Source organism: Priestia sp. 3CA3, assembly GCF_056836725.1.
On sequence record NZ_JBXENJ010000011.1, the window covers coordinates 1 to 56762 of the forward strand.

The 56762-nt window shown below is 38.1% G+C and carries 60 protein-coding genes and 2 riboswitches (1 of these 62 running past the window's edge); of the genes, 21 read left to right on the forward strand and 39 right to left on the reverse strand.

The genetic code is table 11. The features are described from left to right. Nucleotides 1-246: 246 nt before the first annotated feature. Nucleotides 247-1113 (reverse strand): nucleotidyltransferase-like protein, encoded by an 867-nt coding sequence (locus AC1VNJ_RS22880; protein WP_482641343.1) that lies wholly within the window; start codon nucleotides 1111-1113, stop codon nucleotides 247-249. A 222-nt stretch (nucleotides 1114-1335) separates the two neighbouring features. Here AC1VNJ_RS22880 and AC1VNJ_RS22885 point away from each other — a divergent pair, with 222 nt between their 5' ends. Continuing rightward, nucleotides 1336-1695 (forward strand): YgzB family protein, encoded by a 360-nt coding sequence (locus tag AC1VNJ_RS22885; protein ID WP_014461817.1) that lies wholly within the window; start codon nucleotides 1336-1338, stop codon nucleotides 1693-1695. 22 nt (nucleotides 1696-1717) lie between these two features. On the opposite strand, the gene perR is transcribed toward AC1VNJ_RS22885, so the two are convergent. The 6 genes from perR to AC1VNJ_RS22915 form a co-directional block, all read right to left on the reverse strand. Beyond that, nucleotides 1718-2152, reverse strand: coding sequence for a peroxide-responsive transcriptional repressor PerR (gene perR / locus AC1VNJ_RS22890; protein WP_013055172.1), 435 nt, complete (start codon nucleotides 2150-2152; stop codon nucleotides 1718-1720). Nucleotides 2153-2406: 254 nt separating this feature from the next. Next, complete coding sequence (bcp, locus tag AC1VNJ_RS22895) at nucleotides 2407-2877, reverse strand: thioredoxin-dependent thiol peroxidase (protein ID WP_028412424.1); 471 nt, start codon at nucleotides 2875-2877, stop codon at nucleotides 2407-2409. Between the two features lie 69 nt (nucleotides 2878-2946). Then, nucleotides 2947-3339: an ion channel gene (locus tag AC1VNJ_RS22900; protein ID WP_013081554.1), complete on the reverse strand. Its 393-nt coding sequence runs from the start codon at nucleotides 3337-3339 to the stop codon at nucleotides 2947-2949. A 92-nt stretch (nucleotides 3340-3431) separates the two neighbouring features. After that, on the reverse strand, nucleotides 3432-4217 hold the full coding sequence (locus AC1VNJ_RS22905; RefSeq protein ID WP_013055169.1) for an ABC transporter permease: 786 nt from the start codon (nucleotides 4215-4217) through the stop codon (nucleotides 3432-3434). A gap of 9 nt (nucleotides 4218-4226) precedes the next feature. Further along, complete coding sequence (locus AC1VNJ_RS22910; RefSeq protein ID WP_013055168.1) at nucleotides 4227-5018, reverse strand: ABC transporter permease; 792 nt, start codon at nucleotides 5016-5018, stop codon at nucleotides 4227-4229. Next, nucleotides 5011-6024 (reverse strand): ABC transporter ATP-binding protein, encoded by a 1014-nt coding sequence (locus AC1VNJ_RS22915; RefSeq protein WP_482641344.1) that lies wholly within the window; start codon nucleotides 6022-6024, stop codon nucleotides 5011-5013. Before AC1VNJ_RS22915 ends, AC1VNJ_RS22910 begins: the two co-directional genes overlap by 8 nt. Nucleotides 6025-6226: 202 nt before the next feature. Here AC1VNJ_RS22915 and AC1VNJ_RS22920 point away from each other — a divergent pair, with 202 nt between their 5' ends. Together AC1VNJ_RS22920 and AC1VNJ_RS22925 are read left to right on the forward strand one after the other, a co-directional pair. Beyond that, a complete protein-coding gene (locus tag AC1VNJ_RS22920; RefSeq protein ID WP_028412426.1) occupies nucleotides 6227-7525 on the forward strand; it encodes a glutamate-1-semialdehyde 2,1-aminomutase in 1299 nt (432 codons plus the stop codon). A 327-nt stretch (nucleotides 7526-7852) separates the two neighbouring features. Next, nucleotides 7853-8941, forward strand: coding sequence for an FUSC family protein (locus tag AC1VNJ_RS22925; protein ID WP_013081550.1), 1089 nt, complete (start codon nucleotides 7853-7855; stop codon nucleotides 8939-8941). A gap of 35 nt (nucleotides 8942-8976) precedes the next feature. Here the strand turns inward: AC1VNJ_RS22925 and AC1VNJ_RS22930 are convergent, their stop codons facing one another. The 5 genes from AC1VNJ_RS22930 to fabL form a co-directional block, all read right to left on the reverse strand. Next, nucleotides 8977-10725, reverse strand: coding sequence for an ABC transporter ATP-binding protein (locus tag AC1VNJ_RS22930; protein WP_482641345.1), 1749 nt, complete (start codon nucleotides 10723-10725; stop codon nucleotides 8977-8979). Nucleotides 10726-10894: 169 nt separating this feature from the next. Continuing rightward, nucleotides 10895-11431, reverse strand: coding sequence for a nucleoside tri-diphosphate phosphatase (ntdP, locus tag AC1VNJ_RS22935; RefSeq protein WP_013055163.1), 537 nt, complete (start codon nucleotides 11429-11431; stop codon nucleotides 10895-10897). A 195-nt stretch (nucleotides 11432-11626) separates the two neighbouring features. Then, nucleotides 11627-11887: a YgaB family protein gene (locus tag AC1VNJ_RS22940; RefSeq protein ID WP_014461824.1), complete on the reverse strand. Its 261-nt coding sequence runs from the start codon at nucleotides 11885-11887 to the stop codon at nucleotides 11627-11629. A 189-nt stretch (nucleotides 11888-12076) separates the two neighbouring features. Further along, nucleotides 12077-12265 carry a gamma-type small acid-soluble spore protein gene (locus tag AC1VNJ_RS22945; RefSeq protein ID WP_328158859.1) on the reverse strand — a complete coding sequence of 63 codons (189 nt, stop codon included), beginning with the start codon at nucleotides 12263-12265 and terminating at the stop codon, nucleotides 12077-12079. A 97-nt stretch (nucleotides 12266-12362) separates the two neighbouring features. Further along, a complete protein-coding gene (fabL, locus tag AC1VNJ_RS22950) occupies nucleotides 12363-13112 on the reverse strand; it encodes an enoyl-[acyl-carrier-protein] reductase FabL (RefSeq protein ID WP_028412429.1) in 750 nt (249 codons plus the stop codon). 116 nt (nucleotides 13113-13228) lie between these two features. Here fabL and AC1VNJ_RS22955 point away from each other — a divergent pair, with 116 nt between their 5' ends. After that, nucleotides 13229-13453: a hypothetical protein gene (locus AC1VNJ_RS22955; RefSeq protein ID WP_014461827.1), complete on the forward strand. Its 225-nt coding sequence runs from the start codon at nucleotides 13229-13231 to the stop codon at nucleotides 13451-13453. Between the two features lie 34 nt (nucleotides 13454-13487). Here AC1VNJ_RS22955 and mutY read toward each other — a convergent pair whose 3' ends face one another. Continuing rightward, entirely contained in the window at nucleotides 13488-14582 is a 1095-nt protein-coding gene (gene mutY / locus AC1VNJ_RS22960; protein WP_028412430.1) for an A/G-specific adenine glycosylase, read from the reverse strand. 242 nt (nucleotides 14583-14824) lie between these two features. On the opposite strand from mutY, the gene AC1VNJ_RS22965 reads away from it, so the two are divergent. Further along, nucleotides 14825-15805 (forward strand): metal-dependent hydrolase, encoded by a 981-nt coding sequence (locus AC1VNJ_RS22965; RefSeq protein ID WP_482641358.1) that lies wholly within the window; start codon nucleotides 14825-14827, stop codon nucleotides 15803-15805. 63 nt (nucleotides 15806-15868) lie between these two features. On the opposite strand, the gene AC1VNJ_RS22970 is transcribed toward AC1VNJ_RS22965, so the two are convergent. Then, complete coding sequence (locus tag AC1VNJ_RS22970) at nucleotides 15869-16138, reverse strand: YfhJ family protein (protein ID WP_028412432.1); 270 nt, start codon at nucleotides 16136-16138, stop codon at nucleotides 15869-15871. Nucleotides 16139-16273: 135 nt separating this feature from the next. On the opposite strand from AC1VNJ_RS22970, the gene AC1VNJ_RS22975 reads away from it, so the two are divergent. Beyond that, entirely contained in the window at nucleotides 16274-16429 is a 156-nt protein-coding gene (locus AC1VNJ_RS22975) for a small, acid-soluble spore protein K (protein ID WP_028412433.1), read from the forward strand. 84 nt (nucleotides 16430-16513) lie between these two features. Here AC1VNJ_RS22975 and AC1VNJ_RS22980 read toward each other — a convergent pair whose 3' ends face one another. Further along, nucleotides 16514-16828 carry a YfhH family protein gene (locus AC1VNJ_RS22980; RefSeq protein WP_028412434.1) on the reverse strand — a complete coding sequence of 105 codons (315 nt, stop codon included), beginning with the start codon at nucleotides 16826-16828 and terminating at the stop codon, nucleotides 16514-16516. 82 nt (nucleotides 16829-16910) lie between these two features. On the opposite strand from AC1VNJ_RS22980, the gene AC1VNJ_RS22985 reads away from it, so the two are divergent. After that, entirely contained in the window at nucleotides 16911-17564 is a 654-nt protein-coding gene (locus AC1VNJ_RS22985; RefSeq protein ID WP_028412435.1) for an SDR family NAD(P)-dependent oxidoreductase, read from the forward strand. 107 nt (nucleotides 17565-17671) lie between these two features. Here AC1VNJ_RS22985 and recX read toward each other — a convergent pair whose 3' ends face one another. Beyond that, a complete protein-coding gene (recX, locus tag AC1VNJ_RS22990; RefSeq protein ID WP_482641346.1) occupies nucleotides 17672-18481 on the reverse strand; it encodes a recombination regulator RecX in 810 nt (269 codons plus the stop codon). Between the two features lie 98 nt (nucleotides 18482-18579). On the opposite strand from recX, the gene AC1VNJ_RS22995 reads away from it, so the two are divergent. From AC1VNJ_RS22995 to AC1VNJ_RS23010, 4 genes are all read left to right on the forward strand, one after another. Further along, complete coding sequence (locus AC1VNJ_RS22995) at nucleotides 18580-19482, forward strand: TIGR01777 family oxidoreductase (RefSeq protein WP_482641347.1); 903 nt, start codon at nucleotides 18580-18582, stop codon at nucleotides 19480-19482. Between the two features lie 60 nt (nucleotides 19483-19542). Further along, nucleotides 19543-20670: an amidohydrolase gene (locus AC1VNJ_RS23000; RefSeq protein ID WP_033580772.1), complete on the forward strand. Its 1128-nt coding sequence runs from the start codon at nucleotides 19543-19545 to the stop codon at nucleotides 20668-20670. Nucleotides 20671-20925: 255 nt separating this feature from the next. Then, nucleotides 20926-21486 carry a GNAT family N-acetyltransferase gene (locus AC1VNJ_RS23005; protein ID WP_482641348.1) on the forward strand — a complete coding sequence of 187 codons (561 nt, stop codon included), beginning with the start codon at nucleotides 20926-20928 and terminating at the stop codon, nucleotides 21484-21486. 101 nt (nucleotides 21487-21587) lie between these two features. Next, on the forward strand, nucleotides 21588-21704 hold the full coding sequence (locus AC1VNJ_RS23010; protein ID WP_013055148.1) for a YfhE family protein: 117 nt from the start codon (nucleotides 21588-21590) through the stop codon (nucleotides 21702-21704). Nucleotides 21705-22127: 423 nt separating this feature from the next. On the opposite strand, the gene AC1VNJ_RS23015 is transcribed toward AC1VNJ_RS23010, so the two are convergent. The 7 genes from AC1VNJ_RS23015 to AC1VNJ_RS23045 form a co-directional block, all read right to left on the reverse strand. Next, entirely contained in the window at nucleotides 22128-24269 is a 2142-nt protein-coding gene (locus tag AC1VNJ_RS23015; RefSeq protein ID WP_028412439.1) for a PAS domain-containing sensor histidine kinase, read from the reverse strand. Between the two features lie 279 nt (nucleotides 24270-24548). Beyond that, a complete protein-coding gene (locus AC1VNJ_RS23020; RefSeq protein WP_049162783.1) occupies nucleotides 24549-25892 on the reverse strand; it encodes an amino acid permease in 1344 nt (447 codons plus the stop codon). 159 nt (nucleotides 25893-26051) lie between these two features. Continuing rightward, nucleotides 26052-26132: riboswitch (glycine riboswitch) on the reverse strand. Nucleotides 26133-26331: 199 nt separating this feature from the next. Next, nucleotides 26332-27681, reverse strand: a complete 1350-nt coding sequence (locus AC1VNJ_RS23025) for an FAD-binding oxidoreductase (protein WP_049162780.1) — start codon at nucleotides 27679-27681, stop codon at nucleotides 26332-26334. A gap of 302 nt (nucleotides 27682-27983) precedes the next feature. Next, nucleotides 27984-29369, reverse strand: coding sequence for a 23S rRNA (uracil(1939)-C(5))-methyltransferase RlmD (gene rlmD / locus AC1VNJ_RS23030; RefSeq protein ID WP_098999467.1), 1386 nt, complete (start codon nucleotides 29367-29369; stop codon nucleotides 27984-27986). A gap of 162 nt (nucleotides 29370-29531) precedes the next feature. Next, nucleotides 29532-30341 carry a delta-lactam-biosynthetic de-N-acetylase gene (pdaA, locus tag AC1VNJ_RS23035; RefSeq protein WP_098627108.1) on the reverse strand — a complete coding sequence of 270 codons (810 nt, stop codon included), beginning with the start codon at nucleotides 30339-30341 and terminating at the stop codon, nucleotides 29532-29534. Between the two features lie 94 nt (nucleotides 30342-30435). Beyond that, nucleotides 30436-31977 carry a fumarate hydratase gene (locus AC1VNJ_RS23040; protein WP_098627107.1) on the reverse strand — a complete coding sequence of 514 codons (1542 nt, stop codon included), beginning with the start codon at nucleotides 31975-31977 and terminating at the stop codon, nucleotides 30436-30438. Nucleotides 31978-32139: 162 nt separating this feature from the next. Then, nucleotides 32140-32325, reverse strand: a complete 186-nt coding sequence (locus tag AC1VNJ_RS23045) for an SE1561 family protein (protein WP_013081532.1) — start codon at nucleotides 32323-32325, stop codon at nucleotides 32140-32142. 203 nt (nucleotides 32326-32528) lie between these two features. Between AC1VNJ_RS23045 and yfkAB the strand changes: the two genes are divergently transcribed. After that, nucleotides 32529-33647 (forward strand): radical SAM/CxCxxxxC motif protein YfkAB, encoded by a 1119-nt coding sequence (gene yfkAB, locus AC1VNJ_RS23050; protein WP_034263747.1) that lies wholly within the window; start codon nucleotides 32529-32531, stop codon nucleotides 33645-33647. Between the two features lie 35 nt (nucleotides 33648-33682). Here yfkAB and AC1VNJ_RS23055 read toward each other — a convergent pair whose 3' ends face one another. Together AC1VNJ_RS23055 and cax are read right to left on the reverse strand one after the other, a co-directional pair. After that, nucleotides 33683-34483 carry a YfkD famly protein gene (locus AC1VNJ_RS23055; protein WP_028412446.1) on the reverse strand — a complete coding sequence of 267 codons (801 nt, stop codon included), beginning with the start codon at nucleotides 34481-34483 and terminating at the stop codon, nucleotides 33683-33685. A gap of 140 nt (nucleotides 34484-34623) precedes the next feature. Continuing rightward, nucleotides 34624-35679: a calcium/proton exchanger gene (gene cax / locus AC1VNJ_RS23060; protein WP_034263745.1), complete on the reverse strand. Its 1056-nt coding sequence runs from the start codon at nucleotides 35677-35679 to the stop codon at nucleotides 34624-34626. A 200-nt stretch (nucleotides 35680-35879) separates the two neighbouring features. Here cax and AC1VNJ_RS23065 point away from each other — a divergent pair, with 200 nt between their 5' ends. Continuing rightward, nucleotides 35880-36293 carry a pyridoxamine 5'-phosphate oxidase family protein gene (locus AC1VNJ_RS23065; RefSeq protein ID WP_482641349.1) on the forward strand — a complete coding sequence of 138 codons (414 nt, stop codon included), beginning with the start codon at nucleotides 35880-35882 and terminating at the stop codon, nucleotides 36291-36293. A 19-nt stretch (nucleotides 36294-36312) separates the two neighbouring features. Here AC1VNJ_RS23065 and AC1VNJ_RS23070 read toward each other — a convergent pair whose 3' ends face one another. The 3 genes from AC1VNJ_RS23070 to AC1VNJ_RS23080 form a co-directional block, all read right to left on the reverse strand. Then, entirely contained in the window at nucleotides 36313-36696 is a 384-nt protein-coding gene (locus AC1VNJ_RS23070; RefSeq protein ID WP_034263756.1) for an OsmC family protein, read from the reverse strand. A gap of 206 nt (nucleotides 36697-36902) precedes the next feature. Next, nucleotides 36903-37391 (reverse strand): phenolic acid decarboxylase, encoded by a 489-nt coding sequence (locus AC1VNJ_RS23075; RefSeq protein WP_034263740.1) that lies wholly within the window; start codon nucleotides 37389-37391, stop codon nucleotides 36903-36905. 25 nt (nucleotides 37392-37416) lie between these two features. Next, nucleotides 37417-37872, reverse strand: a complete 456-nt coding sequence (locus AC1VNJ_RS23080) for a DUF3237 domain-containing protein (RefSeq protein ID WP_028412450.1) — start codon at nucleotides 37870-37872, stop codon at nucleotides 37417-37419. Nucleotides 37873-38053: 181 nt separating this feature from the next. On the opposite strand from AC1VNJ_RS23080, the gene AC1VNJ_RS23085 reads away from it, so the two are divergent. Next, entirely contained in the window at nucleotides 38054-39238 is a 1185-nt protein-coding gene (locus AC1VNJ_RS23085; protein ID WP_033580744.1) for an MFS transporter, read from the forward strand. A gap of 14 nt (nucleotides 39239-39252) precedes the next feature. Here the strand turns inward: AC1VNJ_RS23085 and AC1VNJ_RS23090 are convergent, their stop codons facing one another. Together AC1VNJ_RS23090 and AC1VNJ_RS23095 are read right to left on the reverse strand one after the other, a co-directional pair. Continuing rightward, entirely contained in the window at nucleotides 39253-40182 is a 930-nt protein-coding gene (locus tag AC1VNJ_RS23090) for a cation diffusion facilitator family transporter (RefSeq protein WP_325076195.1), read from the reverse strand. 15 nt (nucleotides 40183-40197) lie between these two features. Further along, nucleotides 40198-40515: an ArsR/SmtB family transcription factor gene (locus tag AC1VNJ_RS23095; protein WP_034267028.1), complete on the reverse strand. Its 318-nt coding sequence runs from the start codon at nucleotides 40513-40515 to the stop codon at nucleotides 40198-40200. A gap of 208 nt (nucleotides 40516-40723) precedes the next feature. Between AC1VNJ_RS23095 and AC1VNJ_RS23100 the strand changes: the two genes are divergently transcribed. Together AC1VNJ_RS23100 and AC1VNJ_RS23105 are read left to right on the forward strand one after the other, a co-directional pair. Continuing rightward, entirely contained in the window at nucleotides 40724-40873 is a 150-nt protein-coding gene (locus AC1VNJ_RS23100; RefSeq protein ID WP_013055132.1) for a BH0509 family protein, read from the forward strand. Nucleotides 40874-41098: 225 nt separating this feature from the next. Beyond that, complete coding sequence (locus tag AC1VNJ_RS23105) at nucleotides 41099-43018, forward strand: heavy metal translocating P-type ATPase (protein ID WP_034267025.1); 1920 nt, start codon at nucleotides 41099-41101, stop codon at nucleotides 43016-43018. A 229-nt stretch (nucleotides 43019-43247) separates the two neighbouring features. On the opposite strand, the gene AC1VNJ_RS23110 is transcribed toward AC1VNJ_RS23105, so the two are convergent. From AC1VNJ_RS23110 to AC1VNJ_RS23120, 3 genes are read right to left on the reverse strand one after another with little or no spacing between them, the layout of a single operon-like run. After that, nucleotides 43248-44087 carry a YihY/virulence factor BrkB family protein gene (locus AC1VNJ_RS23110; RefSeq protein WP_034267022.1) on the reverse strand — a complete coding sequence of 280 codons (840 nt, stop codon included), beginning with the start codon at nucleotides 44085-44087 and terminating at the stop codon, nucleotides 43248-43250. Nucleotides 44088-44101: 14 nt separating this feature from the next. Beyond that, entirely contained in the window at nucleotides 44102-44440 is a 339-nt protein-coding gene (locus AC1VNJ_RS23115; protein WP_098112305.1) for a YtxH domain-containing protein, read from the reverse strand. 39 nt (nucleotides 44441-44479) lie between these two features. Beyond that, nucleotides 44480-44953, reverse strand: a complete 474-nt coding sequence (locus tag AC1VNJ_RS23120; protein WP_098112304.1) for a low molecular weight protein-tyrosine-phosphatase — start codon at nucleotides 44951-44953, stop codon at nucleotides 44480-44482. A gap of 176 nt (nucleotides 44954-45129) precedes the next feature. Here AC1VNJ_RS23120 and AC1VNJ_RS23125 point away from each other — a divergent pair, with 176 nt between their 5' ends. Next, nucleotides 45130-45357, forward strand: coding sequence for a DUF1128 domain-containing protein (locus AC1VNJ_RS23125; RefSeq protein WP_013055127.1), 228 nt, complete (start codon nucleotides 45130-45132; stop codon nucleotides 45355-45357). A gap of 182 nt (nucleotides 45358-45539) precedes the next feature. Continuing rightward, nucleotides 45540-45641: riboswitch (purine riboswitch) on the forward strand. Nucleotides 45642-45724: 83 nt separating this feature from the next. Further along, on the forward strand, nucleotides 45725-47461 hold the full coding sequence (ade, locus tag AC1VNJ_RS23130; protein WP_047751737.1) for an adenine deaminase: 1737 nt from the start codon (nucleotides 45725-45727) through the stop codon (nucleotides 47459-47461). 238 nt (nucleotides 47462-47699) lie between these two features. Here the strand turns inward: ade and AC1VNJ_RS23135 are convergent, their stop codons facing one another. The 4 genes from AC1VNJ_RS23135 to hmpA form a co-directional block, all read right to left on the reverse strand. Then, nucleotides 47700-48446: a CAP domain-containing protein gene (locus tag AC1VNJ_RS23135; RefSeq protein ID WP_028412458.1), complete on the reverse strand. Its 747-nt coding sequence runs from the start codon at nucleotides 48444-48446 to the stop codon at nucleotides 47700-47702. A gap of 358 nt (nucleotides 48447-48804) precedes the next feature. Beyond that, nucleotides 48805-49317 (reverse strand): type 1 glutamine amidotransferase domain-containing protein, encoded by a 513-nt coding sequence (locus AC1VNJ_RS23140; protein ID WP_033580738.1) that lies wholly within the window; start codon nucleotides 49315-49317, stop codon nucleotides 48805-48807. 144 nt (nucleotides 49318-49461) lie between these two features. After that, nucleotides 49462-50751, reverse strand: coding sequence for a lysine N(6)-hydroxylase/L-ornithine N(5)-oxygenase family protein (locus AC1VNJ_RS23145; protein ID WP_028412459.1), 1290 nt, complete (start codon nucleotides 50749-50751; stop codon nucleotides 49462-49464). A gap of 72 nt (nucleotides 50752-50823) precedes the next feature. Next, nucleotides 50824-52005: an NO-inducible flavohemoprotein gene (hmpA, locus tag AC1VNJ_RS23150; protein ID WP_033580736.1), complete on the reverse strand. Its 1182-nt coding sequence runs from the start codon at nucleotides 52003-52005 to the stop codon at nucleotides 50824-50826. 217 nt (nucleotides 52006-52222) lie between these two features. Here hmpA and AC1VNJ_RS23155 point away from each other — a divergent pair, with 217 nt between their 5' ends. Continuing rightward, on the forward strand, nucleotides 52223-52672 hold the full coding sequence (locus tag AC1VNJ_RS23155) for an Rrf2 family transcriptional regulator (protein WP_028410145.1): 450 nt from the start codon (nucleotides 52223-52225) through the stop codon (nucleotides 52670-52672). A 173-nt stretch (nucleotides 52673-52845) separates the two neighbouring features. Then, complete coding sequence (locus AC1VNJ_RS23160) at nucleotides 52846-52977, forward strand: YflJ family protein (protein WP_016762840.1); 132 nt, start codon at nucleotides 52846-52848, stop codon at nucleotides 52975-52977. A 48-nt stretch (nucleotides 52978-53025) separates the two neighbouring features. On the opposite strand, the gene AC1VNJ_RS23165 is transcribed toward AC1VNJ_RS23160, so the two are convergent. Together AC1VNJ_RS23165 and AC1VNJ_RS23170 are read right to left on the reverse strand one after the other, a co-directional pair. Next, complete coding sequence (locus tag AC1VNJ_RS23165) at nucleotides 53026-54111, reverse strand: nitric oxide synthase oxygenase (protein WP_034267010.1); 1086 nt, start codon at nucleotides 54109-54111, stop codon at nucleotides 53026-53028. Between the two features lie 99 nt (nucleotides 54112-54210). Continuing rightward, entirely contained in the window at nucleotides 54211-55143 is a 933-nt protein-coding gene (locus tag AC1VNJ_RS23170) for a D-2-hydroxyacid dehydrogenase (protein WP_033580734.1), read from the reverse strand. 263 nt (nucleotides 55144-55406) lie between these two features. On the opposite strand from AC1VNJ_RS23170, the gene AC1VNJ_RS23175 reads away from it, so the two are divergent. Next, a protein-coding gene (locus AC1VNJ_RS23175) for an ABC-F family ATP-binding cassette domain-containing protein (protein ID WP_028412463.1) crosses the window boundary here: on the forward strand, nucleotides 55407-56762 show its 5' portion. Its footprint extends 201 nt past the window's final position; the window shows 1356 of its 1557 coding nt (coding positions 1-1356); the start codon lies at nucleotides 55407-55409; the stop codon falls past the right edge of the window.

Sequence of the window (56762 nt, forward strand, 5' to 3'; positions counted from 1 at the left end):
TTAATCTTACCAGTTTATCTCTTTCTTGTCAACAACTTTTTTAAGAAGTTTTTTCAAGTTTTTGATAAATTTAGTATCGCTCATCAGCGACGTATATAAATTTACCACGGATATTTTAAAGCGTCAATAGATTTTTTAAAATAAATCGTGTTTTTTTAGAAAAACCTTTTATCCAGACTATAAAATCATGTGTCAGGGCATCTATACGTCATAACCATACCGTATCAGATACCCTTTCTCTCTCTATCATTTCGCCACATAGTGTCTATGGTACAAACTCTTTCCTTTGGTTTCTACTTTTTTTACCATAATGATATCTTTTTCAATTAAAAACTCAAGGAGTATTCCTAAGTCAATAGCATAAGGGCGTATTTCGGGATGATGAACAAGTTCATTAAACGTCCATTCCTGCTTTTCACTTTTCATAATATGAACAAGATGCTTCGCACCCAATTCAGTTTTTTTATTGACTAGAAATTCACTTGCTAAGAAAAGCAGCTCCAAACGCTTGCTAACCTCTTCTTGGCTAATAATTAGCTCTTCGTAAAGACGATGAATTTCAGGTTCTATTTTTTTCACTTGGTTCCACACTGTCACTTCTGGGTGAAATCCATTTTCCAACACAGACAGTCGTGCTAAATGATGAAGAGCATGAATGACATGATTGAATGCATCTAAATAATGACTAGACGCATAAAAGTCTTTTCCTTCTTTAAATCGGCGAATCAACTTAGCAAACTCGACACCTATTCTCTTTGTCCGATCTTCTCTAGGGAAATCAATTAAGCGTTTCTTTAAGTTTTCCATATATTCGTTTCGATCAAATAGCACTTTACCATTTAAGATCCAATCAATAATACGGCGGTTCGTCCCATTCATAATCCATTCACTCATTTGCTGTTCAGAAGCCATATAAAGTGCAGCACGCTCATTTTCATATTCGTATTGTTTAATAAAAAGAGAAGTTTCTGTGGTTTTGGTCACAATAAATAAGATAGCATCCAAATTATCCGTCACTGGAGATTCTGATTTCTTTTTTTCAATCAGTAAAATACCGAGTGTGTCTTTATTGCTAGCTCTTTCTTGATATATTGGCCGTAAAACATCTTCCATTTTGAGCTCTCCTAACTGTAATAGACAAATATTTTTCAAAATTTTAAAGGCTATGGACTAAGATTTCTTTTTTTATTATATACGATGTATAACGGATATCCCACTCAGAATTATGGAAATCATTCAGAAAGCTCAAAAACTACGGATAATTTTCCGAAGATTCAATTTTTATTACTATTCACTGTCTCACTCTATGATATATTGGTAACAGGGGGGATACTGATGGGGATAAAGTATTCAAATAAAATTAACAAGATTCGCACGTTTGCACTCAGCCTGATTTTTGTTGGTTTCATTGTTATGTATGGGGGAATTTTCTTTCGGTCTTCAGTCTGGCTAATGACTATTTTTATGCTTTTAGGTTTACTGTGCATCGTAGCTAGTACCGGCGTTTATTTCTGGATTGGCATGCTTTCTACAAAAGCAGTTCAAGTAACCTGCCCTACATGTCAAAAGCAAACCAAAATGCTAGGGCGCGTAGATATGTGTATGTATTGCAACGAGCCGCTTACGCTTGACCGGTCTCTTGAAGGAAAACAATTCGATGAAAAGTATAATAGAAAAAAACAAAAAGAAAGCTGATAGTATCACTACTATCAGCTTATTAATGCGCTTTTTTAGCCGTACAATCAGGACACGTTCCGTAAATTTCCATTCGGTGGTGACTAATATCAAAGTCAGTAATATGAGCAGCCAGCTTTTCTACTTCGTCTAAACCAGGATAATGAAAATCCACAATTTTTCCGCAGCTTTCGCAAATCACATGGTAATGCTCTGTTGTAACATAATCGAACCGGCTTGATGCATCACCGTATGTTAGTTCCTTTACAATACCCACTTCGCGAAATACTCTTAAATTATTGTAAACGGTTGCTACACTCATATTTGGAAACTTACCTTCCAGCGCTTTATAAATATCATCTGCTGTTGGGTGTGTCATAGAATTGATTAAATACTCTAAAATAGCATGACGTTGTGGTGTAATACGAACGCCAGTACCTTTTAACGTTTCAAGGGCTTCTTGTAAATGATTTGACACGTCATGCACCCCTCTTCTATAAGTATTATTACTTTATAATTCTTATAATTAGTCTACATGTTTTACCCACGTTTTGTCAACTTGATGCCTATTCCTATTTTATGTAATAAGTAGAAATTATTCATATATGTTATGCAAAAAAAGAAGTGTGGAAATCAATCCACACTTTTAAATATATTAACATCTGAGGAGGTATGCCCTACACTGATATTGTATGTTCAAAGACTAAAACTGCTCTAGTTATCTGCCTGTTTTTATGCCATTTTTTCTTTAATAAATGATAAAGCTTCTTCCACATGCCCTTTTACTCGAACCTTGCGATACTCTTTTACGAGCGTTCCTTCTTTATCAATGATAAAAGTGGAGCGTTCAATGCCCATATATTCTTTTCCAAAGTTTTTTTTCAGTTTCCATACTCCATACTCTTCAGCTACGCTGTGATCTTCGTCAGCTAAAAGCAAGAATGGAAGACCGTGCTTATCAATAAACTTATGGTGTTTGTCGATTGGATCCGGGCTCACTCCTAGAATCACCGCATCTAGCTCTTCAAAATTTTCATGCTGATCTCTGAAATCACAAGCTTCCGTTGTACAGCCTGGCGTCATATCTTTCGGATAAAAATACAGCACAACGTTTTTTCCTTTCATCGAAGCGAGTGATACTTGCTCTCCATTTGTAGACATTAATACAAAATCGGGTGCTTTTTCTCCAACTACAGCTGTCATATTTATCTGCTCCTTTACGCTTTTCATTTTCTTTGAATAGCGTACCCAATATTAGATAAGATGACAAGTTTAAGTGCGGGTAACAGTTCGCATCACAAAGATTGCAGGCATAATGTAGCCGATAAACGCTTCAAAAGTTGCAAATAATTTCCCAATTCCAACCGGATACATATCTCCGTATCCTACTGAAAATAACGTCGCTGCGCTGAAATACATGCTGTTAAACAGCGTATAAAAGTAATGACCTTCATGTTCAAACCCTCCGCTTAACACTGGAATACTTCCCATCTCACACACTGTATAAATAAGGCTAAACCCCAATAAAACTGTGATATATGAATAAAACAAGACAAAGAAATGACCAATTGAGAAAAAATGAAATTCTCCAAGTTCTTTTTCAAAAAGAAACTTCATACTACCGATTACAAAAACAATGATAACGAGGATTAGAAAAATAACCATCATTCTACTCCTTTAATTTATACTCTACTACCACTATACGCGCATCCTTGTCCATTCATTACTACTCAGAAGCCACGAAAAAGAGCAGGCATTTAATTGCCTGCTCCTCTGTATTTTTTGACACCTGTATTCCATAAGAAAATAGAGATTACAAAAAAGACGATTCCCATCACCGGGGTTAAAAATGCATATCCGTACCATTCTGACCTTCCTAAGAAATAAGCAGCTGGATATACGCCTACAAATGCAAAAGGAAGAATCCACGTTAAAACATATCGGATGACATTGTTATAAATATCTACAGGATACCTTCCGTAGTTTCCAATATTATAAATAGTAGGCATAATAGAGGTTCTGGCATCCGACCAGAAGCCTATGCTTGCTAAGGCGATGAAAATTCCTGCGTATACAAGCGCTCCTCCTAAAATAAACAATAGAAAAATAAAAACATCATACCACTGGAAATGAAGGTGTAAAGAAGACGCAGCGTAAGCCATTACGGCAATCCCTGTGATACCACCAAACAATGATTCCAGTTCCATCCGCTCTAAAATAACTTGAAACAAACTGTGAATCGGCCGCGTTAAAATTCGGTCCATTTCACCTTTGACAATGTAGCGCTCGTTGAAATCCCAAATGTTAAAGAAAGACGAAAAAATAGCAAAAGGGACCAAAAAGAAACCATAAATAAAGATAATTTCCTCTCGTGACCATCCGTGCAGCGACTGAGTATGGCCAAATACAACTAAAATAAAAATCAAATTAACTGTTTGAAACAATAAGTCTGAAATGATTTCAACTACCATATCGGTGCGATACTGAAGCCTTGTTTTCATATATTGACTAATGTACTGAAAGAAAATCGAAAAATAAAACATTTTCATAGACTACCCTCCTTGAATAACCATTTTTTTCTTCGCTATGTTCCACAAACACGCAATAGGAATAAATAGAAGCCCTGACCAAACTGCTTGTGTAATAAGAGCATTTATTACTTCCTGCCCTTTAAATCCATTTGTGAAAATCATGCTCGGAATATAACTAATGGCCTGAAAAGGGAAATAGCTCATAATATGTTGCGCCCATAAAGGATAGAAACTGATGGGCAGAAGAAGTCCTGAAAACAAATCAATAACAACGCGCTTCGCTCGAATGAGTCCGTCATTGTTAAAGAGAAAGAAAGTCGTAATACCCGTTAATAAATTAATTTGTGTATTAATAATGAAACTAAAAATTAAAGACAGTCCAAAATAAAGCCATGTTGCGGCATTGGCTGAAAACTGTACTGGAAATAAAAACGCGACAATAATCATACCGGGCACTGAGAAAAACAGCAGCCGAAAAATCCCTTCTCCCAGTCCTTGCATTGTTTTCATACCAAGGTAGCTATAAGGCTTAATTAACTCTACTGCCACCTTGCCATCTTTAATTTCCATTGCCATTTCACGGTCAATGTTATTAAAATAAAAGGCTCTTGCCATCCATGAAACGGCTACATACGTTGTCATTTGGGTAATGGATAACCCTTGAATATTCTCTTTTCCTCCATAAATAGCGGACCATAAAAAGTAGTAAGCACCAATATTAATCGCATAAATCAATATTCCGCTGTAATAATTCGTCCGATACGCCAGCATCATTAAAAAGCGAATGCGTATCATCTCTATATATTTATCCATTCACAACACCTTCTTCATAAATGTTGCGGATGATTTCTTCCGTTGAAATTTCTTCAATGTTAATATCACTGATTTCGTGCTTTGCCACCACTTTAGCAATCAGCTGTGACATTAAGTCTCCTTTATTTTGAAGCTGCGCTGTCCACAAATATTTTTGATCACCTTCAATCCAGTTAACGGGCATCCCTTGCGTCAATAGCTTCAACTGCTCTTTATTTGGCGCGGTTCCAAATTCAAACGTGACTTGTTTAAGGTCTCCCCAATTCGAACGCAGCTTTTGCAGTGATCCGTCATAAATAATACTGCCTTCATCGAGCATTACAACGCGGTCACATAAAGCTTCAATATCTGCTAAATCATGTGTCGTAAGCAAAATCGTCGTATTATATTTTTCATTAATTTCTTTTAAAAATTGGCGGATTTTTAATTTAACCAGCACATCTAAACCGATCGTCGGTTCATCTAAAAATAGAAGCGGCGGATTATGAATAAGAGCAGCAGCCAGCTCACAGCGCATTCTTTGACCTAGAGAAAGCTTTCGCACCGGCTTATCTAGCAGCGGTCCAATATCTAACGTTTGAATAACATGTTCCATATGAGCGTTATAATCTTCATCTGACACTTTGTATACTTTTTTTAACAAGCGAAAAGATTCTTGTACGGCAATATCCCACCACAGCTGAGAGCGTTGACCAAAAACAACTCCGATCGTTTGGGCAAACTTCTCCCTTTCTTTATGAGGGTTCATTCCATTTACGGTAATCTCGCCTGAAGTAGGAGTTAAGATTCCTGTCAGCATTTTGATTGTGGTCGATTTCCCCGCTCCGTTTTCTCCTATATAACCTACCATTTCCCCTTGTTTTACGGTAAACGAAATATCATTCACAGCTTTCATAACTCTATAATTACGGGTAAATAAATCCCGGAATGCCCCTTTAAGGCCAGAGCGGCTAGAATAGGCTTTAAATTCTTTCCGAAGTTGATTCACCTCAATAGCATTTTTCATTGTATTCCCTCCGTTACGTCGACGTATTAGTGGTTTCTTTTATTGTTTCCGGCGCCCTTGCTAGCAACTCCTCTGCGAGATGAGGAACTATTTTCTAGCAGTTAGCTCACAAATTTCTATCATACACGTTCTCGAATGTTTTTCAAGAAACAAATAAGTTTGATAGAATAAAGAAGTTGAACTTTTCATTAGGAGGCATAACATGCAATTTACAAAATCAGAACAATTACACGCTGAAGCGCTCGAACATATTGTAGGCGGCGTTAACAGCCCTTCACGTTCATATAAAGCCGTAGGAGGCGGAGCACCTGTTGCAATGGAAAAGGCAAGCGGAGCTTATTTCTGGGACGTCGATGGAAATAAATATATTGATTATTTAGCAGCTTACGGCCCTATTATTACAGGACACGCTCATCCTCATATCACGAAAGCTATTACAAAAGCAGCTGAAACTGGTGTTCTTTACGGTACGCCCACTGCTCATGAAGTCACATTTGCTAAAATGCTCAAAGAAGCGATGCCCGCATTAGATAAAGTGCGCTTCGTCAACTCTGGAACAGAAGCAGTTATGACAACAATCCGTGTAGCACGCGCTTATACTGGACGCGATAAAATCATTAAATTTGCAGGTTGCTATCACGGCCATTCCGACCTTGTATTGGTAGCAGCTGGATCTGGCCCTTCTACGCTCGGAACTCCTGACTCTGCAGGTGTACCAAAAAGTATCGCTAATGAAGTCATCACAGTTCCTTTTAACGATATTGAGCCTTACAAGGAAGCATTAGAAAAATGGGGCGATCAAATTGCAGCTGTTTTAGTAGAACCAATCGTTGGAAACTTCGGAATTGTTGAGCCAGAACCTGGCTTTTTAGAACAAGTTAACGAATTAACTCACGAAGCTGGAGCACTTGTTATTTATGATGAAGTTATTACAGCATTTCGCTTTATGTACGGCGGAGCTCAAGATTTACTTGGTGTAAAACCTGATCTGACTGCATTTGGAAAAATCATCGGCGGAGGTCTTCCAATCGGAGCCTACGGCGGTAAAAAAGAAATCATGGAAAAAGTGGCGCCGCTTGGACCGGCTTATCAAGCAGGTACAATGGCAGGAAACCCAGCGTCTATTCTTTCTGGGATTGCTTGCCTGGAAGTACTAAAGCAAGAAGGTGTTTATGAACAGCTAGATAAGCTAGGGGCGATGCTCGAAGAAGGTATTTTAAAACATGCTCGTACATATAACATGCCTATTACGATCAATCGATTAAAAGGCGCTCTTACTCTCTACTTTACAACAGAAACGGTTAAAAACTATGAACAAGCAGAAAATACAGACGGCGAATTATTCGCACGCTTCTTTAAACTAATGCTCCACCAAGGCGTCAACTTAGCTCCTTCGAAATATGAAGCATGGTTCCTTACTACAGCTCATACAGAAAAAGATATTACCGACACTTTAGAAGCTGTAGAAAAAGCATTTAAACAGTTAAGTGAAGAACGCTAATTTTTACTCTAAAGCACTCGTTTGAAAATGAGTGCTTTTTTATCTTACCTTTGGGTTTCCTTATAGAACATTCCCACCTTTCATAACCATTTCTTACGCGTCATCTCCTTTTTGTCATCCTGTCGAAAAATCCCGAGAAATACCCTTATTTTTCTGCTTGTTTTCTCTTGATATCCATTCTTAAACCTTGTATAGTATGTTATTGTTTATATTATTTCCAACAGGTTATGTAATAAAGAAGGATTGATTTTTGCAATTTATCATTTGTTTTGGGGAACATTCTTCATAACGAAAAAACTTTTTTACAGAAAGGAACTACGAACGCACATGAAACTTGGTGCCCGCATCTTAAAAACGGGAATTGCCATTACACTTTCATTGTTATTAGGTGAATTTCTAAGTTTACCATCTCCAATATTTGCGGCAATTGCGGCAGTTTTTGCAATTCAACCGTCTATTTACAGATCTTATTTAACGATATTGGAGCAAATACAGGCGAATGTGATTGGAGCTGCTTCTGCAGTTTGTTTTGGACTTATTTTTGGTACCCATCCCATCATTATTGGTTTTACCGCTGTTGTTGTCATTGCAGTCAACTTAAAATTACGTATTAATAATACAATTGGGCTTGCGCTTGTGACAGTAATTGCAATCATGGAAAATCCAGGAGATAATTTCGTTGAATATGCACTTATACGCTTTGGTACAGTGTTACTTGGGGTATTCTCAGCATTTATTGTCAATCTTATTTTTATTCCGCCAAAGTATGAAACAAGATTGTATTATAAAATTGTAAGCACAACGGAAGAAATTATTAAATGGATTCGCATGAATCTTTATCACGCATCTGAGCACACATTGTTAAAAGAAGACATTGAAAAAATGAAAGACAATGTGGCTAAAATGAATCAAATCTTTGATTTTTACAAAGAAGAACGCACTTATTCAACCAAAAAACGTTTTGTTAAGTCACGCAAGCTCGTTTTATTTCGTCAAATGATTACCGTAACAACAAGAGCTCTTACAACCTTGAAACTACTTCACCGAGTAGAAAATGATCTTCAAGTCATGCCGCAGCAATTTCAAGATTTAATCAAATCTGAAGTTGAGTGCCTGTTAATGTATCATGAGCAAGTATTATTAAAATTCATTGGGAAATTACGCGTACAGCCAACCACTACTGTACCAAACGAAGCCTGCGTTGGAAAACGAGCTTTAATCGATAAATTTATGCAGTACAAAATATACGATAATGATGAAGAGAATAAGGTTATTTATCATATCTTCCCTTTAATTTCTGTCATCATTGAGTATAGTGAAGAGTTAGAGCATCTTGATAAGCTGATTGATACGTTCCAAAACTATCACAAGGATGCTAACTCATTTGATATTAATCATCAGCGACAAGAAGATTAAAAACACCACCTATTGTTAGACAATAGGTGGTGTTTTTAAATTGTATCAAGCTGCTGAACGTTAAAGAGCTGATAGTAATGACCTTTTTTCTTAATTAACTCCTCATGAGAACCTCGTTCGACTACTCTTCCATTTTCTAAAAGTACAATTTCATCAACATGAGTAATTGTAGATAAACGGTGGGCTACAATGAAAGTCGTACGGTCTTTTGCTAGTTCAGCTAATGCTTCTTGAATATAGTGCTCACTTTCCAAATCTAGAGCTGAAGTGGCTTCATCAAAAATAAGAATAGCTGGATTTTTTAAAAATACGCGCGAAATGGAAATACGCTGCTTCTGTCCCCCTGATAGCTTCATTCCCCGCTCTCCCACTTTTGTATCATATCCTTCGGGCAAATTCATAATAAAATCGTGGGCATTTGCGGCTTTTGCCGCAGCAATTACTTCTTCATCTGTCGCTCCTGGCTTTCCAAGCAGTATATTGTTTTTAACCGTGTCACTAAACAACACCGTATCCTGCAGGACGATTCCAATCTTATCTCGCAGGCTGCGTACTTTATAGGTTTTGATATCAATGTCATCAATGAGAATTTTCCCCTCTGTCACATCATAAAAGCGCGGAATTAAGCTGATAAGCGTGGATTTCCCTCCTCCGCTCATTCCAACAAACGCAACGGATTTTCCTTTTTCTACATCTAAATTAATATCATGAATCACAGGTTTTTCTTCTTCATAAGCAAATGAAACGTGCTCAAACTGCACCTTTCCATGAAGCTCAGTACATTCTTTTGCATCTTTCTTGTCTGTAATATCGTATTCTTCATCAATGAACTCAAACACCCGGTCCATAGATGCAACAGACTGCGTGAGCGTAGTCGATGAATTGACCAAGCGGCGAAGCGGATTATACAAGCGGTCAATATAGGCCACAAATGCTACCATCGTTCCTACGCTAAGACTTTCTGTGATGACTTGATATCCAGCAAATGTAATCACGATTAAAGGTGCCAAATCGGTAATGGTGTTCACTACTGCAAATGTTTTGGCATTCCAATTCGTATGATTGATTGCTTTTTGTAGAAAATTTGAATTTTGCTTATCAAATTGTTTCTGCTCATGAGGCTCAATAGCAAAGCTGCGAATAACAGAGATTCCTTGAACCCTTTCATGCAAGTGACCCTGTACTTCGGCTAAAGCCTGCGAACGGACTCGCGTTAAATGGCGCAGACGACTGTAAAAATATTTTACAGAGAACGCATAAACCGGCAGCAAAATAATCGATACTAGTGTTAAAGGTACATTCATCGTAAACATAATCAAAATGGCTATTACAATCGTCATCATATCAAGCCATACGTTCATTAAGCCTGTGATAACAAAGTTTTTTGTTTGCTCTACATCATTGATGACTCGTGAAATCACTTCACCCGCTCGAGTATTTGCATAGTAACGTAAGCTAAGCTTTTGAATATGGCTAAACAGCTGATCTCGAATATCATATAATACTTTGCTCGATACCCACTGAGCATAATACTGCCTGTAATATTCAATGGGAGGTCTTAACACTAAAAATATAACAAACGAAATTCCCATAATCGTCACCATTTTATGAACTTTTTCAGAGGAAGACATGCCATGTCCATTTACGATATCGTCCAAAACATATTTCAAAAGCAGCGGAATTAATAAAGGAATAGCAAATTTAATAATACCAATTAATACAGTGCCGACAATTTGCCATTTGTATGGCTGTACAAACTTCATGTAGCGTCTTATACTTCCCATAAAATCTCCCCTTTCTATCTATGAGGGCAAGCTTTCTTAGTATATGTACACGCGTCGATTTTTTAGTGCTTTTATCTCTTCTAAAACATGGTGAGCATAACGCCAAAAAGAACATTATATCAAACAGTCAGCTTTAGACGGCCTAACATAATGTTCTCTAGATCATTCATCAAGAATGCCGATATGTTAAAAAACGCTCATACCAAATGTCAATGAAATCTGGAGCAAACGGGCCTTTTCGCTGTCGAATCCAACCTTTTAACTCCTCTACGTGATTATGTAAAATACGGTCAATCACTTCTGGATAATTCATTTCTTTTCGATGCTTCTCATATTCATCTTCATCAAGAAGGGTGTATGTCATATCTGGATAGACTTTGATATCTAAATCATAATCAATATATTTGAGCGCTTCATTGTCATCATAAATGAACGGCGAACTGATATTGCAGTAATAATAAATTCCATCTTCACGAATCATCCCAATGACGTTAAACCATTGCTGAGCATGAAAATAACAAATTGCAGGCTCTCTTGTGACCCATGTTCGTCCATCTGATTCTGTAACGACCGTACGATCATTTCCTCCAATCACTAAGTTATTGGTTGCTTTTAATACGGTTGTCCGATCCCACACGCGATGAATATGTCCATTATGCTTGTAGCTGTGTATTTGAATTGTTTCTCCTTCCACCGGAATTCCCATCTCCAATACCTACTTTCATTTTAGCACTTAAAAAAATTCATATAACGTCTCCATTTGTCTTATGTTTATTATAACGGTTTCTCTCTCATTTTAACACAAATGTGCTAACCTTCTTGAGTTCAAAAAAGTCACTTCCCCTACTTTTCCTTTGCTTGGCAGCCTTAAAAAAGAGAGGAAGTGACACATCAATGTTCATTAAGCAAGTGTAGAGCAAGCCCCTTCACTTTTATATGTACGAATAATGTCTTCGGTTTGTGCTTCAAACGTCAATTGAATCTCTTTTAATTTTAGCTTCATTTCACTAATTTCATCTTGCACAGAATGAAGTTTTGCTTCTTCATGAAGTTTTACTAGTTCACCTTCGATTTCCTGACAGCGCTCAATCTCAGACTGCAAAAACAGAAGTTGATCCATGGTCTCCAATTGTTGAGTCACTAGCTGATCAAATTTTTTCATACGATAGCTCCTCCCTATTTGCTTTAACCATACACGCGGCACTTCTGTTAACATTCTGTTTAGGTGAGACAGATTCCTTTGACGAGTTGTGTAAAGTTTCAAGAAGTTTTGTCATACTTTGTTGCTTTTTATATAAGAAAAAGCGAACTTAACATCGCCGTTTGAAAGACGTTAAGTTCGCTTTTGATATTAACCTTGGTATTTACCAGCGTTTTGGTTTTTCTTTGCTTCAGCTTGTGCGTTTTGTTGTCTCACTTCTTGAGCACTTGTTTCGCTAGCAAATTCAGTACCGAAGTTGTTTTTAGATGCTTGAGCATTTTGGTTTTTCACGTGTTGTGTGCTTGTACCAGATGCTGTTTTGTTAGTTTGTTTTGCCATTGTAATCACCTCCACGAAAATTAATATGCCCGGGAGGTAAATAGGGTATGCAAACTTTTTTCAGTATTTTAAAGCGCAAGCACAAAATACATTTACCTTACATTAAAAGTGAACGCCCTCCGTCAATAATAAGCGTTTGACCGCAAATCATATTTGCTTGATCGGAGACTAAGAACATCACTGCATCTACCATGTCTTTTGGCTCCACCATACGACCAGCTGGAGTATGTTTGCGCGCATCATCTAACAGTTCATCACGATTTGGGAAGTGCTTTAATGCTTCTGTATCCACAGCACCTCCAGATACAGCATTTACCACAATATTTTTTGGAGCAAGCTCTACTGCTAAATAGCGGGTCAATGCTTCTACAGCAGCTTTTGACACGCCTACTGTTGTATAATTTTCCAAATAGCGAATAGAACCGAGCGAACTGATGGTAACAATCTTTCCTCCGCCTACTTTTTCCATACGTTTAGCCGCTTCTTGTGCACAGAATAAATATCCTTTGCTATTGATGTCCATTGTCCAATTCCAGTGAGTTTCTTCTAATTCCATAATAGGACGTAAAACTCCTGAAGCTGCATTACTTACAAATACGTCTAAGCGACCGAATGCGTCATCAATTTGCTCAAACATTTCTTTAATTTTCTCTACTTTTCCTACGTTTGCTTTAACAACTAATGCTTCTCTGCCTAATGCTTTGATTTCTTCGGCTACTTCCTGCGCTGCACTTTTGCTTCGTGCATAGTTTAATACAATATCGTATCCTTCTTTAGCAAGACGTAAGGCAATCTCTTTACCAATACCTCTGCTGCTTCCCGTAACTAGTGCTACCTTTTGTGACATGATGTCATCTCCCTTATGTATCATATTATCTTTACATTGTACTGATTTTATCGCATAAGAAACAAGTAATATAGGGAAAATAGATAAAACTTGATAAAATGAACGAGGTGAATAGAATGTATGTAGGTCGAGACATGACGGCTCTTTCAATGATTTCTAAAAGCGAGTGGAAAGACAGCGAGCTTGCGTTTTTCCATCACTCTTTACAGCAAATGACGCCGTATTTAAATGCTGAAGGACAAAGTATTCATCAGCAAATTATTAAAGAAATTGAAGCACGAGGCGGGTTACAGCGCCACGAAGCAGATTATACACACGGCACGCACGTATCATATGATTAAATAAAAAGAAGCGCGGAGTTTATCCACGCTTCTTTTATTTAACAAGCAAATATTCTTTTAAGATTTTTTGATGGGAAACCGGAAATGCATATTGTTCTAAGTCTTTTTCAGAGACTACTTTCAAATTTTTTAATGCACTGATATCACTTGCAAGCTCTGCTTCATATACTGTGATGTTCCAGACGATATGAGAAAACACGTGCTGAATTGTGGTAAACGGCGCATGAATTTTAATATCAGCTCCGTACTCGTTTTGAATAAATGCCTGAAGCTGCTGATGATCTGGCGCTATACTAAGATCTACTTCTATATTTGGAAATTCCCATAGATTAGCTAAAAGTCCTTTGCTTGGACGCTTATGAATTAGATAATTTCCTTCACCGTCTTTAATCACCGCTGCAGCAAGCTGAAGAGCACGCGGCGCTTTTTTCTTTGATTTAACGGGAAGCTCATTCTGCACTCCTTCTTCAAAAGCGCGGCAGTGTTCGCGAACTGGACATAACAAACAGGAAGGAGAAGTTGGTGTACAGACAATGGCACCAAGTTCCATCATACCTTGATTGAAATAGGAAGGATTATCTGTTGAAATAATTTCATGCACGATTTCTTCAAACAACTTTCTTGTTTTCGGTTTTGCAATATCATCCCAAACGGATAAAATGCGCGATAGCACACGCATGACATTTCCATCTACAGCAGGCTGCGGCACTCCGTATGCAATACTTAAAATGGCCCCTGTTGTATAAGGACCCACTCCTTTTAGTTTGGAGATTTCTGCTGGCGTATTTGGAACTTCTCCCCCGTATTGTTCGTGAACTTCTCGAACCGCAGTTTGCAAATTACGGGCACGGGAATAATAGCCTAATCCTTCCCACGCTTTTAACACATCATCTTCATTCGCATAAGCTAAGTCTTTGATAGTGGGAAATTTGCTAATAAAATTATTAAAATAAGGAATGACCGTATCTACTCTCGTTTGTTGAAGCATAATTTCAGATACCCACACCTTATAAGGATCCTGATCTTGACGCCAAGGTAAAATGCGCTGTTCCTGCTCAAACCAAGAGATTAAGTCATTTTGAAATGCTTGAATATCAAAATTTTGTACAATATCTTTACTTTGTTTCACGTCATAGCCTCCGAGGTATTAACTATACATATACAATGTGTTGCTTTTTGAATCTTAGTAACTTTATGATAACCTTATAACAACTACAAATATGAATAGTAAAATGAATTGTTCAAATAATGAATAAAAACAGCCGATTTGCTGCGTTAATAATAAAATGAGATTTTTTGCTTTAAATCAAGCTTTCATGCTGAATTAGAATAATCTAAGATCGTCATCATCTTACAAAGGAGGAGTTCGCTCTGGATACTGGTACACACATTGCAATGGGAATCGCTCTGAGCGGCCTTGCAACATTAGACCCCACTGTATCTGCGAATACAGCCACAATGGATGCTGTGATGATTGGCGTAATGGCCGGGTCATTAGCACCTGATTTAGACACTGTTTTAAAGCTGCGAAATAATGCACAGTATATCCGCAATCACCGTGGAATTACACATTCTATCCCGGCTGTTATTTTATGGCCTTTGCTTATCGTGTTCATTCTTTCGCTTCTGCTGCCAGGAGCTAACTTGCTGCACCTATGGATGTGGACCTTTGCAGGCGTCATTATTCACGTTTTTGTTGATATCTTTAACGCTTATGGCACGCAGGCTTTACGGCCTTTCACAAATAAATGGATTGCTCTTGGCGTAATCAACACGTTTGATTACGTGATTTTCTCAGCCCACGTGCTCGCAATTTTAATCTGGTTTATTGGAGCAGAGCCAGGACCAACATTCATTACGCTATATGTGTTATTGGCGTTTTACTATGGACTGCGCTTTTATATGCGCCACCAAATCGCCAAGAAGCTTCGAAAACAGTTTCCTGATGTTATCAAGCTCAATATCTCTCCTACGCTGCGTTTCACTCACTGGCACTTAGCCGTGACGACTGAAAAGTACTTTCATGTAGGAAGAGCAATCGGAGAAGAAATTTTTATTTATGATACGTTTGATAAAGTTCCAATTCCTGAATCGGCCGTAATTGAAGTAGCGAAAAAAGATGAAAATTTATCTGCTTTTCTTTCCTTTTCACCTATTTATAGATGGGAACTGGACGAATATAACGACCACATTGAAGTGCGCTTTATTGATTTACGCTACCGCAGCAAAGACTACTATCCATTTGTAGCCGTGGTCCAGCTTGATTACGATTTAAATATTATTTGTTCGTACACTGGTTGGATTTTCAGTGAGAAAAAATTGCGTAAAAAGCTTGATTACCTCCCGCACTAATCATAACAAGAACAAATATGAAACCCAAAAACGAACCGTCTTGAGAAGACGGTTCGTTTTTATTTAATGTTTTAAATAGTCATCGTTATTTAATAAATGCTGATATTTAGGGTTTTTAACCGCGATTTCATGAAGTTTGTCACCGTAGCTGTTGATGTACATCGTAACAACCTTTTCCGTCGCTTCTTTCCCTTTATAATCATATCCTGCTTTTGCGTAAGATGACTCAAAATCTTCCCAGAAAAGTTCGACCCATGTACGGGCTTGAGCGTATGAAAGCGAACTATTTTTGCTTAATAGCTGATTCGTTAATCTTTCGAATATATCGTTCATAAGAACACCTCGATTACCAAAATTCTTTATGAGTATGTTTGCACTTTTAACTTACACTATAAATGCGGAGTTATTCACTCCCTCATGTACTATATCATAACCGCAACGCTTTCTGTTGTAAAAGGAGAGGTATCGATGCGCAATAAAGCAAAAGATTTTACAAACCAACATCATACTAAGTTTGAAGGCGAACCTCGAGCAAAAGCAGAATACGCTTCAAAACGTGCAAATGGAACGATCAATACGCATCCGCAAGAACGTATGCATGCTTCTAATGAGCGCGAAGAATAACCGCTTGCTTTGCTTATTTGTTTAAAAGTAAAACGAATATAGATATCAAACAAGCAGCACACTTCGTGCTGCTTGTTCGTCCCTTTATTTTTTCAACATGGAAATAGGCAATGCCTCTTCGTTTTGCGGTGAGCCAAGTCTAAACCCCCATGCAAAAACTCCGTTCATATAATCAATTTTAAAATATGAACCCGGATCTCCTTGAATTTCATATACTTCCCCTGCTTGAAACGTTTCAGGATCCAATAAGTACGATCTAGCCATTGTTACTTTTCTTTCTAATACTGCATACTCATTGACCATGCCAAGCTGTTCAGCTTTTCGTGCTTTTTCTTGAAGAGACCCAATTTCTTGTTGAAGTTCATACGTCGTCATATCACTGTAACGTTTTTCAGACATGCTGTTTTCCCCCTTGTTTGCTTTCATTTTATTATAACAAAAGGTATAACTAAAGGGAGACTATGAAAAGGGAGTTTTGGGAATGAAAACAGTGCTAATCACAGGCGGTGCGACGGGTCTTGGAAAAGAACTCGCAAAACTTTACGCAAAAGACTGCAACGTCATTCTAGCTGGACGCAATCAACAGAAATTAACTGAGGCGCAGCATGAGCTAGGAGAAAACGTATATACGATGTCTGTAGATATTACACAGTATGAAGAAGTAGGAAAATCTGTAGAAAAACTGCTGATGCAGCATTCAGTAGATATCCTTATCAACAACGCAGGCATTGGACATTTTGGTCCTTTGACAGATTATACAAAACAAGCAATCGATGAAGTCATCGATACAAATGTAAAAGGAACTATTTTTTTAACGCAAGCGCTTATGCCTCATCTCTTGACGAGACCTGAACCTAAAGTTATGAATATCATTTCAACTGCAGGACTTCGAGGGAAAGCCAATGAAAGCGTCTATGTGGCAAGTAAATTTGGCGTAAGGGGATTTACAGAAAGTTTAAAAGTGGAGTACCAAGATACCAACCTTCATGTGACGGCAGCTTATATGGGAGGCATGAATACTCCTTTTTGGGATCACAACAACCACATTAAAGATAAAAGCCGCTTGCGCTCAGCTTCAGAAATCGCTGAGATTATTTATAAACAGCAGAATGACTCAGAAGATATTTTGTTTTAAAAAGATTGAAGCATCACAATAAAAAATCCGAACGAGTTGGATTCTCTATCAAGAATCTCGATTCATCGTTCGGATCTTCCTTCAACTAACATACTTTTTTCCCCGCTCTATTCCTCTTCAATAGAATCTAGAAATGATTGAATTTGTTCAATGGAGAATCCTTTTCTATAAAGAGCCTGCTTCATTTTTTGCTGATATTCCCAGTCTTCATACTTTGAAAAACGACGATGAGCTTTCATTCCTTGATATTGCAGAGCTTCCCAAACCTCATCGCTTTCTTTTTCTGTATCCGTTCGCTGAAATGCTTCTTGAATAACAGAAAACGAATAGCCCTTCACTGCCAATGCTTGTTCCATTTTTTGTTTCATCATTACTTGAGATAATTTTTTATATTTCCCTTTTAACTTTTCAATTAATTTTACAGCAGTTTGAATTTGCTGTTCTTCAGGGTATTCACATAAACTAAGGGTAATAATGGAATCAGAAATCCCCTTTTCTTTTAATTCTCTTTGAATCACATTTGGTCCTTTTGGTGTTGTGTTCATCTGAGTTAACACAAATGCTTTTGCAAACTCTTCATCATTTAAATAACGATGGCTGACTAGTTTCTGAATAACTTGTTGAATAATAGTAGAGTTAATTTCTTTTTTCTTTAAATAATCATGTACCTCTTTTTCAGAGCGCATTCGATAAGATAAGTAAGTGATCGCTAAATTATAAGCTTTTTTCTCATCATCTGCGTACTGAATTTCCGTTAATTCAAATTCATCAAGCTCACGACCTTTTTTTAAGTCATATTTGATGAGGACATTTTCGTCAACACCAAAGCCAAACTCTTCACCTTTACCGTAATCTAAATACACATTATAACGTTCACCGCTATTCTTTTGCGTTGTGATCTTTGTGACAACAGGCATTAACCTTCACCTCATATTTCTTATTTAAATTGATGGCTGAAGAACCGCCAAACGTATCATACACGTTTTTATTTATCTCAATAAAGGAGGAAGTTCGTATGAAAATTGTTATTGCTGGAGGAACTGGATTCGTAGGTAAAGCTTTAACAAAACATTTTTTAACACAAAAACATTATGTATATATTTTAACACGCAATGCAGATAAAGCTGCAAGAGATCCGAAACTTAAATATGTAGAGTGGATGCAAGAAAACAGCCAACCTGAAGAGCATGTAGAAGGAGCAGACGTTTTTATCAATTTAGCTGGCGTTTCACTTAACAACGGCCGCTGGACGGACGAACGCAAAAAAGCCATCGTGGAAAGTCGCCTTTCTTCTACTCAAGAAATTCTTCGCATTATGGCTTCTTTACCCGAAAAACCGTCACTTTATGTAAATGCAAGCGCCGTTGGTTATTACGGGACATCAACGAAAGAAACGTTCACAGAAGCTTCTCCATCGATCGGGACAGACTTTTTGGCTGAAACAGTAAAAAAGTGGGAAAATGAAGCGCTAAAAGCCATGGAACTCAATATTCGTACTGTCTTAACAAGATTCGGCGTTATATTAGGGAAAGATGGCGGAGCACTTCCTTCTACGGCTCTTCCTTATAAATTATTTGCAGGAGGAACAGTCGGTTCCGGAGAACAGTGGATGTCTTGGGTGCATCTCCAAGACGTCGTGAAGATCATTGATTACTGTATCCATACCGAACAAATAGAGGGAGCTGTTAACGTCACTGCCCCAAATCCCGTTCAAATGAAAGAGTTTGGAAAGACGATTGGAAAAGTATTGAATCGTCCTCATTGGATGCCCGTACCTAGCTTTGTTCTTCAGCTGCTGATGGGAGAAATGAGTATGATTATTTTAAAGGGACAGCGCGTTTTACCTGAAAAATTGATTCAACAGAATTACATTTTTACATATACTGTATTAGAAGATGCATTGCGAGATTTACTCTAGTTATTTTCTGTTATTTCCCTAAAACAGGTGACTAAGCTGCCGATAGATAGGAGTAACTTTATGAAAACCATTCTCTTAAAAAATGCAACGCTTTATCCTATTACGTCAAAACCTATTTATAATAGTGATGTGCTCATTCAAGATGGAAAAATTGTTTTAATTGGGCCAAACTTGCAGCCACCTCTTCGAGTAGAAGTCATTGACTGCAAACAGCGTTATTTATTCCCTGGATTTATTGATGTTCATACACATCTAGGATTATATGATGAAGGAACCGGCTGGGCCGGGAATGATGCTAACGAAACCATTGAACCTATGACTCCACATATCCGAGCTTTTGACAGTGTACATCCTTTAGATCCTGGGTTTAAAGATGCCATTGAAGCGGGTATTACGTCTGTACACATTATGCCAGGAAGTGCAAATGTGATTGGAGGCACAACTTCCGTTATTAAAACAGCTGGAACAAGCATTTCTCAAATGTTAATTCAAGAAACAGCTGGACTTAAGATTGCGCTAGGAGAAAATCCAAAACGAATTCACAGCCACGGCAATAAAGAATCGATTACGCGAATGGGTATTATGGGGATGCTGCGAGAAGCCTTTTATCACGCAGCAAGCAGTGACAACAAAGATGATTTGCGCATCAAACCTCTCACTCAAGCACTGAATAGAGAAATTCCAGTTCGGATTCATGCTCATAGAGCCGATGATATTCTATCAGCTCTTCGCTTAGCAGATGAATTTCATTTAGACGTCCGTATTGAGCACTGTACAGAAGGCCATTTAATTGCTAAAGAGCTGGGTGGAAGAAATTTAAAAGTGAGCGTAGGTCCAACTTTAACACGCCGCTCAAAGGTTGAACTTAAGAATAAAACGTGGAAAACCTATCAAGCTCTTTGCAATGAAGGAGTAGAAGTTTCCATTACAACGGACCATCCTTATACGCCTATTCAGTATTTAAATATTTGCGCATCCATTGCCGTACGTGAAGGACTCGAAGAGCAAAAAGCATTAGAAGGCATCACGATTACTGCTGCTCGGAATCTCCGTATTGATCATCGAATCGGCAGTATCGAAGCAGGAAAAGACGCTGATTTAGTGCTATGGAGCCATCATCCCTTTCACTACTTAGCAAAGCCTATTTTTACCATGATAGATGGTAAAATATTATTTAAAAAAAATTAACATTTTACCTATTTTCTTTTTTTATTTTTTTTAGTATGATACGTTTAGAAGCATGTGAATTTCACAAAAGCATAAACATCACACGTTGACTTTTTATGTTTGTTGACTTGTAATGGGAAGGCAAATGGTGCGCCACCAGGTAACTGGTTCTAGTGGGTTCGATTCCCACCCCGAAATTTTTTTAATTATTAAAAAATTTCGAGGGTGGGGACTTGATTGGAGTCTGTATATACCCTCGATCAGGAGGGAAAAGTTATGTTAAAAAAACGTGACCTAAATGACTGTCAATCTCTATACGAACTCATGGTACATCCTGATGTCTTCCCTTTTGTTCGTCATAAAGCCCATTCCTATGAAGAATTTTTATTTATGACTAAACAAACGATGGAAGCAGAAGATCATGGAGAAATTATTTCTCGCACGATTTTAGATGAATGGGGTAACCCTATCGGCACCATTAATTTATTTGATGTACAGGATCAAGCTGGTTTTTTAGGCACTTGGCTTGGCAAACCGTTTCATGGAAAAGGATATAATCAAATTGCAAAAGAAGCGTTCTTTAATGAACTGTTCTTTGAGTTAAATATAGAGCGAATTTTTATGCGAATCCGCAAAATCAACATCAGGTCTATTAAGGCTGCCGAAAAACTGCCTTATGCAGTACTTGCGAATGAAACACACAAAGCTTTATACGATGAAATTAATCAACATGAAGACGTATATGATTTATACGAAATTCCAAAAGACTTGTATACATTATACTACCTGCGTCACGAACAAGACGTTCAAGAAGATCACCAGCTTAAAGAAGCGTAAGAGTCTCTCCGTTACACGGGGAGCTTTTTTTATGATTAAAAACGAGAGATTCTGGAAAAAATAAGTAGCATGATCGAAAAACGTTAATTGGAGGTTTTTTTATGTCTGAAAAAAAACGAAAAGAAAACGCAAAAAATACGTTAAGTAGCGCTCAAGAAATCTATTACGGCCGCGAATTTAAAAAAGCAGACCGTGCAGGCGGCTACACGAAAAAATAAGTGAGGCAAAACATCTCTATCCAACGCTTGATCATCCCAACGTCCTTTCTGTACACTGTGTATCGGAAGGACGTTTTATATTATGTAAAGATAATAACGCAAAGATTTCATGCGTATGATTTACGATTTTTTAATACTTTACTATATCCACAAAGTTTACCCACAATTATGTGGATAATGTGCATAACTTTATCAGATATGTATATTACCGCTTTCATAACTTGAAATAACAGTGGGTAATTTTTATGTAAATTTTCTGAAAAAATGTGAATAATGTGGATAAAGTTGTGAATATCCTATACAATTCAGCAGTTAACTTCTTGTTAACCTGTGGATATCTTCTTTAGCACTTTCGTTTGTTTTAGTAACATGAAAGCTTTTGATATATTATAAGTATAATAATAAAAAGTAGGGGAACTTCCCCTACTTTTTTATGATTGGAAACAATATATCCACACTTGTTCCTTGATTTAACTGACTAGAAAATGTCATCTGCGCATGATGAGCTTTAATAATCCGATAGCTGACCATCAGCCCTAAACCTGTACCTTTTTCTTTTGTACTATAAAAAGGCTCACCTATCTTCGCTAACCGTTCAGGAGGAATACCTTGCCCTTCATCAGCAAGCTGCAGCCAAAGGTGGTTTTCTTTTGCTTTAATCGTAATATGAATACCCCCTCCTTCAGGCATTGCTTCGATAGAGTTTTTAATAATATTAATAAATACTTGTTTTAACTGATTTTTATCTCCATATACCTGCGGTAATTGCTCATCCCTTTCAAATATGAAAGCTACCTTTTTTTCTACTGCTTCAGGTTCAAGAAGCGAGCACACTTCTTGAACAAGCGCTTGCATATTCAAGGGTTCAACATTCATAACCTGAGGTTTTCCTAACATCAAAAATTCTTCTACGATTCCATTCATTCGTTCTAATTCAGTTTCCATGATATCTATATACAAAGCATCTTTGGGATTTTGTTCTTTTAATAAGTGAACAAAACCTTTTAAAGAAGTCAAAGGATTTTTGATCTCGTGAGCAACTCCAGCTGCAAGTTCTCCTACAACGGCAAGCTTCTCAGAAGTTCTAAGCTTCTCTTCTGCTTTTTTACGCTCCGTAATATCTGTCGATACGCACAGCATTTGAATCACTTCCTGTTTTTCATTCATAATAGGAAGTTTTGCTGTTTCGACCCAGCGCCGGTTTCCTTTCGAATCTTTAAACTGTTCTTCTAATACCATCCCTTTTTGCGTACAGTTTGAAAACGTCCCTTTATATAAAAGATCTGATTGAAGGTTGAATTGATATTTATCAATTGGTTGTCCAATCAAGTCATCAGATTTTTCACCTAGCAGCATCGCAAAAGATTCATTAACAAGAATGAACTCCCTTTTTTGATTAATGGCATAAATATAGCTTGGATTAATGTCAATGACTTGTCTTAAAAACGTTTTTTGTTCCTGCAGCTGATTTTCTTTTTGCTGTAAATTTGCTTTAGAATGGCGTATATAGCTAATCATTTCATTAAACTGTTTAGATAAAGTACCGATTTCCCCCCGCTCAATTTCTCGTTCCGGAATTTTTTGATTAAAATTCCCGCGAGCTACTTGTCCCGCCAATTCATATAGTTTACGAATAGGATTCACAATTTGCCTTGCATATAACGCAGTAAAAAAAGAAAGTAGTAAAATTGTAATACCTGAAACGGTCCAAAGCGTTTTTTCAAACGTTTCATAAGGCCTGTAAATTTCTTCAACGGGTAATTCAGCGACAATTCCCCAATCCAAAACAGGAATATATTCAAATGACGCAAAGAAGTACTTACCTTCGGTGTTCACAACGCGCTGATATCCTGATTTATGATTCATCGTTTCCTGAACGATTTCATTTTCCCTGGCATTTTCACCGATTCTCTGTTTCTCAGGGTGTGAAATAATTCTACCATTGCGGTCTACAATAAACGTATAGCCGTTCTCTCCTATATCGAACGTTTGAAAAATGGATTGAAAGCTTTTATTTTCTTCAATGCGCAGCGCTAAATTTATAACTTTTTTTACATTTTGCTGCTCATCCAAAATAGGAATTGCCATCACCACAATGTAATGCTTTGTGTCTGCTGAAACGACATCGCTTAAATATATTTTTTTAGTTCGCAGCGCTTCTTGAAAATATTTTCTTTTACTTAAGTTCACGTGCTTCATACTCTTTAAATCATCTGGGTAATAATGCTCCACATACCCTTTTGTATTAAAAATGGTTCCGCTATCGATATACGGTGAAATATTAACTATTTTCTGCAGTTCTTTGTCTATCTCTTGTTCATCATCTGATAAAAAAATAGGATCTTGCTGTACCTCGTCGCCCAAGCTCCAAATATCTTTAATAACGATGTTAATTTGCTCTTTCATTCTCTTGACGGTTTTATCAGTTACCTGTCGATATTGATCTTGAGAAATATTAGGCAGCATCACTCTTGAAACTATAAACATTAGCGTCAGTACGGTACAAATAAGAAGCACATTAATCGTGAAGATTTTCCAAAACGTATGAGATTTAAACCATTTCATGTTTGTTCACCTTAATTCAATGAAGTCTACCTCCATTGTACTGCAAAATGAAAACTTTTCCATGTAAATGATAGAATTCCACCTTTAGACATAGAAGAAAAGCATTTGGTTCTACATTACTATCAGAAAACTATGAGCTTTTTCACTGTATTTTCTGCTAAAACTTTTTTAGGGTTCTTATATAAACTTTGCTTACTGCATTTTCTTCATACAGTAGAAATCAATTATTTATCTTCCAATAAAAAGACCCCATCACGAAATGATGAGGTCACCCATTTACTATTTCTTCTTCCTTCTAGCCCCGTAAAAACCAAATAAGAGAATAAACCAAACGGGTGTCAACAATAAGGCTGGGCGCGTCGCATCAGAAAACAGCATAATAATAAGAATCACTGCAAACAACGCTAGCACAACATAGTTTATAAATGGTGTTAACGGTGCTTTGAATGTTGATGCTTCATGCAGCTGGGGACGCGTTTTTTTATATCTTAGATGGCAAATCAAAATGATACTCCACACCCAAATGAAACAAATAGCGCTGATGGTTGTTACGATGCCAAAAGCTTGATCTGGTATCAGTTTGCTTAACAAAGCTCCCGCCGAGATAACCAGCGTAGATACAAACAATCCGTTGCTTGGTACGTGGTTTTTGTTCAGTTTTGCAAACGTAGATGGCCCTTGGTCATTTTTACTTAAGTTATATAAGATACGGCTTGTTGAAAACATTCCGCTATTACAAGCAGAAGCGGCTGAAGTTAATACAACAAAATTAATAATTCCAGCAGCAAGCGGAATTCCGACTAAACTAAAGGTTTTAACAAATGGGCTTTCTGCTGCATTCAATTCCATCCACGGGTTAATAAATAAAAGGACGATAAGCGCTCCAACATAGAAAAATAAGATTCGCAGCGGAATTTTATTAATGGCCGATGGAATATTTTTTTGGGGATTTGATGTTTCCGCTGCCGATACCCCTACCAATTCAACCCCGACGTATGCGAAAATAACCATTTGGAATGAAAGTAAGAAACCTGAAATACCGTTTGGAAACAGTCCTCCATGACTCCAAAGATTTTGAACCGTAACGGATCCTGCATCTGTTTTAAATCCGATTACCAGTAAAATAACGCCAATAACAATTAACGCAAGAATCGTAATAACCTTTATTAAAGCAAACCAAAACTCTAATTCTCCAAATAATTTTACGGTTAATAAGTTAAGTCCTAATAAAATGATTACACAAATAAGTGCAGGAATCCACTGAGGAATATTGAACCAATATTTCACATATACGCCAACGGCAATCACATCAGCCATAGCTGTCATGATCCAGCAAAACCAGTACGTCCACCCTGTGACAAATGAAGCCCATGGTCCAAGATACTCTTCAGCAATATCTGTTAACGATTGATAACCTGCTTTAGACAGCAGTAGTTCTCCTAGCGCTCTCATCACAAAGAAAAGCGCAATACCCACAATTAAATAAGCAAAGATGATAGAGGGACCTGCAAGCTGTATGGCTTTACCAGAACCTAAAAATAATCCTGTCCCAATGGTTCCTCCAATCGCGATTAGCTGAACATGACGATTGGATAAATCCCTCTTTAATTCTCGTTGTTCCAACTCTAACTCCTCCTAACAATAAAACCTTTGATGCGATCGTGCGGACTACAAAATAAAGTCCAATAAAAAAAGAGATTGGATGCGCTCCAATCTCATGGTCATAAGAATAACAAATATTATGGTACATGCTACCAATTAGTAACATGCCAAATAAATATCCGGTACTCTTCTGTCCTTTTGCCTGAGATTGTGAACCCTTCGGCGTCGCGAAACTATCGCGATCTCTCCAGAAGCTGCTCCTGCTATAGTGTGATCCATAGCAATCATAGCTTTCTACGTATTAAATTTTTCGATCAAGATAATGACTGTCGAATAGTTGTTTATTCTAATACCAGTTGGATGCTTTGTCAACAAGAAAGATGACTTTCATTTATTTACCTTCTTCGAAAGAAGGTAATGAAACAGGTTCAATCGTCAACTTAGTATCCTTTTCTACATGCTACCTGAGTCCCTGCGGAAACCTAAATACATTAAATGGATCGTACTTTTTATTTACTCTTTCTAACCGCTCTGCGTTGTCTCCAAAATACTCATACTCGTAGTTTCTAAGGTTGCTGATAGGGAAATTCACATAGGAGCCTTTCGTAATACGTTTAATATATTGAAATCGCTTATACAGCCACTCTCTGTTTGCTCGTGCAAACGCATCGTCTGTCCATACAGATTGAAAGCCCAGAATATATCTAGCGTTTCTGTAAAAGAAGGCCGTTTCTCTGTTACCAACACTGCGAATTTCTCCTCCTAGTGCATAAAAAGAAATCGCGGCGTAAACAGACCCTTCTGCTGGACGCTGTATGAGATCTGCAAGATTTTCAAGCTCGCCAACTGAATAACTTCTTTGCACAAATCTTCCCGTTGACTTAAATTTTTCAGACGGAGGATAGGTTGCTTCTATCTTTTGTACCGCTTCAAGAAAAGATAATGACTCTAGCTCGACTCGGAACCCCTCCACCTCTGCAAAAGGCTGCAAGATCTTTCGAGCTCTTTCTGGAGATCCGTAAAAGAAGCCGTTCGCAAATATGCCCAATCCTTCTCCTTCTGCATTATAAAAACTGGCAACTAGCGTCATACGTTTGTCCAATTCAGGCAGCCAGCTTTGCCATATATTCATCACTTGTACCTGTTTTTCTCTTGTAGTACCTACATAAAAGAAGCGAACAAGCGTCACAGAGCTGTTCGTCGGTTTTGGAAGCTGAAACGTCATGCTTGCCACAACGCCAAAATTACCGCCACCAGCACCTCGGCATGCCCAAAAAAGATCCGCGTTACACGATTTGTTTGCTTTAATAATCTTTCCTTCATAATTGACCAACTCTAGCTCTATCAAGCTGTCACAGCCTAATCCGTAAAGTCTGCTCGAAAGCCCCCAGCCTCCTCCGAGCGTAAAGCCAGACACCCCAACAGTCGGACACGTTCCTCCTTGAAACACATATCCATTCGAACCGATAAAATCATACACTTCCGTATTCTTTGCTCCTCCCTCCATCTTTAAGATGTTCCGTTTCCTATCCAATTTCAACCCGTTTAACCGACTGATATCAATGACCAATACACAGTCACCCGTAGAATACCCTTCATAATGATGACCGCCAGATCGAATGCGAATGTCTACACGATGCTTGCGCGCCCATTGAATTGCATTTACAACATCCTGCTTTTTTTCACAGTACACAATCACAAGCGGAAATTTATCAATAGCACGATTCCACTCCTGACGAGCTTCCTCATAAATGGGGTCTTTCGGCGTTACCACTTTACCCGTAAGACCTTTCAAAAACATTGAGTCCATTTGACCTCTGCCCCTCTGTATATACTTTTTAGTAGTTTTATTACTATAGTATTCTTGGGGTGGTTGAGGGTGTGGGTTTTCAAGACTAGATTGGCGTTTATCATCTCTATAAAAAATGAAATTTCAGTTCATTTACTGAAATATAAGTACTAATAAAACTTCTTTTCGGTGCTCCGATGCTTTCTAAAACATAACTTTCCAATAATTCAAATTAGATATATTAGAATATTTTTTCTTCCAACAAGAGTCCAATTCAAATAAAAAAAGAGCAGAACCAAATCTGCCCTTTACTCTTCATCTATTTACTTCTTTAACGTCAAACTCACCACATTCTCCACGTGCGCTGTATGAGGGAACATATCAACAGGCTGAATGTAATCAACGTTATAAGCCTTCGACAGCTGCTGCACATCTTTCGCTAATGTGGATGGATTACAAGATACGTAAACCACTTTCTTTGGCTTTACTTGTAAAATTGTTTTTAGAAGCTTGTCATCACAGCCTGTTCGCGGCGGGTCAACGACGATAACGTCTGGCTTCCAGCCTTCTTTTACCCACTGCGGCATCCATTTTTCAGCCGGACCTGTTACATACGTGGCATGTTCAAATCCATGATCTTTGGCATTTTTTCGCGCGTCTACAATGGATTCTTCAATCGTGTCCATTCCGCGAATTTCTTTGGCATCTTTAGCAAGCCATAAGCCAATTGTCCCTACTCCGCAGTAAGCATCTACGATTTTTTCACTGCCTGTTAGCGCAGCTGCTTTTTTTACTTCGTCGTATAGCTTCACCGTTTGAAGAGGATTCAGCTGGAAAAATGCACGCGCTGAAAGTTCGAATGAGATATCACCTAACGTTTCTTGAATCACCGATTTTCCAGCGAGCGTAAACGTTTCGTCTCCAAAGATAAGCGATGTTTTTTGGCCGTTTACGTTTTGTACGAGCGATTTCACTTCCGGCAGGCGGCGCTGAATTTCTTTCATCAGCAGCTCTTTTTTCGGAATTTCTTTTTTAGCCGTAATCAAGACAATTTGAACTTCACCCGTTTCAAACCCTACTCGAGATACAATGGTACGCACAATTCCACGGCGTTTACGCTCATTGTAGATAGGAATTTGAAGATCTTGTAAAATTCGTTTTATTTCTTTTGTCACGTGATTTGTAGCTTTATGCTGAATGGGACAGTTTTCAATATCAATCAAGCGGTGAGAATTCAGTCCATACAAACCAGCAATGACTTTTTGTTTGTCCACGCCGACTTGAAACTGAGATTTATTACGGTAGCGCCACGGATCTTCCATACCAATCGTTTGGCGAGTTTTTTCCTCTACTTTTTTTAATGAACTGTGACGTTCGAACGCTTGCAGAACAATATCCCGCTTGGATTCTAGCTGACCTTCATAAGATAAGTGCTGAAGCTGGCAGCCTCCGCACTGGTCGTAAATCGGACAGGGTGCTTCTACGCGATGAGGAGATTTTTTGCGAATTCGCTTGATTTTCCCTTCGGCAAACTTATGCTGAACATTTGTTGCTTCTACAACCACTTCTTCATTCGGTAATGCTCCCGGTACAAAGACGACTTGGCGCTTAAAATAGCCTACGCCTTCTCCATTAATACCGAGTCTTTTTATCGTCAACGGAAACGTTTGTCCTTTTTGAACTTTCATTTCAGTTTTTGGTTTATTCATGAGACCAACTCCGATTAGTTTAAATTCTTTATATAGTTATTAACGGTCTTTAGCTCCTTAAAACCTATTGGACCGTATCGCTTTAAAAAAGACATCAACGCATATTATAACACTTCAACAGCAAAAAACCGACAGAAGAAATATTCCCGTCGGTTTTTATCTTTATTTCGTTTTAGAAGGACTTTTCTTCATTTGTTTGCGTTCGTTCATTAAATCATCAATGCTTTTAAACGTATAGCCCTGCTTTTTTAAATCCACAATCGCTTGATCTAACGCATCTGCGTTATCCTTTGAAACGGTATGCAGAAGCATGATCGCACCCGGATGTATTTGAGTCATCATATTGTCGTATGAATAGCGCCAGCCTTTTTGTTCATTCACTTTCCAGTCAACAAATGCTAGTGACCAAAATACGTTCGTATAGCCTTCTTGCTTTGAAAGAGCTAGTGTTCGTTCGCTAAATACACCTCTAGGTGAGCGGAGATACTTCATTTCATCACGACCGGTAATATTCTTGTATTCATCTTTTACTTTTTGCAGTTCCTCTTTAAAACGTGCATCATCCACTTGAGTTAAGTCAGGGTGATGCCATGAATGATTGCCGACAATATGCCCTTCTTTTACCATTCGCTTAATTAGCTTAGGCTCTTCTTTTAAATAGTGTCCTGTTACAAAAAACGTCGCAGGAACCTTTCTTTTTTTGAGCACGTCTAACACCTGCGGGGTATAACCATTTTCATAACCGTTATCAAACGTTAAATAAATATTTTTTTTAGTTGTATCGCCGAGGTAAAACGCATCATACTTAGCAAGAATTTGTTCATAAGCTGTACCTGCGGATGCGGGCTTGTGATTTTTACTTTTTTGAAATCCCCAGCTGATCGGAGTATTTGGATACATTTGTGCTTCAACAGATGCTATGCCTGTTGACATCACGAATAAAAAAACGAGAAAAAAGGTGAACCGGCGCATAAGAAGCTCCTTTCGGAAGTCATTTTACGCTTAGTATCCACTCAATTTTCTCGTTCATGAACGTTACTTTTTACCATACGTTCCCGACGTATGTTTATTTAAATACCGGTTCTTTAAATTGCTCAAGCTTTTCAAATGAAGACTTGTCTACATCTGCATGCAAGCTGTTTCCGTGTGAATCCATCGTCACTACAGCTGTAAAACCTTCTACTTTTAAATGCCACATTGCTTCAGGAATACCGAACTGCATCAAATCAACGCCTTCTACGCTCTTGATACAATCAGCATAGTACTGCGCAGCTCCGCCGATAGCATTTAAGTATACGCCCCCGTGCTCTTGAAGAGCAGCAAGCGTTTTAGGACCCATACCGCCTTTACCGATAACCGCGCGGATACCAAATTTCTTCATAATATCTCCTTGGTAAGGTTCTTCACGAATACTTGTTGTTGGTCCTGCAGCGGTTACGTGCCATTTTTCATCTTCGTCTTTTAACATAACCGGGCCACAGTGATAAATGATTTGTCCATTTAAATCAATTGGCGCATCGTGGTCTGTTAAATGTTTATGAATAGCGTCGCGTCCTGTGTAGATCATACCGTTGATGCGCACTACGTCACCAACTTTTAATTCACGAATTTGCTCTTCTGTAATAGGTGCTTGTAATACAACTTCTTTTGTTTCATCCGCATTTTGTTTCTCTTCTGCACCTGCATTTTTATTAAAATCTACTTCTTCGCCTTCTTGATACAGCCACTCTTGAACGCTTCCTGTATCAGCGTTGATTTTAATACCTAAGCGACGGTAAGCCCAGCAGTTATACGCAACTGACACATAGAAGCTAGCAGGAATACGATTGATTACGCCGACTTTACAGCCAAGTAATGTCGTTTCTCCGCCAAAGCCCATTGTACCGATTCCTAGCTTATTAGCATTTTCCATTACATACTCTTCTAATTCTTTCAGCTGAGCGTTTGGATTTTCGTCATCTAAGTTTCGGAACAGCTGCTCTTTTGCTAATTCATAGCCTGTTGTACGGTCGCCACCGATTCCAACACCAATGACGCCGGCGCTACAGCCTTGGCCTTGCGCTTGGTATACTGAGTGCATCACACATTTACGAATACCGTCTAAATCACGGCCAGCTCGGCCTAACCCTTCTACTTCACAAGGCAGGCTATACTGAATGTTTTTATTTTCACAGCCGCCGCCTTTTAAAATAAGACGCGCATCAATATAGTCATTTTCCCACTGTTCAAACTTAATAACCGGCGTGCCTCCGCCTAAATTATTACCGCTGTTTTCTCCCGTTAACGAATCTACAGAGTTAGGGCGAAGCTTTCCGTGCTTTGTTGCTTCTTCAATTGCCCAATAAATCGCTTCTTTAATTTGAAGCTGATTCACTCCTACAGGGGTTTTAATTTTAAATGTTGGCATACCTGTATCTTGACAAATTGGCGATAAATTATCATCCGCCATCTTAATATTATTGGTAATGGTCGCTAAAGACATTGCTGCACGCGTTCCTGCATTTTCACGCGCTTTTGCCTTTGCGATAGCACGTCGAACGTCTTTTGGCAATTTTGTAGATGTTTCAACAATTAAATCGTACATGCTTTGTTTTAAAGCTTCAATCATCACTTAATTCCTCCCATATCCCGCTAATGTATGTATTTATCTATCTGTCGTACAACTTTCAAAATTTATTATACTCCTTCAAAAATTGTTTCGAAAGACCTTTATAGGAGGATTTCTACTTCAAGCAAAAAAGCGCTAGTTTTTCTAGCGCTTTTTTCTTCTTCATTCTTTATCTTTTTTAAACTGCTCACATTTTGCTTCTAAGTCATCAATCATTGTAATCAAACGGTCAATATCTTCTAGATCTGTGTTTTCAGGCTCCATAGAGTCTAATACATGTACAAACATATTTAAACGATCTTTTAAATAACGTACTTGTGAATCTTTATCTCGAACGGCGTTTCCCATTTTAAACCCTCCTGATGTAGCTTTTCATTCGTATTTCCTTATATCCTAACGAATACTTTCATATTTGACAACTAAAAGCAATAAAATCCATAATAGTCACTGGTGTCCGTTTTGAATGGGACGTATAATTTAGTCTAGCAGGACGGACCGTGAGATGTTTTCATCATCATTTCACTTTACGGAAAAATAAAAGGAGTTTTTTTATGGCCACTTTACAACGAATTACCCCGGAGTTCGATCCGTGGGAAGCGTATTTAGATATGAAACAATATGGCAAACCGACGCTCACAAACGTTGAATTTACAACAACGACGCTTTGTAATATGCGATGTGAGCACTGCGCAGTTGGATATACGCTGCAGCCAAAAGACCCAAACGCACTGCCTCTTGATTTAATTTTAAAACGTCTCGATGAAATTCCAACACTTCGAGCGTTAAGCATCACAGGCGGAGAGCCTATGATGTCTCTATCTTCTGTGAAAAATTATGTGGTGCCTTTATTAAAGTATGCACACGAACGAGGTGTCCGTACACAGATTAATTCAAATTTAACATTAGATCTTGCTCGTTACGAACAAATCATTCCTTATTTAGATGTTTTACATATTTCTCACAACTGGGGAACGATGGACGATTTTGTGGAAGCTGGCTTTGCAATGATGGAGCGAAAGCCTACTTATGAGCAGCGCGCCAAATATTTCGACCGTATGATTGAAAACAGCCGCGCGCTTGTAAAAGCAGGTGTAACGGTATCAGCTGAAACGATGTTAAATAAACGTACGCTTCCTCATATGGAAAAAATTCATCGTCAAATTGTGGATGAAATGCTTTGTCAGCGTCACGAAGTACACCCTATGTATCCAAGTGACTTTGCCAGCACCTTAGAGACATTATCTCTTCCTGAAATGCGTCAAGCGATTCATCACCTTCTTGATATTCGAGATGAAAATGTGTGGATGCTATTCGGCACGCTGCCGTTTTATGCATGCAGTAATAACGAGGAAGACTTAACGCTTTTACAGCGCTTGTATAGCAGTAAAAATGTAACCGTTCGAAACGATCCAGACGGACGTTCTCGCCTAAATGTAAATATTTTCGACGGAGATATTATCGTAACTGATTTTGGTGATACGCCTCCTCTTGGCAACATTCAAGATACAAAGCTTACAGACGCTTTTGATACGTGGCAGCAAAGCACAATTTCTAAAGAACTTAGCTGCCATTGTTCAGCGGTCTCTTGTTTGGGACCTAATATTTTGGTAAAAAACAGCTATTATCAAGATACTGATTTTAGCAAACTCCAAGCGAACATTACAAAATAACAAAAAGAGATTCCACCACTGGAATCTCTTTTTTGTTATCTCGGCTGATCGTAAGCCCCGAAACTTAAGGAGACATAATCTTGTACTGGAATCCATGCTCCAATTCCTTGAGACGTTACATTTCTCACCACAATTGAACGCTTGCTGCCTTTTACCGTTACATATACTTCCCCATACGTTACTTTTCCCTTTTCACTTACAGCAGGCGTGTACGCATAGAGATAACCTACTTTTTTAGGAGCTACGTTATACACCTGGTCTTTTTTCGTTCCGGCACCTACAAACGTTTGAAATGATAAAGTGAGCTTTGTTTTTTTAGCTGCTTCAATTAGCATCATTTGTTTAACATGATCAGGCTGAGGCACTTTTGCCGTTAATCCGCCTTTTACATGGCTTTGATTTTCCTGACTGTACATCATTTTGTACTGAGTTTTTCCTGCTCTGTTATCATAATGATTCGTATTGATTCGCTGGTGCTGCCAGTTAACGTTTGTTTCTGTTGATTCATAATTTAATGGCCACTGTCCTAAAAAAATGGTTGCTCTAAATCCAATTGCCCATGGAGTTTTAGAAATGTTTGATTCATTTAATATACGAATTAAATCAGGGTTTTCAATTTTTACATTTGACGTTTCAATGAGCTCTTTTGTGAACTCACTCGGCTGCAAATAAGGCGTGTCTTGACTAGCATTTGGATACGTATTTTCTTTTGAAATATTTAAAGCTGAAGAAGGCACGTTGATGGTAGGCTGAGCTGTTTTTGCAATGGCGATCTTCGTTGAACATGAAAACGAAATAATGATGGTAAACACAAATAAAAGCAATTTACGTAACATCTAGAAACTCCTTTCAACATCGTTAATGAATGCAACCATAGTTTTTTCAAACATCCCCTGTTTTATCCTGAATACCAAAAGGGAAATTCTTCTATTCACTCACAAAAAAGAAACGTCCACATAAAGTGAACGTTTCTTTTTTAAATGAGATAAAAACCAATTCCCATAATAATATAAGCACCTAAAAGAGTTGCGCCTTCAAACCAGTTTGTATCTCCGTCATTAGAAATCGCAATTGTTAAAAATACGGCTGTTACCATCGCAATCAACTCAGGCCAAGTAAAAACAAGAGACATTTGGCTTTCGAACATTAGCGAAACAAGTACTAATATTGGTGCTACAAACATCGCTACTTGTAAAGTTGATCCAACAGCAATTTCAACAGCTACACCCATGCGATTTTTAACGGCCATAATAATAGCGGAAGCATGCTCTGCCGCGTTCCCAACAATCGCTACAATGATGACCCCGATAAACAGCTCACTCCAGCCAAAGCTTTCCGAGACAATTTCGATTGTACTTACCAAGCTTTCGGATACATAAGCCACCGCTAACGTAGACAAAAAGAGAACCGCAATCGCTTTCCACATTGACCACTCTGGCTCCTCATGTTCTTCCACTTCTTCACTTTTATGCTGATACACGCCTCGATGCGTGACCAGCTTAAAGAATAACGCCGCTAAGTATAAGATGATGAGAATAATGGAAATTCCGACACTTAGAGACATGGTCTTCGCTTCGTCCATTTCGCTAGCAAACACTTCAGGAATAACAAACGCAACGATAACGGCAAAGATCAATAATCCAGAATTATGTCTTGCATCATAGACATTAAATTCTTGACGCTTAAATTTAAGTCCCCCGATAAAGAATGAAAGACCGCCTACAAGAAGGAGATTTCCTAATACAGAACCGGTTAACGATGCAAGCACCACGGCTGTAAGGCCTTCTTTTAAAGCAAAAATCGAAATGATTAATTCTACAGCGTTACCAAAGGTAGCATTCAATAGACCGCCTATTCGAGGACCAGCTACAACAGCTAAGCTCTCTGTAGCTCTTCCCATAAAAGCTGCGAGGGCAATGATTGTTAAACAGTAAATAATAAACATAAGAACATCTGACCAGTGCATCATGTGCCCAATAACAGATAGCGGCACCCCAAGAATAACCGCTATCAGAAAAATCCGATTGATCATCGATATGTACACCTACCTTATTCATTTTTTGACAACAAAATCAATCATATCAAATTAATGGAATTTGTATAGACTCACCGTCAATGTTAGTATTTTTAACCTATTTTTATAAATGATAAACCTCTAATTGATTTTTGATTAAGATATTTAAAAATCAGCCAAACTACCAAGGATAATGAGATAGAATGAGGAGTGAAAAAATGAGTAATAATGTAAAAAATCAAATTTTATCGGTACTGGATGACTATACAATCGGAACGTTAGCTACGATTCAAGATGGAAAACCTTATTCACGCTTTATGATGTTTTTTCATGAAGATCTTGTGCTTTACACCGCCACCAATAAAGATACCCACAAAGTCGAAGAACTAGAAAAAAACCCTTACGTTCATATTTTGTTAGGCTATGATGGGCAAGGTTGGAGTGATCCGTATGTAGAGGTAGAAGCCAAAGTAAATGTAGAAACAAACGAAGAGTTAAAAAAGAAATTTTGGAATGAAAAGTTAAAAGAGTGGATTAAAAGTCCAGATGACCCAAATTTTTTGCTTCTTCAGCTGACTCCTGAACGCATGCGCTATTTTGATAAAGCCGGAAGCAAACCAAAAGAAATATAAAAGTGGACGATGTCCACTTTTATTTTATTTCGAAGGTTTCTGTCACTTCTATACTGTCAATAACCGACTGTAGCATTGAACAATTTTTTCGGGCTAGCTCAATCGATTTTTCAATTTTGTCTAATGGCAGGTCTTTTCCCGTGATGATATAGTGCAAATGAATTTTTTCGATTCGCCCCGCTTTTTCATCATTGCGCGTTACATCAGCTTGGATGCGTAAATCGGAAAAAGCGATTCTTTTTTTCTCTAGAATCTTTCTTAACACGCCTCCGCTGCACACGGCAATGGATGATGTCATTAGCTGATACGGACGAAAGCCATGCTCTTCATCTCCGGCGATATGTAGCTCTCCATAAGGAAAATCTGTCGTAAACCCCGCCTCTTTTTTCATGTTAAATTCCATTTTCTTCACTCCTTTCCTTCATTATAAACCGTTTTTTATATAACCAACTACTCTCACTATAGATCACTTGTTACACCGCGGTTTATTTCCGGGCACCATCACAATAAAAAAATCCGAACGAATTTGATTCTTGATCAAGAATCAAATTCGTTCGGATCTTCCTTCAACTAATATACTTTTGTCCTAGCCTTTTGTATGACTCCGTATTAAATTAATTTTCCAGCGCGAATATCATCCGTCATTCCTTCGTAAGGCGCTTGAGCGATAACTTCCTCATTGTTTACTCCGACATTTTTGATGAATGTAATGTCAGCAAATTCGGGAACCACGTATTTCGGATATGTTTCGTATTTTTCACGGGATTCATGCATTAAATCAAGATAATCATTTTGATAGCACACGGTAATTTCAGGATGTTCATGTACCCATTTTGGGAAGAAAATAATTCCGTGCATGCGTTTTTCATCAGGCATAAAGTTCAAAGATACATCTGTCCCCGTTGGTTCAGTCCAAGATACTTTATATACACCTTCTGTTAATTTCACAATATCTACTTTTTGGTCACGAACCCATCGTCCTGCCACCATTCCGCTATGAATACGATAATCGATTGTATTTTCGTTTTTAATATAGATTTCATATTCCCATCCGTTTTCGTATGTGTAAATCATATGATTTCCAATAAATTTTTCCATGTCTATACCTCTCCTTTGATTTGATTTATAAAACTTCGTATATGTCTAGCACAACGCTTTCTGGGTTTCTTACAGCAGCGCCTATAAACATGCGGTCCTGTAACCACTTATACTTTGCACTTCCAGTTTCAAAGACAGGAATCGTACGAAAGTAAACGTGCTCTGGGGGTATAATTTCACCTTCAGCAGCCTGTTCTCTAAACTCTTCACTAACCTGACGTATTCCATTGTTTTCAATATAAATAAGTTCATCATCTTCTGTTTGAATGACATATCGTGCAGATAAATCGACGCGGCCATCCCAACGAATAATTTGAGAATCCGCTCCACTTGGAAGAATTAAGCCTTTTATTTCCCCGTCTGCAGTACCTGACTTAATGGGAATAAACTGTTTTTTTCCTAATCCTGTATGACCAATAACGACGGGTGTACCAACATTAATTGTGAATGTTGCTATTTTCTTCAGCCCTGGTTCTATCATAGCAATCACCTCTTAATTGTAAATAAAAACATGTAAATATTTACACGTTTTATTCTACTCCCCTTACATAAAGATGTCAAATGGACAGCACGGCCTGTTTATATCCTTGTCAATAAAGCGTTTTCCTTGTACGATTAAACAGTTGGATTGACAAAATATAGATAAAAAGAGGTTAAATGCTATGGGTGCTACTCATCAACAACGTTTCTGGATTTTAGTTAGCCTTGTCGCCATTTCTGGATTCAGCCAAGGCATGCTGCTTCCTTTAATTGCTATTATTTTTGAGAAAGATGGTCTTTCCTCTACTATAAACGGATTAAACGCAACTGGATTGTACCTGGGCATCTTATTTATTTCTCCTTTCATGGAAGCGCCGCTTCGCAGATACGGATACAAGCCAATTATCGCAGCAGGAGGACTTTTAGTTATTGTATCTTTAGCTTTGTTTCCCCTGTGGAAATCTGTTGTATTTTGGTTTGTGCTCCGTTTATTTATTGGAATAGGAGATCACGCGCTGCACTTTGGAACTCAAACGTGGATTACATCGTCTTCCCCTGCTGATAAAAGAGGTAGAAACATTTCACTGTATGGGCTCTTTTTTGGTATTGGTTTTGCTGTTGGTCCTTTAATGACGCCGTTAATTGAAATTAATCAAGCGCTGCCTTTTATGATTTCTTCTGCTCTATGTCTTCTAACGTGGGTATTTTTATTTTTGATAAAAAATGAATTTCCCCTTCAGGGAGTTGAGGTTAATTCATTAAAAGAAACGGCTAAGCGATTTTCTAAAGCGGCTAAATATGCTTGGATTGCTTTTTTACCGCCTTTTGGATATGGTTTTTTAGAGTCATCACTGAACGGCAGCTTTCCTGTATACGGTTTACGAATTGGATTGCAAGTAGAGTTTATTTCACTGTTGCTGACTTCCTTTGCAGTTGGAGCTATTGTGTTTCAGCTTCCTCTTGGCATACTGAGCGATAAATTCGGACGGAAATTGATATTAGGATGGATTTTATCAATTGGAGCCGTGACTTTTTTTACAGCAAGTCTCTTGGAAGACACCGCTATTCCATTAGTAGCGTGTTTATTTATAGCAGGCATGGTTGTAGGTTCTACGTTTAGTTTAGGAATCAGCTATATGACGGATTTGATTCCTACTCGTCTGCTTCCTACAGGTAATTTACTATGCGGCATTGCTTTTAGTATCGGAAGCCTTGCCGGTCCTTACATAGGCGGTACTTTTATTCAGTTCTTTCATCATGTCAGCTTTTTTAATATTATTAGCGGGATGCTTGGCTTTATTTTTATCCTTCTTTTTGTATTCGGACAAAAAATGCCTATGCAGCAAAAAACAAGCGAGAACTTATAAGTTCTCGTTTGTTTTTAAACTTTTAGCGTCCGGTGCTGAAGAGCTGATTTTTCAATTTGTATCGTCGTATGCTCAATACCACAGTGATCGTGTACTAAATCAATGGCTTTTTGCAAAATCTGCTGACAATCTTTTTCATCTTCTACGCGCATATGACAGCTCAATGAGTCCAGTCCTGAAGTAATCGTCCAAATGTGTAAATCATGCACATCTTTGACTCCTTCAATGTTTTCAAGAAGGTTTTTTATTTCACTGTGATCCACTCCTTCAGGAGAGCCTTCCATCAAAATATGAACGCTATGAGCAAGCACGCCCCAAGCGCTTTTTAAAATTAATACAGACACAACTACAGAAATAATCGGATCAGCAATATACCATCCAAACAGCATCATAAGAAGTCCCGCTACAATAGCTCCAATAGACCCTAAAGCATCTCCCAATACGTGTAAGTAAGCGCTGCGCAAATTTACATTTCCTTTTACATCGCCTTGTCTCATAAGTGACCATGCGCTGATTAAATTAGCGAGTAAACCAACAGCAGCAATCAGCATCATTCTGCCGCTTGCTACAGACTGCGGCTCCAGTACGCGCTGATAGGCTTCATAAATGATAAACCCTGCTATTACAAACAGTGCCACTCCGTTAAAAAGAGCCGCTAATATTTCAAAACGATAATAACCGTACGTTTTTTTAGCCGACGCAGCTCGGTTAGCAAACCATATGGCTACGAGGCTAAGAGCAAGTGAGCTTGTATCAGACAGCATGTGTCCGCTATCGGATAATAGCGCTAAACTATTTGTAAAAAGCCCTCCAACAAACTCAAGAACCATAATACCCGCGGTGATAATTAGTGCAATTAACAGACCTTTTTTGTTGCCTTCACGCTGTGTATCAAAATGGTGATGATGACCATGATGATGATGGTGGTGATGATCATGACTCATGCAAAGCCCCTCCTTCTAATCGTTATGTGCGCATTCTACGTGCTGAATCACTTGATGCAGTATTCCAACCACGTGTTCATCATCGTACGTATAGAAATACGTATTCCCTTCACGGCGATATTTTACTAAACGTAAATGACGCAAGTGAGTTAACTGATGTGAAATAGCTGATTGTGAAACACCAAGCACTTCAACCATATGACCGACTGAACACTCTTCTTGAAATAGCAAATAGAGAATCTTCATTCTCGTAGGATCTGAAATAGCTTTTAGTATTCTTGATGCTTCTTCTACTGTTTGAGGTGATAAAAACGAATGTTCATCTTTTTTCATAACATCTCTCCGTTCATTATATGCAAGTATATGAGCATATGTTCATATATAAATTATAAAATACCTTTTTCTCTATAGTCAATTATTTACGTCTTTCAAAATTTTTTTGCCTATTTTAAAAAAAAATCCACACAAAATACTTTTTCTGTTATATAATACAATTAAATATAATAAACTGTATTAAAACAGATGGAGAGGAGAATAATAAATGAGCAGACAAGAACGTAAAAACATGATTACATTTATTGAAACAATGAAGGGGATTGACCGTGAAACCTTAATGTACATGACGGATGCCGATATCGAGCACATTTACACTTCCGCTTATAAATATTATGAAGAGCATTTAGATATGTAGTACGTTTTTTACAGAATGCAGACGTCCAGCTGCATTCTGTTTTTATTTTTTAAGCATTAGTTGTTACCTACTTGCTTGTTCCGTGCTATACTATACTAAATATCCCAATTCAAAAGATAATAAATGGAAAAAGTGTGCTGCTATCGCTGAGATGGCAGCTTTCGTGCTTTTTTAGGGGTAATGATTGTGATTATTTTTCTCAATTATCGTTCAAGGAGGATTTGTATGGAAAATGCGTTACCTAAAAAACAAGAACAAACGCCGCAAACATCTTCTGCTGTCAACGTATTAAAAACACATGGTGAACTCATTGCTGCACTGTTGAGCGGAGTGCTTATTTTAGCCGGCTGGCTGATTTCAAAACAGCAGGATACAGCTGTATCTATTACGCTCTTTGTATTAGCTTATGTGATAGGTGGATTTGCTAAGGCAAAAGAAGGCATTGAAGAAACGATTGAAAATAAAGAATTAAACGTCGAAATGCTAATGATTATTGCGGCCATTGGAGCGGCTGTAATTGGCTACTGGACAGAAGGTGCTATGCTTATTTTCATTTTTGCACTAAGCGGTGCATTAGAAACGTACACCATGAATAAAAGCAACCGAGAAATTAGCGCCTTAATGAATTTGCAGCCGCAAGAAGCAACGCGGCTGATTGGAGATCAAGAAGAAATTGTCTCCATTTCAGATTTACAAATCGGAGACTTGCTGTTAGTTAAGCCGGGTGAACGAGTGCCATCCGATGGTATTGTCGTCTCAGGTCAAACAACGATTGATCAGGCGGCTATTACGGGTGAATCTGTTCCTGTACTAAAACAGCTCGATGATGAAGTATTCGCGGGCACGGTGAATGTGAAAGGCGCCATTACCATTAAAATGACAAAGCCAAGTGCTGAGACGCTGTTTCAAAAGATCATTCAACTTGTTCAAACGGCTCAAAGTGAAAAGTCTCCTTCTCAATTGTTTATCGAACGATTTGAAGGCACATACGTAAAAATTGTTCTATCGGTTGTGGCAGTTATGCTGTTTCTCCCCCACTATGTGCTTGGATGGAGCTGGACTGAGACATTTTACCGAGCAATGATTCTCTTAGTTGTAGCGTCTCCTTGCGCCCTAGTTGCATCTATCACCCCTGCTTCGCTGTCTGCTATTTCAAACGGAGCAAAAAAAGGAATTTTGTTCAAAGGCGGCGTGCATTTGGAAAGGTTAAGCCATTTAAGCGCAATTGCTTTTGACAAAACAGGCACGTTAACAAAAGGAAAGCCAGAAGTGACAAATGTTATTGTACGTTCTGATATAAACGAACAGGAATTTCTTATTAAAATAGCATCAATTGAACGTCAGTCTAATCATCCGCTTGCTCAATCCATTGTTGACTTTGTGAAAAACAAGCAGGAATTGACGCTCGTTCAGCCAGATTCACTTGAAGACGTTCCCGGATACGGTGTGATTGGGTCTCTTCAAGGAGATACGTGGAAGATAGGAAAAGCAGATTTTGTAGGTAAAGAAGAAGCAGCTGAATTTGAAAATGGGATTTCATCTACGCTTGCCAGTGAAGGAAAAACGATTGTGTACGCAAAAGATCAGCATGGTATTGTGGGATTGCTTGCGCTAAAAGACGTTGTACGAACAGAAGCTGTAGAAGCTGTTAAATCTCTTAAAGAGCAGGGTATTCATACCGTCATGATTACAGGAGACAGCGAAAAAACAGCCGAGGCCATTTCAAAAGAATGTGCCGTCGATGAATACATTGCAGAATGCTTGCCTGAAGCGAAAGTAGATAAAATTAAAGCGTTAAAAGAAAAATTCCCTACCGTTTCAATGGTGGGAGATGGGATTAACGATGCACCTGCTCTGGCTACTGCTAACGTTGGAGTAGCTATGGGAGAAGGAACGGATGTGGCACTTGAAACGGCAGATATTGTTTTAATGAAAAATGATTTATCAAAAATTTCGGATGCAGTAGCTCTTTCCAGACGAATGAACTCAATTGTGAAGCAAAACGTTATTTTTTCTATTGCCGTCATCTTTTTATTAATTTGTTCGAATTTTTTCCAAGTGCTTGATATGCCATTTGGTGTTATTGGTCACGAAGGCAGCACCATTTTAGTTATCTTAAATGGCCTTCGCTTGCTAAAATCTTAACGAAAAAAAGCCTAACGTATTTGTTAGGCTTTTTATTATGGAAATCGATGCCTTAATGGTAACCGTTTTGTCCATTTTGGCTGTTGCTTGTTTTATGCTTTGGCTGGCTCTTTTTATTTTGCTTTGTATTACTTCCGTCTTTTTTTGTATGCTTTGTCATGATGTAAAACCTCCCTTTCACTTGGTTAGTATGCTCATATCTTGCGAATGATTTCATCCCAATTTGTGACTATGAAGATTTGACTCGGCGGTCGTAGAAAATAGCGTTAATTTCTCCTCCAATAACGATAATCATCCCCGATAGGTACAGCCAAATAAGCAAGATAATAATTCCGCCCAAGCTTCCATATGTAGCCGTATAGTTATTGAAATGATTGACGTAGTACGCAAATAGCATCGATACCACTGTCCATCCGACCGTAGCAAAAGCCGCTCCTTTTACAACATTTCGAATCAGCAGCTTTTTATTAGGAGCAAAGTAATACAACCCCGTAAAAACAGTAAACAAAATGAGACCGCTGATAATCCAGCGGGAAGCAGACCATAAAGCGAGAAAAGTTTCTGAAAATCCAAACGTAGACGATAAATAAAGACCAATCATATGACCAAAAACAGGAAGTAAAAGCGCTACAATAATAACAAATATCATCGCAAAAGTAAGGAGAACTGCCATGCCTCTCGCCACTAAAAACGGCCGATTTTCTTGTACGTGATACGCTCGGTTAAATGCCCTTACGATCGCATTAATTCCATTTGAAGCAGACCACATCGTGGCAATGATACCAAAGGACAATAGTTTTTCATTATGAGAACCAATGATATGAGAAACGTTGCTTTCAATCATGTGCAGCGTTTGCTGTGGCGCTACATTTTCGACCAAGTCAAGCAGATCTGTTGATTCCAATGGCAAAAATCCAATCAGCGTAATTAAGAAAATTAAAAAAGGAAATAGCGAGAGCAGCAAATAATAAGCCAATTCAGCTGATAAGCTGGGCAGCTCATCTCGATGAATGCGGCCCATGAGTTCTTTGCCAAACTTTACGATGTTATTTATGTATATTCCAGCCATATGTGCCTCCTTATTTATTTTTGTTCATCACCATACTTCTCTACAAATGCTTCTTTTGTATCGTTTACAATTTCCATCACCTGAGGGGTTGTTTCTTTTAACTTTTCTACTTTTCCTGCTACAAATGATACATCTTCAGAAACTTGCTCAATGGTCGTACGGATCGTTTCATATTTCTCTTTCACAGTATCCGTTACAAGTTCAGGATGCTGAATAAGAGTCGTTGTTTTGTCTTTCAATTTTTTACTTCCTTGAATAACGGAACTTCTGGTTTCTTTATCAAATAAAGAAACAGCTCCTCCTATAATTGCTCCAATGACCATACCTTCTACTAGCTTATTTCGTTTACCCATTTGTCGTTTCTCCTCCGTTTTTTATTTTTTTAGTATCACTTATTCCGAGAAATGCTTCTCTATAATTTCGTCTAAAAGCGCCTTGCATCCTTCTTGAACTAAGTCATATACTTCGTCAAAATTTCCCGTGAAATAAGGATCAGGCACATCTTCAATATGTAAACCAGGCACAAAATCCAAAAGTCTTGCAATATAACCTGTTTTAGTATGTCCAGCCATTCTTCTCAGATTTCCTACATTTTCGACATCCATTCCAATAATATAATGAAATTTAGCTACATCCTCTTGAATCACTTGTCTTGCTGTTTGCCCTTTAAAATCAATGTTGTTTTTCGTTAAAATAGATTGCGTCCCTTCATGAGGAGGATTTCCTTTGTGCCAGCCTCCTGTGCCTGCAGAATCTACGTGAATTTGTCCTTGTAGCCCTTTTTTCTTCACCATATCTTTAAAAACCGCTTCTGCCATGGGTGAACGACAAATATTTCCCAAACAAACGAATAATACGTTAATCATAGTCTCGACTCCTTTCCCTTATTACAAACATTATATACAATCATTTTTAAACTAAAAAATAGTTTTCTTTTATTTATATCGTTTCCACTCTTCTGTGGATAAGAACCTGACATAAAAGTGTTCACACGATAAAAACATGTTACAATAAAAAAAACGCAACTGGAAGGATGAACAAAGTGGATTTATCAGTAAAATCTCCAGAGAATATTAAACATATGGTCGATAGCATCAGTGAAAAATTGCGCATGCTAAATATCGGAGCAATTAAAGCCGAAGCTTTTGACGAAGAAATGTATGAAGACTTAAAGTACTTATACGATATGGTAATGAGAAAAGATTCTTTTAGCCCAAGTGAAATGCAAGCGATCGCGGAAGAATTAGGTACACTGCGTAAACAAGCTTAATGACACCTCCGTCAATGACTAATAGCCATTGACGGTTTTTTCTACATTTTTTTCTATACATGAATGCTGCACCTTTTAGCGAGCAAATAAGAGTTAAATCGTTTACATACACATAGATGAAATATTCCCAAAAATCTTTCTTTTTTATTAGGAATTGACGTTTTTATTATTTGTCTATAGAATGTATCGAAATACCTAAAGCTCGTATAGTCTTGGAAATAGGGTCCAAGAGTTTCTACCGAACTACCGTAAATAGTTGGACTACGAGGGTTGAACATCATTCATACTGCATTTTTATTCTTCTTTATGTTCTCCCTTACATAGTCCTTCATTGTTATTCAGTTATACAATGAGAGGAGTCACATTCATGTCAAATACAAAAACAACCTTAAAAAAACAGCTTGCTGTTGCCAATAAAAAAATACCTGCAGATCTTGTAGTGAAAAACGGGAAAATTATCGATGTCTTTACGCTTTCCATCATTGAAGCCGATATTGCGATTGCTGATGGAGTGATTGTTGGAATAGGTCAATACGACGGGAATAACGTCGTTGATGCAAAAGGAAAATACATTTCGCCTACGTTCATTGATGGACACGTTCACATTGAATCATCAATGGTTACACCTAAAGAGTTCTCAAAACTTCTTGTACCTAGAGGCGTTACAACTGTCGTAACGGATCCTCATGAAATTGCGAATGTTTCAGGAAAATCTGGCATTGAGTTTATGCTTCAAAACTCGGATTCCATTCCTTTAGATGTATTTGTGAACTTACCTTCAAGCGTGCCAGCAACTCCTTTTGAAAGCTCTGGAGCCGTCTTAAAAGCAGCTGACTTAGCGCCATTTTTCTCTCACTCTCGCGTGCTTGGATTAGCAGAAGTGATGGATTTCCCTGCTGTTCGAGATGGAGATGACGATATGCTCGATAAATTACAAGCAGCTAACGATGCAAACGGCGTAATTGATGGGCACGGCTCAGGGCTAGATGCCACGGGCGTTAACATTTATCGTACCGCTAATATTTCAACAGATCATGAATGCGTAACAGCAGAAGAAGCAATTGAACGTATTCAGCGCGGGATGTATGTTCTAATCCGCCAAGGTTCTGTTGCTAAAGATTTGAAACAATTGTTACCTGCTGTAAATGAACGCAACGCGCGCAGATTTTTATTCTGTACCGATGACAAACATCTAGATGATTTATTAACGGAAGGCTCTATTGATTACAATGTTCGTTTTGCTATTGAACTCGGGCTGGATCCGTTAATTGCGATTCAAATGGCTTCATTAAATGCCGCTGAATGCTACGGGTTAAAAGATAGAGGTGCGGTTGCTCCTGGTTACAAAGCTGATTTTATTCTGTTGGACGACTTAACCGATATATCTGCAGCACATGTTTATCAAAACGGAGAGCTCATTGCTGAAAATGGAGAGATGCTGTCTGTGCAAGAAGAACAAATTGATCTTCCGACAGAACTAATGAATTCTGTTCATTTGAAAGAGTTTTCTATTAACAAACTTACGATACCACTTCAGCACAATCGGGCTAATATTATTGAAATTAATCCAAACAGCCTGCTTACAAATCATATTGTAGAAGAAGTTCAAGTAAAGCAAAACGAATTTCAGCCTTCTGTAGAAAACGATCAGCTGAAAATGGCTGTTGTTGAGCGCCATCATCTAACAGGAAATATTGGTCTTGGGATCGTAAAAGGCTTTCAGTTAAAAGACGGAGCGATCGCTACTACGATTGCTCACGATTCACATAATATCGTAGCCGTAGGAACAAATGATGAGGATTTAGCAAAAGCAATTGCGGCAATTGAAGAAATCGGCGGAGGTATTGTTATTGTAAAAGATAATGAAGTGATTGGTTCCCTCCCTCTTTCCATCGGAGGGTTAATGTCACCTCACCCTTACAATGAAGTAAATAGCTTACTTAAGCAGCTTCACGGGGCTCTTCATGAGCTTGATATTTCACAGAAATTCAACCCGCTGCTGACGTTATCTTTCTTAAGCTTGCCTGTTATCCCATGTCTAAAATTAACCGACAAAGGATTATTTAACGTAAAAGAATTCAAGCATATCCCCGTTCAAGCATAAAACAAAAAGGACTCTTTTGAGTCCTTTTTATTTATACCCTTTAGACGGCGTAGTTCGAGTTTTACGATTTTTATAATGACGATATCCTTCTTTTAAAAGGATGGGAAAAACAGCGACTAGAATTTTTTTTAATATACGTCCCAATGTAAGGCACTCCTTTACGTGTTCTTACTTTACTATACCCAAATTGGACAGCTAAAAACGAAAAAAAGAGCAGGTATATCCTGCTCTTTTTGTATTACTTACCGATAAATTGTTGAGTCCAGTACGTAGTATCACCTTTTACGTATCCAACACCAATTTCAGTGAAATCAGGGTTTAGAATATTTTTGCGGTGACCGTCACTATTCATCCAAGCATTCATTACATCTTCAGGAGATTGCTGACCTTTTGCAATGTTTTCACCTGCAGTTGTATATTCAATGCCGAATTGTTTCATCATATCAAATGGTGAACCATATGTCGGTGAATTGTGGTCAAAGTACCCTTTGTCCATCATATCTTTTGATTTAGTGCGTGCAACGTCACTTAATTTTTTGTTAAGTGTTAAAGGCTTTAAACCTTGTTTTTGACGTTCTTGGTTTACTAAATCTACTACTTTTTGTTCAAATTGACTAGCATCTTTTGTTTGCTCTGCTTTATCAGTATTTTCTGATTGTTGAGCTTTTGTGTTTTGCTGTGTTTGCTCAGGAGCTTTTGCCTCTTCACTTTGCTCTGGTGCTTTTGCTTGTTCCTGTGGAGCTGCTTCAGCTTGATCTGGTGCCTGTGTTTCTTGCTGTGGAGCTGCTGCTTGAGCAGATTGTCCTTGAGCGTTAAATTTCTTTAATAGCTCGTCTACATTTATATTTTGTGCTGCTTGAGCATCTTTAATGGTAATTTGTTTTGGAGTGTTGCAATCAGGAGCTGCTGCATTTGCTTGTCCTGCTGTTAGTAATCCTAATGATACGGCACCTGCGACAGTGGCAATACGAAACCTTTTCTTCATGTTTGAAATCCTCCTATGTGATAATAAAGTTTTTTGTAAAACCGCAACGCATCTAAGCTTGTAGCAAGCCAACCTCGTGATGCATCCTCATTGTTGCACGAAAACTATGAAACTCGCAACGTCTTTTAAGCTACCAAAATTATACTCACACTTATGTAAAAAATATTTCGATTATATTACGCGACTTCCAGCTATTGATAGTAAAAGGTTTTCATATACTTTGAAAAACAGCTTCATCCAATGCCGTAATATAACTGTAAATTCCTCGTCAAAAACGTTACATACAAAAAAGGCGACAACAGAGTGGTAAACCACCCTGTTATCGCCTTTTACAGAAAGTTTTACTAATATTATTTACTTATTTTAAGACGTTTACTGATTCACGTACGAATGCTTCCATATCATCTGGTGTACGGCTTGTAACTAGTTGATTACCGCATACCACAACTTCTTTATCATGGAAGTTTGCGCCTGCATTTTTCAAATCAATAGCAATTGATTTGAAACCAGTTACGTCACGTCCTTTTAATGTTTCAGCATTGATTAGCAGCTGTGGCCCGTGACAAATAGCCATAACCGGTTTGCCTTCATCCATAAATGATTTTGTAAAAGCTACGACTTGATCGTCCGCACGCAAGATATCTGGTGAGAAGCCTCCGGGTAAAAACAATGCGTCAAAATCTTCTGGTGTTACATCGGCAATTGCTTTATCAATTGTTAATGTTGTTTCGCCTTGTTTACCTGTTACTTCGCCTGTTTTCACATCGATTTTTGTTAGCGTATGGCCTTCTTCTTCAAAGGCTTTGGCTGGATCTGTATATTCCACATCTTCAAATAAATCTGTTACTAATACTGCAATTTTCTTACTCATTCTAAGCAACTCCTTAATTGATTTGTGTACTAATGTTCTATAAATAAAATACCCGTACACTATTCTTTTAAACATGGTTTATGAGTAAAAAACTTTTCTACAATAATCTAAAAAACACAGTGTAGGTTTTTATAAATCAGACATTCAAAACAAATTAAATGTCTGAAACGTCGTCTCTTCTGGAACTGGATACACATCTCTACCTGCAATTACGTTCAGAATACGCTGATTACGCTGAACGGATAAACCAAGATTTGTTGCGCCAGATCCGTGTGAATGTTCAATGTTAGTTAACGTAAAAAAGTGGTGGTTACGGGGTTGTTTAAAGACAAGCCGGTAATCTTTTGTGACGTTGAAACGCTTGTCATCTTCCCATTCGATATCATCTTTTATTCGTTCGATGAACGGCGAAATCTTTGGCTTATAGCCCGTGGATAATATCAAACGATCCGCTTCGTATTGAAAAGAGCGATCAGCCTTTAATTGTTTACACTCCAGCTCATATCCATTTGCTTTTTTATGAATGTCACTTACTTCAGTCGAAGCTTGAATCGTAACGGGTACTCTTCCTTTAAGTGAACGATGATAGAGTAAATCATAGATTTTCGTTAAGGTAGAAGATTCAATTCCGTGACGTAGGGGGTTTAAATCTTCTACCGTGCTTGTACGTTCCTCAAAAGCCAGCGAATGAAAGTAATCTACATAGTCTGGCGAAAATAACTCTTGAGCAAGCTTGGATTGATCAAGCTGAAAAAAATTAGAGGATCTTGTAAACCATGTAAGGTGGTAATGATGTTCAGTCTGTTCTTCTAGTAAATCCAGAAAAATCTCGGCAGCACTTTGCCCTGAACCAACGATCGTTACATGCTTTCCTTTTTGAATCTCTTCTTTTTTATGTAAATAGCCGCTGCTGTGTAAAATATGCTCATTTAGCTTTTCTTCAAAAGCCGGAGGCACAAGTGGAATGCTTCCTGTTCCCATTACAACGTGTTTAGCATTTACCGTTTGAATTCCCTCAGGTGTTTCTACCTTTACTTCATAATACTCTTCTTCATTTTTTGGTATCACGTCCACAACTTTTGAAGAAAAGTGGCAGGAAGATAGCTGCTCCGCTACCCATTTTGCGTACTCGTTGTATTCTTGACGCGGAATGTCAAAACGATTAAAGAAAAAGAACGGATACAAGCGCTTTTGCTTGTGAATATAATTTAGAAAAGAATAGGGGCTTGTTGGATCTGCAAATGTAACTAAGTCTGCTAGAAACGGAATCTGCAAGTCCGTGCCGTCAATTAACATGCCCGGATGCCATTCAAATTTCTCTTCTTTATCAAAGAAGACTGCATCAATTTCATCAAGAGGCTCAGCAAGGGCCGCTAAGCCTAAATTAAAAGGGCCTATTCCTATTCCCACCATGTCATACTGCTTATTTGTCATCTTTAAACTCCCTTTCATAAAAAAAGCTAACAGTATTGTCTACTGTTAGCTTTTTACCCTTTTTCCATACATTTATGCGGAAGGAGTCATACTCATTTTCGGGCCAAACGATTCATACATGATATTTGCTTGGGAAATGCCCATTTCATCTAGGCCTTCTAACACCATTTGTGTAAATGAAGAAGATCCACAAACATAATAATATGCATGTTTATCGCCGGCATATTTAGCTAGCTCTTTTTTAGTTAAGCGACCATACGTTATGTTTTCATCATGCTGATCTGTTTGCGCTTGACTATAGAAAACGTGCTGTTCAAACGTATATGTCTCTGACAACGATTGAAGCTCTCGTTTCATTGCATGAAACTGCTCATTTTTAGCACTGTGAATAAATGTTACTTCTTGATTGTTTTCCAATGCTTGATGAAGCATTGACATCATTGGAGTAATTCCTACACCTCCGCTGATAAATACTGATTTATTATTTTCTTTTAAGACAAAATCTCCTGCTGGAACGCTGACTTCAAGCAAGTCTCCTTCTTTCAATTGATCATGTAAATACGTTGACACGACCCCGTCTTCCATTTGTTTTTCTTTTTTCACCGTAATTTTATAGTATGGTTGGTTTGGATAGCCAGATAAGCTGTACTGGCGAATGGATAAATATTCTTGACCAGGAATTCGTACACTCACGTACTGACCTGGCAGAAAAGCAGGCAGTGCTTTTTGATCAGGTGATACTAAATAAAACGAGTACACGCCTTCTGCTTCTTTTACTTTTTTATGAACCATTAGTTTTTTATAATCTTTCCATCCTTTTTCTTCAGCTTCTTCATATAACTCTTGCTCCACACTTATGAATACGTCTGCAATGGCACCGTAAGCTTCTTTCCAAGCTTCCATAATCTCATCGGTCGCAGCTTCTTTTAAAACATCTTTAATTGCCTTTAATAAGAACTCGCCGACAATTGGATAGTGCTCTGCTTTCACGCCGATACTGCGATGTTTATGGGCGATTTGCTTCACAACTGGAAGCAGCGTTTCAAGCCGATCGATGTACTGCGCAGCGGCATAAACTGTATTAGCTAACGCCATTTGCTGACGTCCTGTTTTTTGATTTGTTTGGTTGAATACATTTTTTAAAGAAGGATACTGTTCAAAAAGCATTTCATAAAAACGAGTTGTGATTGCTTGACCATGCTTTTCTAAAACAGGAACTGTACTTTTTACAATAGAAATAGTTGTTTGTTTCATAACTTTCGCCTCCGAAAGATTCATTTTTAAAAAGATATATTTTTAATACATCTTTATAATACTCATATCCTACTTGAAAAGATATATTTTATATACACATTTAAAGAAATGTTCACAAATTCACCCTGTCAAAAATGTGAGCATTCTTTCTGTATTTCTTAGATATAGACATGCTATTATAGATATATCAGCTGCTGATAAGAGAAGAGGTAAAAAGATGAGGCTCACACAATATACAGATTACTCACTGCGAGTTTTATTATATTTAGGCGTTCGCGATAATAATAAACTAAGCAATATAAAAGAAATTGCTGAAGCGTATAATATTTCAAAGAACCATCTTATGAAAATCATTCACGAACTTGGAAAACTTGGCTTAATTGAAACGATCCGAGGACGAAACGGCGGTATTCGTTTAGCTCAGCTTCCAAAAGACATTAATATTGGCAAAGTGGTACGTCAAACTGAAGAAGATTTTCATATTGTTGAATGTTTTGACCGTGAAGGAAACTTCTGCATTATTAGCCCCGTCTGCAAGTTAAAAAGTGTTTTGCATGAAGCCATGCAAGCCTTCATTAAAGTGTTAGATCAGTATACATTAGAAGATCTAATCCAAAATAAAGACGAATTAAACCTCCTCCTCCTATCTCAAAAAAACGAGGAATGAACAAACTAAAATTCACCTGAAATCATTCTCGTTTTTTTGACCTTTTTCCCTTTCATCATAAAATAAAAGATGTTACAATGAGGCACGTATTGGAAAGACAAGATGTCTCCATTCGAGCAGACAATGAACCTCATTCTGTTCATCCTAAAAAAATGACGAAAGGGTGTTTGAGTATGCACGTAGGAAGCAAAGGTTGGTATGTTGAGGAACTTAAGAAACGAGGAGTTCGCAACCATGAAGGCCGCAAAGTGGAAAAGTACAAAACATATGTACTTGCTAACTTGCTTGATAAACACAAAAATTAATTAACGTGTAATAAGAGAGTACACATGTGTACTCTCTTTTTTGTTCATTTAATAAGCTGCGTCTTGATAAAAATAATTTGGTGATAATACTTTATTTTTATAAGGCTTATGAAAAATATGTGTGGTAGCTGGTGAAACCGGTGGGATTAACCATGTCCAGTTCCCAGTCACTTCGCGGCCATTTTTTTGCTCTCTTTCTTCAAACAAGTGAAATTGCTGAGCAGCCGTATGATGATCTACAATGCTAACACCTTCTCGTTTGAAAGAAGAAAGCACCGCAACGTTTAATTCAATAAGAGCTTTGTCCTTCCAAAGCGTCGCATTGTAATCCATATTCAATCCCATCATAGAAGCTATTTTTGGAAGTTGATTATAGCGATACGTATCCGCCAAATTTCGGGCACCAATTTCAGTCCCCATGTACCATCCATTAAATGGTGCTGCGACGTAATCAATCCCTCCAATTTCTAGCTTCATATCTGAAATCATCGGGACAGCGTACCATTTTAACTGTAAGTCTTCAAATTCAGGAAGTTCTGGATGCGTAATAGCTACTTCTTTCACTAAATGTTTTGGAATCTCAAACCATCGAGGTGACGCTTCATTAACTTGCAGGACCAGAGGAAGAACATCGAAGTGAGTTTTCTCACCTTCCCACCCCAGCTTTTGGCAAACTTCCGTGAACGCAACAGAATCAGGATCTCCTATCACGCCATATTCCGTCTCGTACCCAGCATAGCGGATTAGCTGATGATTCCAGATTCTAATCGGTTCTTTTGCTTGCGTTTTCGGTTTAAACACCGTAATAGTAGGCCGGATTTTCCCGTCATTTGTTGCATATTCAATATGGTGAAAAAGAGCGTCTCTTACCTCTTCAACTGTGCTCACCTCTCGCTTATCAAATACATTGAGCGATTGCCAAAATAGTCGTCCGATACATTTATTGCTGTTTCTCCAAGCCATGCGAGCTCCGTGCTCTAACTCTTCAAATGTATGATCATAATGTCCGAGTGACATAATTTGCTGATGAATTTCTTTTAATCGCCTGTTTTTGTCCGCTTCGCTTTTTTCAAGTTCAGCGTAACACGTCTCTATAAATACACGTGCTTGTTCAAATAATTCTTCTTGCTTCAACGTTTGTTCCCCCCTAGAAGAACAGATTTCATTCTTTTCGTCCAAGAAAAGCAAGTTTCAGTATACCATCCTCATAGCGGAAACGCGCATCATAATGCTTTAATAACCTCTTTCAATATTAACCAAGTTAGAAGGCAATTCGCCTTGCTCAACTTTTTGCAGCGTTTCAACAAAGCATTCTACGGCTTCTGCAGGCGTAGTCACCGCCGAAATATGAGGTGTTATGATGATATGTGAATGATTCCACCAAAAAGATTCTTTCGTTAACGGCTCACGTTCAAATACGTCTATGTATGCTTTTCGAATACGCTTTTGCTCAATAGCCCCTACTAACGCATTTTCATCTACAGTTGCACCTCGTCCAACATTTATAAAGTATGCATTCTCAACTAAATTCATCCATTTTTGGTCAAAGTAGCTTTTTGTTTCATTCGTTAGCGGCATTGTACTAATAATCCAATCAGCTTCTTTTAGCAAGTCTCTCTCATTTGAAATCGAGACTACTTGATCAAATGACGGCTTTTCATTTCCACTTTTAGATACTCCTATCACTCGTACACCAAAAGATTTTAAAACGGTTGCAAGACGTCCGCCGATTTCACCTGTTCCATAAATGATGACCGTTTGAGCAGAAAGCTGCTGAGGCTCTACCGCTTTCCACCGCTTTTGTTTTTGCTGATGCTGAAACTGTGCGTGGTGCTGAAGTTCAGCTAGCATATAGCTAAGACAATATTCACTGATCCGCTGACCAAATGAACAAACCGTACGTGTTAACATCACGCTCTTTTTCCAATCCGCACTTTCTAAGAACCGATCAACTCCTGCACCGAGAGAATGAATCCATTTGAAGCTATGGTCTTTAAAGTAATTCGTTGGACCGAAGGATAAAAGCGCGTCAGCCCAGTTTAAATCTTCCATTGTAACGTCTTGCTCTTCCATAAATCGAAACGTCTGAGACAGCTGCTTTTGTTTGATTATCTCCTCCAGCTCCTTATGCATTCTTCCTGCCACTAGTATCGTATAAATGTTCATTTCTTTTCCCCCTGCCTTTTTATTCTTCTATATACTCTATTTGAATGATTCGATATAACCGTCCCGTCGTCATGAAGGATTTTCTACATTGATATATATATAGTATGAATCAAGTGAAAGGAAGACGCGAGTGAATTTTATATGACTTTCAAGGCTGGAAAACTCATATGGATTTATGTATATAAGTTCGCTATAATCGTTATGAATCAATTTGTTTATAACGAAACGTACGATAGATATTTTAAAAGAAAAGGTGTGTCAGCATGAGTGTATTAAACGTAAAAAATCTAAGCCATGGTTTTGGTGACCGTGCGATTTTTAACGATGTATCATTTCGATTGTTAAAAGGTGAACACGTCGGCTTAATTGGAGCAAACGGCGAAGGTAAATCAACATTTATGAACATCATTACAGGCAAGCTAGAACCGGATGCGGGAAAAGTAGAATGGTCTAAAAAAGTGCGCGTTGGCTATTTAGATCAGCACACGGCATTAGAGCGCGGCCTTTCTATTCGTGATGTACTAAAAAGTGCTTTTCAATATTTATTTGATTTAGAAGCTCAAATGAATGGCCTCTATGAGAAAATGGCGGATGTATCACCAGAAGAACTCGAAAAACTATTAGAAGAAGTCGGTACGCTTCAAGACCTCTTAACAAACAATGACTTTTACGTTATCGATGCAAAAGTCGAAGAAATTGCACGCGGATTAGGATTAGAAGATATCGGCTTAGATCGTGACGTACAGGATTTAAGTGGCGGACAGCGTACAAAAGTATTGCTAGCCAAACTATTGCTTGAAAAACCAGAAATTCTTTTACTTGATGAGCCTACAAACTACTTGGATGAACAGCATATTGAGTGGCTACGACGCTACTTGCAAGAATATGAAAATGCCTTTATTTTAATTTCTCACGATCTTCCATTTTTAAATAGCGTGATCAATTTAATTTATCATATGGAAAACCAAGAGTTAAATCGCTATGTAGGAGACTACGACGATTTTATGAAAGTATATGAGATGAAAAAACAGCAGCTTGAAGCAGCTTATAAAAAACAACAGCAAGAAATGGCAGATTTAAAAGATTTCGTAGCGAGAAACAAAGCGCGCGTGTCGACACGAAATATGGCCATGTCCCGTCAAAAAAAGCTGGATAAAATGGAAGTAATTGAACTAGCTCAAGAGCGTCCAAAACCAGAGTTTAACTTTAAGAGTGCTCGTACTTCAAGCAAATTAATTTTTGAAACATCTGATTTAGTCATTGGATACGAAGAGCCGCTTTCTAAGCCACTGAATCTAAAAATGGAGCGAGGTCAAAAGATTGCCCTTGTAGGAGCAAATGGAATCGGGAAAACAACTCTTTTAAAAAGTATTCTAGGAGAAATCAAACCGATTTCAGGCTCTGTAGAAAAAGGCGATTACCAGCATATTGGCTATTTCGAACAAGAAGTTAAATCAGCTAACTACAATACGTGTATTGAAGAAGCATGGAACGAGTTTCCTCACTTTACCCAATATGAAATTCGTGCAGCGTTAGCTAAATGCGGCTTAACAACCAAGCATATTGAAAGTAAAGTAGAAGTTCTAAGCGGTGGAGAAAAAGCAAAAGTCCGTCTATGT

Bases quoted from the DNA above. Each gene is read 5' to 3' on its own strand.
- AC1VNJ_RS22880 (WP_482641343.1), bottom strand. From the start codon at position 1,113: ATGGAAGATGTTTTACGGCCAATATATCAAGAAAGAGCTAGCAATAAA.
- AC1VNJ_RS22885 (WP_014461817.1), top strand. From the start codon at position 1,336: ATGGGGATAAAGTATTCAAATAAAATTAACAAGATTCGCACGTTTGCA.
- bcp (WP_028412424.1), bottom strand. From the start codon at position 2,877: ATGACAGCTGTAGTTGGAGAAAAAGCACCCGATTTTGTATTAATGTCT.
- AC1VNJ_RS22900 (WP_013081554.1), bottom strand. From the start codon at position 3,339: ATGGTTATTTTTCTAATCCTCGTTATCATTGTTTTTGTAATCGGTAGT.
- AC1VNJ_RS22905 (WP_013055169.1), bottom strand. From the start codon at position 4,217: ATGTTTTATTTTTCGATTTTCTTTCAGTACATTAGTCAATATATGAAA.
- AC1VNJ_RS22910 (WP_013055168.1), bottom strand. From the start codon at position 5,018: ATGGATAAATATATAGAGATGATACGCATTCGCTTTTTAATGATGCTG.
- AC1VNJ_RS22915 (WP_482641344.1), bottom strand. From the start codon at position 6,024: ATGAAAAATGCTATTGAGGTGAATCAACTTCGGAAAGAATTTAAAGCC.
- AC1VNJ_RS22920 (WP_028412426.1), top strand. From the start codon at position 6,227: ATGCAATTTACAAAATCAGAACAATTACACGCTGAAGCGCTCGAACAT.
- AC1VNJ_RS22925 (WP_013081550.1), top strand. From the start codon at position 7,853: ATGAAACTTGGTGCCCGCATCTTAAAAACGGGAATTGCCATTACACTT.
- AC1VNJ_RS22930 (WP_482641345.1), bottom strand. From the start codon at position 10,725: ATGGGAAGTATAAGACGCTACATGAAGTTTGTACAGCCATACAAATGG.
- ntdP (WP_013055163.1), bottom strand. From the start codon at position 11,431: ATGGGAATTCCGGTGGAAGGAGAAACAATTCAAATACACAGCTACAAG.
- AC1VNJ_RS22940 (WP_014461824.1), bottom strand. From the start codon at position 11,887: ATGAAAAAATTTGATCAGCTAGTGACTCAACAATTGGAGACCATGGAT.
- AC1VNJ_RS22945 (WP_328158859.1), bottom strand. From the start codon at position 12,265: ATGGCAAAACAAACTAACAAAACAGCATCTGGTACAAGCACACAACAC.
- fabL (WP_028412429.1), bottom strand. From the start codon at position 13,112: ATGTCACAAAAGGTAGCACTAGTTACGGGAAGCAGCAGAGGTATTGGT.
- AC1VNJ_RS22955 (WP_014461827.1), top strand. From the start codon at position 13,229: ATGTATGTAGGTCGAGACATGACGGCTCTTTCAATGATTTCTAAAAGC.
- AC1VNJ_RS22970 (WP_028412432.1), bottom strand. From the start codon at position 16,138: ATGAACGATATATTCGAAAGATTAACGAATCAGCTATTAAGCAAAAAT.
- AC1VNJ_RS22975 (WP_028412433.1), top strand. From the start codon at position 16,274: ATGCGCAATAAAGCAAAAGATTTTACAAACCAACATCATACTAAGTTT.
- AC1VNJ_RS22980 (WP_028412434.1), bottom strand. From the start codon at position 16,828: ATGTCTGAAAAACGTTACAGTGATATGACGACGTATGAACTTCAACAA.
- AC1VNJ_RS22985 (WP_028412435.1), top strand. From the start codon at position 16,911: ATGAAAACAGTGCTAATCACAGGCGGTGCGACGGGTCTTGGAAAAGAA.
- recX (WP_482641346.1), bottom strand. From the start codon at position 18,481: ATGCCTGTTGTCACAAAGATCACAACGCAAAAGAATAGCGGTGAACGT.
- AC1VNJ_RS22995 (WP_482641347.1), top strand. From the start codon at position 18,580: ATGAAAATTGTTATTGCTGGAGGAACTGGATTCGTAGGTAAAGCTTTA.
- AC1VNJ_RS23000 (WP_033580772.1), top strand. From the start codon at position 19,543: ATGAAAACCATTCTCTTAAAAAATGCAACGCTTTATCCTATTACGTCA.
- AC1VNJ_RS23005 (WP_482641348.1), top strand. From the start codon at position 20,926: ATGTTAAAAAAACGTGACCTAAATGACTGTCAATCTCTATACGAACTC.
- AC1VNJ_RS23010 (WP_013055148.1), top strand. From the start codon at position 21,588: ATGTCTGAAAAAAAACGAAAAGAAAACGCAAAAAATACGTTAAGTAGC.
- AC1VNJ_RS23015 (WP_028412439.1), bottom strand. From the start codon at position 24,269: ATGAAATGGTTTAAATCTCATACGTTTTGGAAAATCTTCACGATTAAT.
- AC1VNJ_RS23025 (WP_049162780.1), bottom strand. From the start codon at position 27,681: ATGGACTCAATGTTTTTGAAAGGTCTTACGGGTAAAGTGGTAACGCCG.
- rlmD (WP_098999467.1), bottom strand. From the start codon at position 29,369: ATGAATAAACCAAAAACTGAAATGAAAGTTCAAAAAGGACAAACGTTT.
- pdaA (WP_098627108.1), bottom strand. From the start codon at position 30,341: ATGCGCCGGTTCACCTTTTTTCTCGTTTTTTTATTCGTGATGTCAACA.
- AC1VNJ_RS23040 (WP_098627107.1), bottom strand. From the start codon at position 31,977: ATGATTGAAGCTTTAAAACAAAGCATGTACGATTTAATTGTTGAAACA.
- AC1VNJ_RS23045 (WP_013081532.1), bottom strand. From the start codon at position 32,325: ATGGGAAACGCCGTTCGAGATAAAGATTCACAAGTACGTTATTTAAAA.
- yfkAB (WP_034263747.1), top strand. From the start codon at position 32,529: ATGGCCACTTTACAACGAATTACCCCGGAGTTCGATCCGTGGGAAGCG.
- AC1VNJ_RS23055 (WP_028412446.1), bottom strand. From the start codon at position 34,483: ATGTTACGTAAATTGCTTTTATTTGTGTTTACCATCATTATTTCGTTT.
- cax (WP_034263745.1), bottom strand. From the start codon at position 35,679: ATGATCAATCGGATTTTTCTGATAGCGGTTATTCTTGGGGTGCCGCTA.
- AC1VNJ_RS23065 (WP_482641349.1), top strand. From the start codon at position 35,880: ATGAGTAATAATGTAAAAAATCAAATTTTATCGGTACTGGATGACTAT.
- AC1VNJ_RS23070 (WP_034263756.1), bottom strand. From the start codon at position 36,696: ATGGAATTTAACATGAAAAAAGAGGCGGGGTTTACGACAGATTTTCCT.
- AC1VNJ_RS23075 (WP_034263740.1), bottom strand. From the start codon at position 37,391: ATGGAAAAATTTATTGGAAATCATATGATTTACACATACGAAAACGGA.
- AC1VNJ_RS23080 (WP_028412450.1), bottom strand. From the start codon at position 37,872: ATGATAGAACCAGGGCTGAAGAAAATAGCAACATTCACAATTAATGTT.
- AC1VNJ_RS23085 (WP_033580744.1), top strand. From the start codon at position 38,054: ATGGGTGCTACTCATCAACAACGTTTCTGGATTTTAGTTAGCCTTGTC.
- AC1VNJ_RS23090 (WP_325076195.1), bottom strand. From the start codon at position 40,182: ATGAGTCATGATCATCACCACCATCATCATCATGGTCATCATCACCAT.
- AC1VNJ_RS23095 (WP_034267028.1), bottom strand. From the start codon at position 40,515: ATGAAAAAAGATGAACATTCGTTTTTATCACCTCAAACAGTAGAAGAA.
- AC1VNJ_RS23100 (WP_013055132.1), top strand. From the start codon at position 40,724: ATGAGCAGACAAGAACGTAAAAACATGATTACATTTATTGAAACAATG.
- AC1VNJ_RS23105 (WP_034267025.1), top strand. From the start codon at position 41,099: ATGGAAAATGCGTTACCTAAAAAACAAGAACAAACGCCGCAAACATCT.
- AC1VNJ_RS23110 (WP_034267022.1), bottom strand. From the start codon at position 44,087: ATGGCTGGAATATACATAAATAACATCGTAAAGTTTGGCAAAGAACTC.
- AC1VNJ_RS23115 (WP_098112305.1), bottom strand. From the start codon at position 44,440: ATGGGTAAACGAAATAAGCTAGTAGAAGGTATGGTCATTGGAGCAATT.
- AC1VNJ_RS23120 (WP_098112304.1), bottom strand. From the start codon at position 44,953: ATGATTAACGTATTATTCGTTTGTTTGGGAAATATTTGTCGTTCACCC.
- ade (WP_047751737.1), top strand. From the start codon at position 45,725: ATGTCAAATACAAAAACAACCTTAAAAAAACAGCTTGCTGTTGCCAAT.
- AC1VNJ_RS23135 (WP_028412458.1), bottom strand. From the start codon at position 48,446: ATGAAGAAAAGGTTTCGTATTGCCACTGTCGCAGGTGCCGTATCATTA.
- AC1VNJ_RS23140 (WP_033580738.1), bottom strand. From the start codon at position 49,317: ATGAGTAAGAAAATTGCAGTATTAGTAACAGATTTATTTGAAGATGTG.
- AC1VNJ_RS23145 (WP_028412459.1), bottom strand. From the start codon at position 50,751: ATGACAAATAAGCAGTATGACATGGTGGGAATAGGAATAGGCCCTTTT.
- hmpA (WP_033580736.1), bottom strand. From the start codon at position 52,005: ATGAAACAAACAACTATTTCTATTGTAAAAAGTACAGTTCCTGTTTTA.
- AC1VNJ_RS23155 (WP_028410145.1), top strand. From the start codon at position 52,223: ATGAGGCTCACACAATATACAGATTACTCACTGCGAGTTTTATTATAT.
- AC1VNJ_RS23160 (WP_016762840.1), top strand. From the start codon at position 52,846: ATGCACGTAGGAAGCAAAGGTTGGTATGTTGAGGAACTTAAGAAACGA.
- AC1VNJ_RS23170 (WP_033580734.1), bottom strand. From the start codon at position 55,143: ATGAACATTTATACGATACTAGTGGCAGGAAGAATGCATAAGGAGCTG.